Below are 54,618 nucleotides of genomic sequence, written 5' to 3' on the forward strand. Positions count from 1 at the left end.
GCGTGTTGTTGTTATGGACGACCGCATAACAACAACACGCCGCAGATCAACGAAGCAGGTGGGAGAGGGGGAAGATCGTTTTGTGGTAGGTTTGACCTGCGTTTTCTGGGGGTTTGAAGGGGTGCGGGGCTTGGACCGCAAGAAGCTCGGCCTGCTGGCCGTCGCGTTCGTTCTCGTCGTCTGCGTCATGGAAGTCGTGGCCGTGAAGGTCGGCTCGTTCGACTTTCCGGTGCCGTCCAATTCACAGCCGGCCATCGCCGACAAGGCGGGCTAGCCGCGCGTGTTGCGGGCCCGGATCAGGGTCTGCAGGTCGGGGTGGGCGCCGCCGGTCGCGTCGGCGAGGGTGGGGCACGCCCACCGGTCCTGGCGGCCCCAGGAGTAGGAGATCTCCAGCGGCGGGCGCGGCGTGAGCCGGTCCCAGCGGGCGAGGATCTTGCGGAACTGGGCCTGCGTCGGCAGCCAGTACTGCTTGTCGCCTCTCGTGCAGCTCTGCCCGAACGTCTGCAGGACGGGCGCGATCGCCGCGCGCGGGATGCCGGCGGCGTCGGCCATCCGGACCATCCGGTCGATCGCCCCGGTGTCGCAGCGCTCGCGGGCCTCGGACGACCCCTTGCACGGGTACGGGTCGAGGCCGACCAGGTCGACGCCGACGCGTTTCGGGGTGAGCGGCTTCATCGGCCAGTCCGTGAGGGAGATGAACGAGATCTGGCCCGGCGCGTTCTGCTCGATGTAGGCGGCGCGGCGGCGGATCTCGCCCGCGACCCCGGGGCAGTCGCCGGGGTTGGGCTCGTCCGACAGGTACCAGCCGTAGACCCTCGGGTCGTGCCCGAACTGCTGGACGGCCCGCTGGAACGCGTCCCAGCCGAGGTCGAAGTCGCCGCAGGTGAAGTTGCCGACCCACAGGAGCGCCTGCATCCCGGCGGGCACGCCGGCGACGAGGGAGGCGTCCGGTTTGACGTCCACCAGGTCGTAGCCGAGGGTCTTGAGCCGCGGGTAGTCGGCGGGCTGGGTGTTGAGCGCGATCCGGCGGGTCTTGTGGGGTTCGGCGGCGGGCGAGCCCGGTGTCGCGAGCGGCCCCCGGTAGGGCTGGTAGCCGGACGTCCTGTGCTGCAGGTAGAGGAGGAATCCGGCCACCAGGACGACCGCGGCCGCGACCGCCGACAGCTTGAACCGGGTGCCCCGGATGTCCATGTCTGCTCCCCGATGGCGGGCGGCGGGTCAGGCGGCGGAGCCGGGCTCCTCGGCGGGGCGCGGCGGCGCCTCCCCGGTGATCCGCAGGGGCGGGATCGGGATGCCGAGGATGTGCTTGACGGTGTCCCAGAGCGCGCCGAACGTGGCGCGCATCGACGGGTCGCGCAGGTAGACGGCGTCGACGGCGACGCGGGCGGGGACGATCCGCTCGATGTAGTTGGCGAGGTCGACCTCCTCGCCGGGGCCGAGCACGTCGAAGTCGCGGAACCGGACCTCGGAGACGCCGGTCAGGCCGGGCCGGTGGTCGAAGATCCACCGGCAGTCGGCGGCGTAGTGCTCGGCGAGGTCGTAGGTCTCCGGGCGCGGCCCGACGAGGGTCATCTGGCCGCGCAGCACGTTCACCAGCTGCGGCAGCTCGTCCAGCGACCACTGCCGCAGCAGCTTGCCGACCTTGGTGAGGCGCGGGTCGCAGTTGGCGGTGACGGTGAGGCCGCCGACGCCCTGCCGCATCGTCCGGAACTTGTACATGGTGAAAGGCCGTCCGCCCTGCCCGACCCGCCGCTGCCGGAACACGCCGGGCCCGGGGCTGGACAGCCGCACCAGCGCGTAGACGAGCACCAGCGGGACGCTGAGGAGCAGCAGCCCGGTGAGCGCGCCGGCGACGTCCAGCACGCGGCGCGGCCGGGACGGGGGGACGCCGCCGGACGGTTCGACGGGACGGTTCGCGAGCTCGGACATGGTCACTCCTTGCCGTGGAGTGCGGGGGGTTCGGGTGTGGGGGGTTCGGATGCGGGGTTCTTGACGTGCTGGAACCAGACCAGCAGTGCGGCCGTGGTCGCGACGAAGGAGATGGACGTGGCGACGGCGGCGCCGACCGCGCCGTGCGCCGGGATGAGGATCGCGCCGAGCACGACGACCACCACCAGGCCGATGCCCTGCCCGGTGGACGCGGCGCCGGGCCGTCCGACCCCGTACAGGTAGGCCATGACGAGCCCGGTCACGCCGAACGTGACGACGCCGGCGAGCCGGATGTAGGTGGGCACGACCGCGTCGTCGAACACGTCCCCGAAGATCCACGGCAGCGCGGTCCCGGCGATGAGCGCGAGCGGCAGCGCGGCCAGCACCGACACGGCCAGGGCGGGCAGGATCAGGCGGGAGGTCCGCTTCGTCGCCGTCTCCCGGTCCTCTTTCGCGAAGTCGGGGTACAGGACGTAGTTGACCGCGAGCCCCGGCAGCTGCACCAGCTCGGCGAACTTGCTGGCGACCGTGTAGACGCCGAGCACCTTCGGCCCGGCGAGCGCGCCGAGCAGCGCCATGTCGAAGCGGAGCTGCAGCAGGTCGATGAGCTGGCCGAGGTAGCCGCGGAACCCGTACCCGGCGATGGAGCGGCCGAGCCGCCGGTCGGCGCGTCCCCAGCCGGCGAAGAACCCGCGGCGGGCGAGCCGCCGCGCGATCCACGCGGCGGCGGCGACGTCGGCGAGGACGAGCCCGGTGATGAGCGCGCCGGGCCCGTACCAGCCGGTCAGGATCACCAGGTAGATCGGCAGGAACACGAACTCCTCGACGGCGATGGCGAGGCTCGCGCCCGGCTGGTCGTCGGTCCCCTGGAGGAGGCCCTTGCCGACCGACACGAAGCCCTGGGTGAAGGACGGCGCGGCGGCGGCGAGCGTGACCCAGATCCCGAACGACTTGAAGAACACCAGGTAGAAGAGGGGGCTGAGGGCGAGCCAGCCGATCCCGGAGAGCGTCGCGCCGATCACGGTCAGCCAGGCGAGGGTGGGCCGTACCCGGCTCTGGTCGTAGTCGGCGGAGCGCGCGAGGAAGAACGGCGCGGCTCCCGGCAGGCCCGCGCTGGACAGCTGGCACAGCAGCCCCGGCAGGATCCGGACGAGGGTGAACGCGCCGACGAGCTTCGGCCCGCCGATCCGCGCGACCATGATCGTGGCGATGCCGAGGGACGCGAGCGCTCCGATGCGTCCGGCCATGTTGCCCGCGACGAGCGCGAGCAGCCGGCGCCGGAGCCGGGACTCGGGCGCGGGCGCGACCGCGGCCGGGGACTGCGTGCCGGTCATGCCGCCTCCTTCCGTCCGAACAGGTCGAGGGCGGCGATGAGCCCGAAGAACGCCCAGCCGTGGCGGTAGTGGAGGGTCTCGTAGAAGAGCCCGGAGACGAGGAAGACGGCGATGAGGGCGCCGAACAACTCGGGCCGCGGGACGAGCCGCGCGTACTCGGCGGTCAGGACGCCCCGGCGGGCGATCCGCACGCACTTCAGCAGCAGGACGAACACGAGCGTGATGAGCGCGACGCCCCCGAGGAAGCCGCGTTCCAGGACGGCCGCCACGTAGTCGTTGTGGGCCTCGCGGACGTAGGTCTCCTGCCGCACCAGCATCTGCTCCTCGGTCTGGCCGGGTCCGATGCCCCACGGGTGCGTCTGGTCGTCGATCATCTGGAGGGTGGTGGCGAGGACGGTGCTGCGCGAGTTGGTGCTCTCCCCGGTCGTCCGCCCGATCGAGTCGCGCAGGATCGGGGACGCCTCGCTCGCCCGGTCCAGCAGCGGCTGGACGTTCACCGCCGAGACGGCCGCGACGGCGCCGCCGCCCACGAACACGGCGAGCGCGCCGACCGCCACGGCGTGGTGCGCCTTGCCCTCGCGGAACAGCCGGAACAGGCAGCCGAGCAGGATCGCGACGCACAGCGCGAGCAGCCCGCCGTTCGACCCGGTCAGGACCTCGGCGGCCAGCAGGATCCCGCAGACCGCCCACCGCTTCCAGGCCGTCTCGGGGAACCGGCTCGCGCGGGCGATGAAGAAGACGCAGATGAACCAGTTGGACGCGTAGTTCGCGTCGCCGAACGTGAACATCGCGCGCTCGCCGTCGACCTGCTTGCCCGACAGCGCCTCGATCCCGAGCACGAAGCCGACGAGCATGACGACGGCGTAGAACGTCCCGATCCACACGAACGCGCGGAGCGCGACCTTCAGCAGCGACGGGTCGCGGCCGAAGTTCGCGATGCCCACCGCCCACAGCAGGACGAACAGGTCCTTGACGAGGGTGAGCGCGCCCGCGTCGTTGACGATGGCCGCGATGCCGCCCGCGATGATCGTCAGCAGCGTCGGGACGAGGAACGGCCACCGGACCGGCAGCCGTCGGGTGCCCGCCCACAGCAGCATCACCGCGGTGACGCCGACGAGCGCGAGGTCGGGCAGCGCGGTGTTGCCGGGCCCCGGCGCCAGCCCGGCCGGCATCAGCATCGGCAGCGAGGCGATGCCCGCGACGATCACCACGGCGGGCAGCCGCGTCCGCCGCTTCAGGGGCGCCGGCGCGTGCGGGGCCTCGCCGGATGCGGTCAGGGTCGCGGTCATGGGCGTGCGGAGCTCCCCCGGTAGGTCTCGTCGAGGACGGTCCCGAGGTGCTCGGGCGAGAACCACGCGCCGACGCGGGCGCGGGCGCGCCCGGCCATCCGGGCGGCGGCGGCCGGGTCGTCCAGCAGCGCCGACACCGCGGCGGCGAGCCCCGCCGGGTCCTCCGGCCGGACGAGCATCCCCGTCTCGCCCGCGAGCACGAGGTCCTGGTTGGACGGGACGGCCGTCGCGACCAGCGGGATCCCCGCCCCGATCGCCTCGACCAGCACGCACGGGAGCCCTTCCCACCGGCTCGCCATCGCCATGACGTCGAACGCGGGCAGCACGTCGGCGACGTCGTCGCGGTGCCCGAGCCAGCGCATCCGCTCGGCGATGCCGAGCTTTGCGGTGAGCCGCTCCAGCTCGTCCGCCATCGGGCCGCCGCCGACCCACAGGCCGAACACGTCGTCCGGCAGCCGCGCGATGGCCTTCGCGAAGACCTCCGGGCCCTTCTGGAACGTCAGCCGCCCGACCGACCCGACGACCTTCACGCCGAGCGGCAGGTCGAGGCGGCGGCGGGCGTGTGCGCGGGAGCCGGGCGCGGCCGCGTAGGCGTCCACGTCCACGGCGGGCCACGACAGCCGCACCCGCTCCGGCGTCGTCAGCCCGAGCCGCAGCGCCGTCGTCACCGTCTCCGACCCGATCGCGAGGAACGCGTCGGTGCGCCTGGCGGCGATCCGCTCGAGACCTATATACACGCGCCGCCGCGCGAACGACTGGAACTCGTTGAACGGGAACCCGTGCCAGGTGTGCACGATGCGCGGCACCCCGGCGCGGGCCGCCGCGACCCGGCCGATCACGCCGCCCTTCGCGCTGTGCGTGTGGACGACGTCGTACCGCCCGTCGGCCAGGACCTCCGTCAGCGTGCGCAGCGCGGCCAGGTCGTCGCGCGGCGAGATCTGCGGCACCAGCGGCCCCACCTGGACGATCTCCATCCCGGCCGCGTGCGCCCGCGGAGTGAGGTCACCGGCGGCGGCGTTCGCGACGGCATCGTCCCCATAGAGGACGCTGTTTCTCGTGGACGCTGCCGTGCTGTCCATGCCGACGCCGCCGGTGACGATCGCGCGCTCGTAGTCGCCGTCCGGGAGGGCCAGCGCGCCGTTCAGCGCGACCTGCCCGGCCCCGCCGTTGAAGCGGGTGATCACCGTGGCGACTCTGAGCTTCCTCGTGGTACTCACTGGCACACCTCACAGGCCGGGCGGGTCGGGGCTGCACCCCGTGCCGCAGAGCCGGGGCGGTTCGGGCGGCGGGGGCTCGGCGGGGTCGGGCCGCCGGACCGGGTGGTACTCGGGGAGCAGCCGGCGCAGCAGCAGCCGCACCGCGTCCCCGTCGCCCGCGCCGGCCGCGGCCTCCAGCTCGTCCAGCAGCTGCGGAAGCCCGGCGGGCGGCGCGGCCGGGCGGGTCGCCCAGATCTTCGGGTGCGCGGTGCGGATCCGCCGCTCGGAGTCGGCGAACGCCTTCTCCGCGAGCTTCTCGCCGGGCCCGAGCCCGCTGAACCGGATCGTCACCTCCGGCAGCCGCAGCTGCTCGGCGTACCGGTGCACGAGGTCGACGACCGGGACGGGACGGCCCATGTCGAGGACGAACGTCTCCGCCTCCTCCGCCATCGCCGCCGCCTCGATCAGCAGCCCCGCCGCCTCCCGCACCGTCATGAAGTGGCGGGCCACCTCGGGATGGGTGATCGTGACGACCTCGCCGGAGGAGATGCGGTGCGCGAGCAGGCTCAGCAGCGGGCCCGCCTCGCCGATCACGTTGCCGACCCGGACGGCGGCGAAGCACGTCGGGCCGGGCGTCGCCGTCCGCAGCAGCAGCTCCCCGAGCCGCATCGTCGCGCCGAACACCGACGTCGGGTCGGCGGCCTTGTCGGACGAGACGAACACGACCCGCTCCACCCCGTGCCGCACCGCCGCGTCGAGCACGTGCCGGGTGCCGAGGACGTTGTGCGCGGCGCCCCGGCACGGGTCGCGCTCGACGGCCGCCAGCTCGTTGCGGCCCGCCGTGTGGAACAGCAGGTCGGGGCGGGCCGCGGCGATGGCCCGGTCGACGCGCCGCTCGTCGCGGACGTCGGCCTCGGCGAGCGCGACGCTGCCCAGCCGACCGCCCAGGCCACCGCCCAGGCCACCGCCCAGGCCACCGTCCAGTTCGCTGCGGAGGCGCCGCAGGCCGGCGCCGTCGCGGTCGAGCAGGGTCAGCGCGGCCGGTTCGAGCCGTCCGACCTGGTGGCAGAGGGCGCGGCCGACCGTCCCGCACGCCCCGGTGACCAGCACCCGCCGGCCGCGGACCAGCCGCCGCCCGCGATGCCGCGCCATGACCACCTCGTCCCGCCCCATGAGCAGGGCGAGCGGGCTGACCGGGACCGGCGCGGTGGTCCCGGTAGTGCGGCGCGGCATGAACCTTCGCACGGTCAGCTCCGGGTCCGCAGGGCCTCGGCGAGTGCGGTGACGACGCGTTCGATGCCGTCGTCGGTCAGCCCCGGATACAGCGGAAGCGACAGCAGTTCCTCGCCGACCCGGTCGGTCACCGGCACCCGCGCGCACTCCTCGGCGCCCAGGATCTCCTGGTACGCGGTCATCTGGTTCGCCGGGATGAAGTGCACGGACGTCGCGACGCCCGCCGCCTCCAGCTCGGCGCTGATCGCGTCGCGGTCGTGGACGCGGACCTGGTAGAGGTGCCAGGCGTGCCGGATCCCGTCCAGGTTCCGCTGCGGGAGGACCAGGCCCGGCAGGCCGCGCAGCGCCGCGTCGTACCGGCCGACGATCTCCGCGCGGCGCTCCTGCCAGCCGGGGAGCGCCGCGAGCTGCGCCCGCCCGATCGCCGCCTGGACATCGGTCATGTTCGCCTTCAGCCCGACCGTCCTCACGTCGTAGCGCCAGCTGCCGCCGGGCAGGTAGCGCTTCCAGGAGTCCTTGCTCATCCCGTGCATGCGCATCGCGCGGACCCGGTCGGCGAACTCCTGGTCGCTGGACGCCACCGCGCCGCCCTCGCCGATCGGCATGTTCTTCGTCGCGTAGAAGGAGAAGCACGCCGCGAACGACTCCGACCCGACGTTCTTGCCGGCGCGGCCCGCGCCCGGACCGTGCGCCGCGTCCTCGACGACCCGCGTCCGGTCGAGGCCGGCCGCCTCCGCCAGCGCCGCCACGTCCACCGGGTAACCGCCCTGGTTCTGGACGATCATCGCCGCGGGGTCGCTCCGGTCGGCCGCCGCCCGCACCGTCTCCGGGCTCGGCACGAGCGTGTCCTCGTCGATGTCGACCAGCACCGGCCGGTGCCCGGCGTGCAGGATCGCGTTGATCGCGCCGCAGAACGTCAGGCTCGGCGTCAGCACCGCCGACCCGGGCGGCAGGTCCAGCGCGCGCAGGCACAGCTCCAGCGCGGTCGTGCACGAGGCGACCGCGACGACGTGCGCGGCGCCGAGGTGGTCGGCGAACTCCTGCTCGAACGCCGCCGTCTGCGGACCCGTCGTGATCCAGCCCGAGTCGAGCACCTTGACGACCGCGTCGGACACCTCGCCGGACACCGACGGGATCGTGAACGGAACGGACGAACTCATCTGCTACCCCCTGCTCTTGTGGGAAGTGGAGATCTTCCGGGACGAGGCGACGACGCCGAGCAGCGGCCAGCCCGACGCGGCGACCAGATCGCGGACCGTCTCCAGCCCCGCCACCCGCGTCACCGGCCCGACCACCACGACCACGCCGACCACCTCGTCCGAACCCGGATCGATGTCCTCGAACGCGTGCACATGACAGAGCCGGCGCACCGGAACCGGCTGGGTGACCTCCGAGGGCGACACGCCGGACTTCTTCGTCATCACGGCGGTGCCGCCCGCGCGGACCACCGACGTGCTCGCCCGCCCGCCCGGCCCGCCGCTGTTGAGCGACGGCCCGCCGACCTCGTCGCCGGGCTCGTCCGTGCCGCCGCCGCTGTCGTCGTCGTTGCCGGGCCGGGCCGTGACGACCTTCGTGTCGTCCCCGTAGACGGCGGACGCGACCGACGACACCAGGTCGGCGGGCAGCGGTCCGGGGGCGCCGACCAGCGTGATCCGCCCGACGCCCTCCTTGTTCGCGGCCAGCCGGATCCGCCGCCCGAGGTCGGCCAGCGGCGCCGGCCCCCGGTCGGCCCAGCCGAGCAGCGGCACGCCGAGCCGCCGCGCCACCCGCCGCTGCCCCGGGATCGTCGGACGGACCATCTCCGTCACCACCGCGATCAGGATCCCGCCGATCAGCCCGACCAGGCCCGCGATCGCCGCCATCATGACCACCGGGTTCGTGCGCCGCGCCAGCACCGCCGGCTGCACCACCGACGCGGTCCCGGCCGTCGACAGCTGCGTCTGCAGGTCCGAGCGGTTCGACCGCAGGTCGGTCAGCTCGGCCTGCACCCGCTCCCGCTCGTTCGCGGCGCCGATGTCGGGGTTCGGCTGCGCGCCCGCCCGCCGCGACAGCGGCCCGAGCTTCTTCTCCAGCTCCCGGACGCGCTTGTCGATCTCGTCCATCTGCTGCGTGATCGAGCCCTGGTTGGAGGCGTTGATCTCCTTGACGACGGCGGCGCCGAGCGCGTCCGCCAGCCGCCGCGCCACGCCCGGATCGCGGTCCTTCACCGACAACTGCACGATCGTGGACGTCCCGAGCCCGGTCACCTCGATCGCCTTGGCGACCTTCACCGTCGACCGGTCCACCCGCTGCGCGCGCAGCACCCCGCTCAGCAGGTTCTCGCTGGTCGCGAACGCCTTCACCTGGCTGACCACGATGGACACGCCCGCGTCGCCGGGCGCCGCGTCCGTCGCCCGGCTGCTCGCCTGCAGCCGGGACTGCGCGACCGCCGGCGGCTCCTGGCCGCTCATCACCAGCCCCACCAGCACGAGCGGGGCCACCGTCATGACCAGCAGAAGCGCCCAGTAGCTGCGAACCACCCGCGCCGCGACCTCGTCGATCTCCACGATCTTCCCCTCCGGCTCGTCACGGCGAGCGTAAGAAGGGGCTTGTACGGAGCAATCGCCCAAAAGACGACCCGGGACTACGCCGTTTGCAGGGGTCAGCCGGACGGCCGCATCCCGGCCCGCATCGCGAGCGTGATCGCCTCCAGCGCCGAATGCAGCCCGAGCTTGGCGAGGAGGTTCTGCGTGTGCGTCCGGACGGTGTTCGCCGACAATCCCAGCCGCTCGGCGATCTCGGCGCGCCCGAGGCCGTCCACCATGCACTGCAGCACTTCGCGCTCCCGCGGCGTCAGCTCGGCCAGCGGCGCGTCGGCGCCGGCCTCGCCGCCGTCCCGGACGAGCCGGCGGAGCACGTCGCCGAGCGCGTCCGGCGGGATCCAGCCGCCCTGCCGCGCGGCCGACCGGATCACCCGCGCGACCAGCCCGGCGCTCTCGGTCTTCTCCAGCCACCCGACCGCGCCCCGCCGGACGGCCTGCACCATCGCGTCCAGGTCGCTCATCGCGGTCAGCACCACGACCCGGACGTCCGGATGGTCGGCGCGGACCCGGTCCAGGACGTCCAGCCCGCTCTCCGCGCCGAGCATCAGGTCGAGGACGAGCACCCGCGGGCGCTCGGTGGCGGTCAGCGCGAGTGCGCGCCGCACGTCCGAGGCGATCGGCAGGATCACCAGATCGGGCTCGCGCCCGAGCCGCGCCGCGAGGGCCTCGGCGAACAGCGCGTGATCGTCCACGATGAGGACGCGGATCGGTTCCATCCACCGACGATGACCGCTGCGCGCGCCCGGCGGATCCTGCAAACGCTGTACTTCGCTCCGCTCCGCGGGCGGCGGGAAGAACCGTGCGCGGACGCCATCCGGTGCCCGCCGGTTCACCCGCGTCCGGACCCGGTCACCTTCCGTGCGGGACATTGACCGTCCGCGACCGCCTGCGGATCCTGTGCGTGTCATTCAAGGGGACGCACTGGCCTGCAGGGGATGCCACATGAAAGTCCTGATCACCGGGGGAGCCGGGTTCATCGGCAGCACGATCGCCTCCGCCTTCGCCGAGCGCGGCGTCACGCCCGTCGTGCTCGACAGCCTGGTCACGGGCCGGTCCGAGTTCGCCGCCGGTAAGATCTTCTACCAGGGCGACATCGGCGACGGGGACCTGGTCGACACGATCTTCCGGGACCACCCCGACATCATCGCGACCGTCCACTGCGCCGCGCTGATCGTGGTGCCCGACTCGATGGCCGACCCGCTGCGCTACTACCGGGTCAACCTGTCCAAGACCCTGGACCTCGCCGGCCACCTCGTGCGCAACGGGCGCGACCGGATGATCTTCGCGTCCACCGCCGGGATGTACCGTCCGGAACCGGACCTTTCGGTCACCGAGACGTCGTTCCTCGAACCGCAGAACCCGTACACCCGCTCGAAGATGATGGCGGAGCTCCTCCTGCAGGACTTCTGCAAGGCCTACGACTTCCGCGTCATCTCGCTGCGCTACCTGAACCCGATCGGCGCGGACCCCCGGCTGCGCACCGGCCTGCAGAACAGCAAGCCGACCCACGCCCTCGGCAAGATGATCGAGTGCTTCACCCAGGGCGCGCCCTTCAAGATCACCGGCGTGGACTGGGAGACCCGGGACGGCACCGCGATCCGCGACTACATCCACGTCTGGGACATCGCCCGCGCCTTCTACGAGGCCGCCGCCCGCTTCGACTCGATCATCCCCCCGGTCGGCGACCACGCCCGCTACGAGGTGATCAACCTCGGCACGGGCGACGGCACCACCGTCCGCGAACTCGTCGCCGCCTTCCGCGAGGTCGTCGGGGACGCCTTCGTCGCGGAGGACGCCCCGGCCCGCCCCGGCGACGTCGTCGGCGCCTTCGTCGACCCGGCCAAGGCGTGGGACCTCCTGTCCTGGAAGCCCGAGTACACCATCGAGGACGCCATCCGCCATTCCCTCCAGTGGGCCGAGCGCCGCCGCGAACTCGACGTGGCCTGATCCGCGGCCCGCCGGCCGGCCCCTCCTCCTTCCGCCGGAGGGCCCGGCCGGCGGGACCCGCACCGAGGACGGCGACGTCCGTCGACGGCTTCGTTCTCAAGCTCATTTTCCGTGGGGCTCGGCCGGGGCGCAGCCGCTTTCCTGGAATGGCGTGATCCGGGGGTTATGCGGACGCCAAGACAGGCGCACCCGTTCACGCACACGTACACGTGCGCATCGGCGATGGCCCTGGTCGGGGGCCTGTGCAGGGCCCGTCCTCCGCCGCGCCGGACGACCCGGACCCACCCTGCCGGAAGCGGGCGCGCGGAATCCCGCCGCCCCGGACATCAGACCCGGCGGCTTAGAGATCCGGCATTACTGCCGATCTGTAAACTAACGGCAAGTCGGTTTTGCGGATGACGAGTCTCCGAGAATCCACGGCTCCCCGTATCTAGTTTCGTGTAATCGCCTTGTTATGATCAACAAGTGTTCGCGGTACGCGAACCTGGTTCACAAAAAAGGGGGAAATGGAATGAAACGCATAGCTCGTGCGGCGGCAGTCGTCGCGCTGGCCGTCGGGGGCAGTCTCCTGGCCGTTCCCGCGGCCTCGGCGGAAGCCGGGCCGCCGCAGGAGGTCCACATCTACATCAAGCCGCGCTACATCGTGGAGAACGGTCCCGGCGACCTGAACTACGCCGAGATCGAGAAGTCGCCGCACTCCTCGCCGGAGAACGGGAACAAGCCCGTCAAGACCGGCGACATCAAGCCGAGCGTCCATGGGAAGAAGACCGGCCCCGTGGTCATCGAGGTCGAGGGCCCGGAGCAGGACGCCGTGAAGGTGGACGGCCAGGGTGCCGAGAAGGCCGACGCGCTGGAGGCCACCGCCAAGCCCGAGGCCGCCAAGCCCGAGGCCGCGGAGCAGGCGGAGGCCGCGAAGCCCGAGGCTGCGAAGCCGGAGGCCGTGGAGCAGGCGGAGGCCGCGCCTCCGCAGCAGGCCAAGCCCGAGCAGCAGAACGCCGCCCCGGAGGCCCCGCAGGCCCCGGAGCAGAACCAGGCCGCACCGCAGGACGCGGCCGCACCGCAGGGCCAGGTCGCGCCGCAGGGCCAGCGATAGCCCTGTCCACGCGGCCTTCCTGAGGCCGCAGGAGCCGCCTGGTCGGCCCGCATCGCGGGCGTCACGGCGGCGACGAACACCAGAGCCAGGGTCATGTCCCGCTGACGGACGTCAGCGGGACATGACCTTCATAACGTCACGCCGAAACCAACGCGAACGCTGAGCCGTCAACGCGCGAGGAGTAGGCGGAGGGTGTTGGTGAGGGCGTTGGGGGAGAGGGCCGGGTCTACTGCCCGGCGCAGGCCGAGGCCGATGCCGAGGCTGAGGAGGGCGTCGGCCAGTTCGGCGGCGGGGAGGGGAAGCGGGCGGTCGCGGCGGCGGGCCTCTTCCTCCAGCAGGAGGCGGAGGGCGCCGGCCCAACTGCGGCCGCCGGCGGCGACCTCGGCGCGGAGCGCGGGGTCGCGGCGGGTGGCGTGGATGGCGAACTCGGCCTCCAGCAGCGTCCAGCCGGGGTCGCCGATCGTGCGTTCGGCCCAGGCGTCGAAGACGGCGAGGCGGTCCTCGTCGGAGCCCTCGCCGAGGAAGGCGTCCATGATGGCCTGCACCTGCTCGGCGCGGATGGCCTCGATGACCGTCCGGCACAGCTCGTCCTTCGTGGCGAAGTTGGAGTAGACGGCCCCCTTGGAGAAGGACGCGGCCTCGGCGACCTTCTCCAGCGAGGTGGCGTGATACCCGTCACGCAGGAACAGCCGCCGGGCGGTGGCGATCAGCAGTTCGCGGGTGCGCGCCTGGCTCTCCGCCCTGGACAGTCGTGCCATTCCGCCATCGTAGGGGTGCCGGCATCTGGATACCGACGGTATCCGGCCGCCGGGAGCATCGGCCCCGGAGTGTATTGACACCTCGTCCAACTTCTAAATACCGTCGGTATCCCAGGGTGGGGGGAGGGACACCGGGTGAAGCCCGACCATGAGGTGGTCGTCGTCGGTGCCGGATTCTCCGGGCTGTGCCTCGGCATCCGGCTGCGGCAGAGGGGCGTGCGCGACTTCGTCATCCTGGACGCGGCGGACGGCGTCGGCGGCGTCTGGCGGCACAACACCTATCCGGGGGTCGCCGTCGACATCCCGTCCACCACCTACTGCTACTCGTTCGAGCCCAACCCGTCCTGGACGCGGGCGTTCGCGCCCGGCGCCGAGGTGCGCGCCTACGCGGAGCACTGCGCCGACAAGTACCGGCTGCGGCCGCACCTGCGTCTCGGCACCAAGGTCGAGCGGGCCGTCTTCGACGAGGACGCCGACGCCTGGCGCGTCCGCACCGGCCGGGGCGAGATCACCGCGCGGTTCCTGGTGGCCGCCGTCGGACCGCTCGACCAGCCCAAGAACCCGGACATCCCCGGCATCGAGACGTTCGCCGGGACGATCGTCCACACCGCCCGCTGGGACCACGGCCACGAGTTGCGCGGCGAGCGGGTCGCGGTGATCGGCACGGGTGCGTCCGGCCTGCAGGTCATCCCGGAGATCGCGTCCGTCGCCGACCGTCTGGACGTCTACCAGCGCACCCCGATCTGGGTGTTCCCGAAGGTCGACTTCACCGTCCCGCGCGGGGTGCGCGCCCTCTTCCGGGCGGTGCCGCCGGTCCAGTCGCTCGCCCGGCTGATCACCACGATCGCGTCCGAGGTGATCATGGTGCTGGGCATCGTGCACTACAGCAAGGTGCCGTTCCTGGTGCGCGCGACCGAGATGACCTGCCGCGCCCATCTGCGCCGCCAGGTGCCCGACCGCCGCCTCCGGCGCGCTCTGACGCCGCGCTACGGCTTCGGCTGCAAGCGGCCCTCGTTCTCCAATCGCTATTTCCCCACGTTCATGCGCGGCAATGTCGAACTGGTCACCGACCGCATCGAACGCGTCACCGAGCACGCCATCGTGACGCGGGACGGCCGCGAACGCGAAATCGACACCCTGGTGCTGGCCACGGGCTTCAAGACCCTGGAAATCGGCGCGATGCCCGCGTTCCCGGTCGTCGGCCTGGACGGCGCCGAGTTGGGCGCCTTCTGGGACGAGCACCGCTACCAGACCTACGAGGGCGTCGCCTCGCCGCTCGCGCCCAATTTCTGGCTGATGAACGGCCCCTACACCGTCACGGGTGCGTCCTGGTTCTCGATCATCGAGGCGGGCAGCACGCACATCGTGCGCTGCATCGCGGAGGCGCGCCGGCGCCGGGCGGCCCGCATGGTGGTCAGGCGCCGCCCGCACGACGACTTCACCGCCCGGATGCGCGACCGCATGAAGGGCACCATCCTCGCCCAGCCGAGTTGCGCCCGGTCCAACTCCTATTACTTCGACCGGCACGGCGACGCCCCGTACGTCCGCCCGGAGTCCGGCTTCTCCGTGCTGCGCCGCAGCCGGACGTTCGACCTCGACGACTACGAATTCACCGGTTGAAAGGAAATCCCCTCATGGCTCTTCTCCGCACCGCCGGCATTGCGCTCGCCGCCACCGGGGTGGCGCACTTCGCCGCCCCCAAGGTGTTCGAGCCGATCTCCCGGCTCGCCTTCCCGCAGGACACCGATGCCTGGATCAAGCGGAACGGCGCCACCGAACTCGCCCTGGGCGCGGCCCTCACCGTCGACAAGACCCGCAAGGCCGCCCTTGTCGGCACCGCCCTCTACGCCGCCTGGCTGGGCGCCCGCACCGCGTCCAACCGCCGGTCCATCTGAACGACTCGCCTGGTTCGGCTTGGACGGCGGCCTTCGCCCAAGCCGAACCAGGCCGGCCTGCCCGGTGGAGCGGCACGAACGGCCCTACCGGAAGGCGTCGGCGTTGCGGTGGGCCCATGCGGCGAAGGAGCGGGGTGCGCGGCCGAGTACCCGCTCGACGTCCGGGCTGAGCCGCAGTTCCGCGGCGTTCGGCTCGCCGAGGACGGCCAGCGTGGTCTCCACGACCGGCTCCGGCATGAACGCGGCCATCCGCGCGCGGGCCTCGGCCCGGGTCAGTTCGACGAACCGCACCGGCTCGCCGAGGGCCGCGCCGATCGCCTCGGCCTGCTGCCGGGGCGTGACGGCCGCCGGCCCGTTCAGCTCGTAGACCCGCCCCGCGTGCTCGTCCTTGCGCAGTGCCGCGGCCGCGGCCTCCGCGATGTCGGCCGGATCGACCACCGGTATCCCGACGTCGCCGAAGGGCGCGGCGACGGTCCGCTCGGCGCGCACCGACTCGGCCCAGGCGTAGGCGTTGGACGCGAAGCCGCCAGAGCGCAGGATCGTCCAGGTCAGGCCCGACTCCCGGACCGCGTCCTCGACCGCGCGCATCACGCCCCCGTGCGAGGGCGACTCCGGCCGGGTCACCACGCCTTGCGAGGACAGCAGCACCACCCGCCGGACCCCCGCGTCCCTCGCCGCGTCCAGGACGGCCTTCGGGTCGAACCCGTGGCCGCCGGCGCCGCCGTCGTGCAGGAACAGGGCCTCGGCGCCGCCGAGGGCGGGTCGCAGGGTCTCCGGCTTGGTCAGATCCGCCCGCACATGGACGGTTCCTTCCGGTAGATCCACCGGTGCCGTGCCTCGCGAAACCGCCGTCACCCGCTCCCCGGCGTCCGCCAGGGCCCGCACCAGCGGCCGTCCGACATTCCCGGTCGCACCCGTCACCACGAACATGATCAACTCCCGTTTTTCTTCGTGTTCCTCGTGATGACGGCGACGCTAACAGCATGAGTATAGTAGGTACCTACAGGAAAGTGACTACCTCAGAGGGGTGCGACCATGGGCCGAGCGGCGACCGACGCCACGTCCGATCCCGAGCTGGCCTGCCCGGTCTCCCCGGTCGTCGACATCGTGTTCAGCCGGTGGACGACGCCCATCCTCTGGGCGCTCCACACGTTCGGCCGCCACCGGTTCGTCGAGCTGGAGCGGCGCATCACCGGCATCACCCCGAAGGTCCTCACCCAGCGCCTGCGCCAGCTGGAGCGCGACGGCCTGGTCGTCCGCACCTACCACCCCGAGGTGCCGCCGCGCGTCGAGTACGAGATCAGCGACCTCGGCCGCAGCCTCGGCCCCCTTTTCGCCCACCTCACCGAGTGGGCCGGCGCCAACCTGGGGAAGGTCGAGCAGGCGAGGCGGCACTACGACGACACCGGAGCGCCCCGCGGCTGATCACGCCAGCTCCTCCTTGAAGCCCTGGCGCCAGGACGGGTGGCGGAGCTCCCAGCCGAGCTCCCGCTTGGCCCTGGCGTTGGAGAAGCCGCGGCCCTCGGTCATCATCATCACCGCGACGTCCCCGGCCAAGGGCCGGGCCAGCCAGGCGGGGATCCGCATCGGACGCTTGGCTCCCGCGCATTCCGCCAGGTAGGGCAGCCATTCGGCGGCCGGCGCCGGTTCGTCGTCGCCGATGGCGAACACGCCCCGCGCCTCCTGCTCCACGGCCAGGACGGTCGCGGCCGCCGCGTCGTCCAGATGCACCCACGAGCAGTGCCCGGCACCGCCGCCGACGACCGGGAACTGCCGCTTGCGGATGGGCTCGACGAGGTCGTCCATGGTGCCCGGCCCGTAGAACCAGCCGTAGCGCAGCACCGCGCCGCCGGCCCCGGCGACGGCGTCCTCGACGTGCCGGATCGCCGCCATCCCCGGCTCGGCGGGCGTGCCCGTCATCGGGTCCACCGGGTCCTGCTCGGTCTTCACCCAGCCGCCCCGCCGGATCCCGTTCCACGCGCCGTAGCTCTGCGCGACGACATGGGGGACGCCGCCGGCCTCGGCGGCGGCCAGCAGGTGGTCGGTCCCCTCGGTGCGCAGCCGGTTGGTGCCGGCGAACCACCGGTCCATGTGCTTCATGTCCGCCTTGCCGGCGTGCGCCACCGAGATCGCCGTCATCTGGTGGACGATCACGTCCGGCCGGGCGTCCGCCACCGCGGCACCGACCGACGCCGCGTCGAGCCCGTCCATCACGACGCCCTCCGCGCCCAGCCGCCGCAGCACATCGAGCTTGGCCGCCCGCGTCGCGGTGGCCGTCACCTGGTGGCCGCGCTCCACCAGGCGCGGCACCAGCCGGCGTCCCAGCACTCCGCTCCCGCCTGCCACGAAGACCCGCATGACCGTCACCTTCCTTTTTCGGACGTTCGTCCGTCACTACTCGCGACGGAGCGGACGGGCCGACTGTGACAACGCGGGGGCGAGGCGCGGGTCACATCCCACGGGTGTCACAGACCGCCGCGCTGCCCCGTCCTGAGGGTGTAACCGTTCACGGCGAAGGAGAACATGATGGAAGCGCGTCTGAACCTCTTCCAGAGCCCGGTGATGGCCAAGGTCATGAAGCACCTCACCGCGGCCGGCCACGCGATCCCGGACTCGACGCTGCCGCTCGCGACGCAGGAGCTGGTGCGGCTCCGCGCCAGCCAGATCAACGGCTGCGCCTTCTGCGTCGACATGCACACCAAGGAGGCCGCGCACGCCGGGGAGACCGCGACCCGCCTCAACCTGGTCGCGGCCTGGCGGGAGGCCACGGTGTTCACCGAGGCCGAGCGCGCCGCGCTGGAGCTGGCGGAGCAGGGCACCCGCATCGCCGACGCGGCCGGCGGCGTCCCGGACGAGGTGTGGGCCAACGCCGCCAAGCACTACGACGACGAGCAGCTCGCCGCGCTCGTCGCGGTGATCGCGATCATCAACGCCTTCAACCGCGGGAACGTCATGACGCAGCAGCCCGCCGGCGACTACCAGCCCGGCCAGTTCGGCTGACCGGGCCGACACCGGTCAGTTCGGCCGACCGGCGCCGACGATCGCCTTCCGGAAGGGGCTCGGTCAGTAGCCCTCGTCCTTGAGCTCTTTTCGGTAGGCGGCGTCCATGGCTCGGCGGGCGATTCTGGGGGACGCGGCCAGGCCCTTGGAAAGCACTCGGGCCATTGAGGCTGATGCGCCGTGGCCCTTGTTGTGCGCCAGGTGCTGTGCCGCCACGCTCATCATGTCGAATGCTCGGGGCCGGTCCGCGTGCGCTGACCGGTCCCACACCCCTGATAGCCGTACCGCTTCATTGGGCGTGATCTGGGTGCGGTCGACGTGGACGACCGTGGCCGCGTGCGGGGGCTTGTCCTTGAGAGCCATCGCCGACAGGAGCGCCGGGTCGTCGATCACGCGGGCGGTGCCGCTCAGGTGCAGGACGTCGTCACGGCCGGGGACCAGGGCGGCGAGCGAGACCTCGTCGCAGGCCATGAGATTGCGGAAGGTGTCGGCTCGCTTGTTCCCCCTCCTGTCCGGTATGGCCAGGGTGTGACCGTCCAGGATGTGGACGAAGCCGGCCGGGTCGCCCTTCGGGCTCGTATCGCCGTGGCCGTCCGCGTCACGCGAGGACATCAGGAGAAACGGCGTCCTGGAGAGGAACTCGGCGACCGCCGGGTCGGCCAGTGGGCCCTCTACGGCGCCGATTCGCGGCGGTGCCGCGTTGGCGGGCGGCTCTTTCCACAGGCCCGAGCGGAGCACGCACCTCGCGCAATGGACCCATGCCTCGTCCAGGGCGACGGTGACGCGGCCAGCGGACACGTCCGATGCCGAGCCGTTGAGCCGGAGTGTCTCGCCGATCCCCGGCACGAGGAAGAGCATCGACAGGCCGGTGCCCTGAGCCGGGTGCGGTTCATCGGCCGGAATCGAGAAAGAAAGGTGCGCGGCCGTTTCCGCGCGCGCGAATCCAGGGCGTCCGCCGACGAGGGTCGTATGCGCTGCTCCCGTGCCGTCGCGGAAGCCGACGCCGGCGATCGGCGAATGGGCCAGTACATTCCGGCATCCGTCGTCGAGGGTGTCGACCGCCTTCAGCAGGATCAGTTGGGGCGGTTTTCCTATGAGCGTTTCGACGGCTTCGACCGTCGTCACCGTGTGCATGGGCGCCAAGCTAATGTGGCCGAGGCGCGGCATGTGGCCAACCATTGCCGTGAACTGGCCAACCGGCGAGGGGGAGAGGTGGCGGACGAGGCGGTACCACCGCTGCTGGTCATCGGTGGGGCGGATTTCGACCGGGGCGTGCTCGCGGAGCCGCACCGGCACGCCGAGCACATGATCTCGTGGTCCTCCTCGGCCACCGTCTCGCTGCGCACCGGTGACCGCGACTGGCTGGTGCCGCCGACCCACGCGCTCTGGATCCCCGCCGGCTGCCCGCACAGCGTCGAGGTGTTCCGCCCGGGGCACGGTTATGCCGTCCTGCTGCCGCCCGACCGCTGCCCGGTCGCCTGGGCGGAGCCCGCGGGCGTCCTGATCACGCCGTTGATCCGGGAACTGATCGTTCACCTGGACGGGGACGCGGGACGGACGCGGCCGGCCGCCGAGTCGCTCCTGCTCGCCCTGCTCGAACCCGTGCCGAGCACGGCCTTCCAGGTGCCGATGCCCGCGGACGACCGCATCCGGGCCATCGCCGAGGCCCTCGTCGCCGATCCCGCCGACCAGCGCGACCTCGCCGCCTGGGCGTACGCGACCAGCACCGGCGTCCGGACGGTCACCCGGCTGTTCGCCCGGGAGACCGGCATGACGTTCGCACAGTGGCGCACCCTCGTCCGGATGAGGGCCGCCCTTGCCCATCTCGCCCGCGGCAAGTCCGTGGGCGCCACCGCCAGGGCCGTCGGCTACCGCAAACCCGGCGCCTTCGCGGACGCGTTCCGGCGCGTCACCGGTCAGCATCCGAGCATCTACCAGGGCGGCGACGACATTTCCGGCTGACGGCGCGGCGTCGGGCCGGCCGCGGTCTTCTTCTTCGAGCGGCCGGGGAGCCACCAGTTGGCCTTGCCGCACAGTTCCATCACCGCGGGGACGAGGACCATCCGGACGATGGTCGCGTCGATGAAGACGGCGGCGGCCATGCCCAGCCCGCCCTGCTTGACCGCGATGTCCGGGCCGAGCAGGGACGTGGTGAAGACGGCGATCATGATCGCGGCCGCGGCCGTGATGACCTTGGCGGTCCGTGCCAGCCCGCGGGCGACGGCCTCGCGGGTGTCGCCGGTCCGCTCGTACTCCTCCCGGATCCGTGAGATCAGGAAGACCTGGTAGTCCATCGACAGGCCGAACAGGACCGGGAACATCACCATCGGCACCCAGGACGTGACCGGCATGGTGGCGGGGAACCCGAGCGCCGGGCCGAACCACCCCCACTGCACGACCGCGACCACCACACCGTAGGCGGCGCCGATGGACAGCAGGTTCACGACGGCGGCCTGCACGGCGATCGTGACCGACCGGACCAGCGCGATCAGCAGCACCATCGACATCGCGATGACGACCCCGATCATCAGGGGCAGGCGCGAGCCGAGCGCCTCGGCGGCGTCGATGGTGCCGGCGTTCGGCCCGCCGACGAGGACGTCTGCGCCGCCGGACGCGCGGGGCAGCACGTCGTCGCGGAGCTCGTGCACCAGGTCCGCGGTCGCCGCGTCCTGGAACCCGGTGGTGGGGAAGGCCATGAACATGGCGGCCCGCCCGTCCCTGCTGACCTGCGGCGGCGTGACGTGGGCGATGCCCTCGGTCCGGCCGACGGCCGCGGCGACGGGACGCAGACCGGCGTCCCCGGAGCCGGTCTCGGCGGCGAAGATCAGCGGCGCGCCGTAGCCCGGGCCGAAGCCCTCGGCGAGGATCTCGTGCGATGTGTAGCTGCTCCTGTCGTGCGGCTGGACGCTGGCGTCGGGCTGGCTCAGCCGCATCGACAGCATGGGCGCGGCCAGCAGCAGCAGGGTCGCGCCGGCCAGCGCGGCGGCGACCAGCGGCCGGCGCTGCACCACGCCGGCCCAGCGCTCGGCGACCGTGCGCCGATCCCGGGCCGGGGCGGCGGCGGACCGGTCCCGGGGCGAGGCGGCGGACCGGTCCCGGGTCGAGGCGGCGGCGGTCCGGTCCCGGCGGGACGTGCGGCGCGGCAGCCGCAGCGAGGTGATCCGGTGCCCGGTGAAGCCCAGGAAGGCGGGCAGCAGCGTCACCGCCGCGATCATCGTGATCAGCACCGTGATCGACGTGGCGATGGCCACCCCGGTCATCAGCCGCTGCCCCATGACGAGCAGCCCCATCAACGCGATCACGACGGTCGTGCCGGCGAACAGGACCGCGCGGCCGGCGGTGGTCACGGCTCCGACCGTGGCGCTCTCCGGGTCGCCGCCGGCCTTGAGGTCGTCCTTGTAGCGGGTCACGATGAACAGCGCGTAGTCGATGCCGACGCCGAGCCCGATCATCGCGCCGAAGATCAGCGTGAAGTCCGGCGCGGGGGCCAGGTGCCCCACCAGCTTCGTCAGCGCCAGGCCGCCCGCGATCGCCAGGAGCGCGGTCACGATCGGCAGGCCCATCGCCACCAGCGACCCGAAGGCGATGAACAGGATCACCGCCGCCGCCACGATGCCCACGCTTTCGGCCGGGCCCTGCGGGGGAGTCTCGGCCTTCTCCGCCATGTACCCGCCCAGCCCGAGGGCGACGCCGTCGCCTGATGCGTCCTTGACCGCGTCGACGAGCGGCTTGACCTGGGCCTTCTCCACCTCGCTGTCGCTCAGCGGGATGGTCGTCCGGGCGATACGGCGATCCTTCGTCACCAGGCTCTCGTCCTGGTACGGCGAGACCACGGGCCCGGTGACAGGTGAGCCGGCGAGCGCGGCGATGGTCTTCTCGATTTTCCGGCGGGCGGCGGGATCGTCGATTCCCTTGTCCGCCTTGATGGCGAGAGTGAGCGTGTCCCCCTGCCGTTCGGGGAAATGCTCCTCGATCAGTGCCTGGGCCTTGGCGGAACCGGAGTCTCCGCCGGAGAAGTCGTTGTCGGGGGCCGCGCCGTAGGTGAAGCCGGTGAACGCGACGGCGAGCACGCCGACGATCCAGGCCAGCAGGACCGTGCGGCGGCGCCGGTAGCAGAACAGGGCCAGCCCCGCCAGGGCCCCGCCCGCACGGGGGGTCTCGGTCGTCTTCATCTTTTCCCGCGTCCTCATGGGTCGGCGAATCGGGTCAGGGAATGTGGCCCGATCATTGCCGCCGGACGCATTTCGGGTCGTCCCCTGAACGCGGGCAATTCGCGCTACCGCTGATGCCGCATTCCATTACCGCGGAAACGGCAGGCGCCGCGGAGGTACCGCGTGCGCGGTAGCCGGCGGCTCGTCTGCGAGCAGGAGTCGCCCGCGGAACGACCTGGTTAAGGTGCGCGTATGGGAACAGGACTGCGGCGTCTCTGGGCCACCGGCCGGGACTGGGTGATCGCGGTCTGCGTGGCGGCGGTGCTGCTGGTCACCGCACTGACCGAGGAACACCCCGCCACCGATCTCGCCGGGCTCGGCTACGCGCTGGTGGTGGCCGGCGGCCTGGCGCTGGCGGCCGGCCGCCGCGCCCCGCTCCTCGTCCTGGCCGCCACCGGGCTGTGCGCGGCCGGCCACCAGGCCATCGGGTTCGACGTGCCCGCCGTCGCGTACCTGTTCGCGGTGTACGGCGCCGTCCGGGCCGGGCACCGCGTCGTCACCGTCGCGGCGAGCGCCGCGCTGCTGGTGGCGCTGCCGTTCGCGATCATGGCGTCCCCGGCGGACGGCTCGGTCGCCGACGCGTTCACCCGGGCCCGCGGGGTCTTGGAGATCGCCTGGCTGGTCGCCGCCGGGGCCGCCGGGGAGGCGCTGCGGCAGGCCGAGCGGCGGGCGGACGAGGCCGAGCGCACCCGGGAGGAGGCCGCCCGGCTGCGCGCGACCGAGGAGCGGCTGCACATCGCGCGGGAACTGCACGACTCGCTCACCCACCAGATCTCGATCATCAAGGTGCAGTCCGGGGTCGCGGTCCACCTGGCCCGCAAGCGCGGCGAGGACGTCCCCGACTCGCTGCTGGCGATCCGGGACGCCGCACGCGAGGCGAACCGGGAGCTGCGCGCCACCCTGGACACGCTGCGGGACGAGGCCAAGACCCCGCCGCACGGCCTCGACCGCGTCCCGGACCTGGTGGAACGCGCCCGCGGGACGGGCCTGAACACGACGCTGACGATCGCCGGGCAGCGGCACGACGTACCGGCCGCGGTCGACCGGACCGCCTACCGGATCGTCCAGGAGGCGCTCACCAACACCGCCCGGCACGCCGCCGCCGAGACGGCGCTGATCCGGATCGACTACCGTCCCGGCACCCTCGCCGTGCGGGTCGACGACGACGGCAGGGCCGAGCCGGGCACCGCCCCGGTGCCCGGCACCGGGCTGCTCGGGATGCGCGAACGCGTCACCGCGCTCGGCGGCCGGCTGCGCGCGGAACCGCGCAGCGAGGGCGGCTTCAGCGTCCAGGCCGAGTTCCCCGTGGGCCGGCCGTCGTGATCCGCGTCCTGCTGGTGGACGACCAGTCGCTGCTGCGCGGCGGCTTCCGGGCGCTGCTGGACGCGGAGGACGACATCGAGGTGGTCGCCGAGGCCGCCCACGGGGCCGAGGCGCTGCCGCTGATCAGGGAGCACCTGCCCGACATCGCGCTCGTCGACATCCAGATGCCGGTCATGGACGGCATCGAGACGACCCGGCGCATCGCGGCGGACCCGGCCCTGGCGGGCGTGCGCGTCGTCATCCTGACCAACTACGGGTTCCACGAGTACGTGTTCAACGCGCTGCGCGCCGGTGCCGCCGGGTTCCTGGTCAAGGACATCGAGCCGGAGGACCTGCTGCACTCGGTGCGCGTCGCCGCGCGCGGGGACGCCCTGCTCGCGCCGTCCATCACCAGGATGCTGATCAGCCGGTACGTGGCGCAGCCGCTCAACCCGGGCGCGGGCACGGAGCTGAAGGAGCTGACCAACCGCGAGCGCGAGGCCGTGGCCCTGGCCGCGCACGGCCTGTCCAACGACGAGATCGCCGGCCGCATGGTGATCAGCCCGATGACCGCGAAGACCCACCTCAACCGGGCCATGGTCAAGCTCCAGGCCCGCGACCGCGCCCAGCTCGTCGTCCTCGCCTACGAGTCCGGCCTGGTGACCCCCCGCACCCCCTGACCGGGCGAGCCGGCGAGTCGGTGGACGGGCGCCTCGGCGCGCGGCCGCGCGTAGACGGACCAGGGATCGGCGGCCTACATCTCGCCGTCGAGAAGGTCGATGTCCATGGCTCACTCCGGCGTAGGTGGGGAAGCACGACCCTGGGTGCACGCGTTCGGGGTCAATGTGCGAAAGAATGGGGACGGCCACAGCGAGGAGGCGTTTTGAGCGGCGATGCGCGGTTCACCGTGACGCGGACGCTGAGCAAGGACCAGCAGGCCCGGCGCGAGCGGCTGATCGACTCGGCGAGGGAGCTCGCGCTTGCGGGCGGTTATCCGGCCGTCACCATGCACGACGTGGCGGACCGGGCCGGCGTCGCCCGCGCGACCGTCTACCGCTACTTCGCCACCAAGGACCACCTGCTCACCGAGGTCGCGGCGTCCTGGGCGCACCATGTCACCGACGACATCGACGCGCTCGCCGTCGGCGACACGCAGCTGGAGCGGCTCACCGCGCTGCTGGAGCGCATCGTCTACGTGGCGGCGCAGGAGCCGACGCTGACGTCCGCGATCATCCAGGCGGTGACCTCCGACGACTCCAGCGTCGACGACGCCCGCACCATCCTGTTCCAGTACCTGCGCGACCGGCTCTCCGCGGCGATCGGCGACCCGGTGCCGCACCGGGAGGACGTCGAACTCGTCCTCGGGCACATCCTGCTCGCCGCGCTGATCAGCCTGGCCTCGCTGCGGCAGCCGGTGGAGGACGTCGCGACGATGGTCCGGACGTCCGGCCGCCTGGTCCTCGCCGGGGCGCTCTCCGCCGCCACGCCCACCTGACCGGGTCCGTCCCCCGCTCGCCCGCCGCGGCGGGCGTGTCGTGCGTGTCGTGCGTGTCGGGCTTGTCGCGCGCCAACGAGTTGTCAGTGCGCTTACAAGCGGTGTCCCGCAATGCGTAACCGGTGGTGCAGCCTGCCAGGCCGGGTGTCGGTAGCTTCCCTGGCGGGAGGTGCGAACGGTGACCACGACCCTTGAGGAGCGCTCGCCGCTGAAGCCCTGGGCCGGCGTGCCGAGCGAGCTCTCCGCGATGTTCCGGCCCCACCTGGACGCCCTCGCCGAGGAGATGATCGAGGAGATCCTCGCCGGGATCCCCGAGTACTCCCGCCCGCAGGACGAGGAGTACGCGCGGCTCGTCCGGCTCGCCGTCGAGGGCGCGCTGCGCCAGTTCGTCGACCTGATCATGGACCCGGACAGCTCGTGGGAGCCGGTCGCCGCCGTCTACCGGGAGATCGGCTGGGCCGAGGCCCGCGAGGGCCGCAGCCTGGACATCCTGCAGACCTCGCTGCGGCTCGGCGCCCGGGTCGCGTGGCGGCGGCTCGCGTCGGAGTCCGAGCGGCACAACATCTCCCGCCGCACCCTCGCCAGCATCGCCGAGGCGATCTTCGCGTTCCTGGACGAGATCGCCCGCGCCGCCACCGAGGGCTACACCAAGGCCCGCGCGCAGGAGGCCGGCGAGCTGGAGCACCGCCGCCGGCGGCTGCTGGACATGCTGCTCGCCGAGCCGCCCGCCGCCGCGCAGGCCGTCGCCGACCTCGCCCGGCTCGCGCAGTGGCGCGTCCCGCGCACGGTCGCGGCGGTCGTCCTGTATGAGCGGGGACGGCAGCCGTTCTCGCCCCCGTCGCTGCCGCCGGACGTCCTCGCCGACGTCAACCGCCGCGAGCCGTGCCTGCTCGTCCCCGACCCCGAGGGCCCGGGGCGCGGCAGGATGCTGGAGTCGGCGCTGCGCGACTGGGTCGCCGTGCTCGGCCCGACCGTCGGCACCGAGGACGCCGCGAAGTCGCTGCGCTGGGCGCGTGAGGCGCTGCCGCTCGCGCGGCGCGGCATCCTGCCGTCCGAGCGGCTGATCCGCTGCGCCGACCACATGCCGGCGCTGGTCGTGTTCAAGGACGAGGAACTGGTGCGTGCCGTCGCCGACCTGCGGCTCGCGCCGCTGAAGAGCGTCCGGCCCCGGCACCGGGAGCGGCTCATGCGGACGCTGCTGTCGTGCCTGCAGAACGGGTTCAACGCCACCGAGGTCGCGACCCGCCTGCACGTCCATCCGCAGACCGTCCGGTATCGGCTGCACCAGTTGGAGGAGTTGTTCGGCGCCCGGCTGTACGACCCGGACACGCGCCTGGAGATGGAGATGGTGCTCACCGTCTGGCTCACCGACCCCACGGGCGATCAATCAATCGATTGACCGGGCGGGTAGAACCACCTACTTTGGGGGCTATGACCAGTAGCGACTCCGGTCGGGAGCGGATCGTGGACGCCGCCACGCGGCTGTTCGCCGCCCTCGGCTACGACGGGACGTCCACCCGGATGATCGCCGAGGCGGCCGGGCTCAACGTCGCCACCGTCGCCTACCACGTCGGCGGCAAGCGCGACCTGTACCTCGCCGTGATGGAACGCGCCCATGAGGCCGAGCGCGCCGCCCTGGCGCAGGCGCTCGACGAGATCACCCCGGACCCGGAGGGCATCCTCACCCTCCTCGACCGCTACGTCGACTTCTGCCTGTCGCGGCCGGAGATCCCGGCGCTGTGGATGCACCGCTGGCTGTCGGACGCCGCCGACGTCGCCCACCTCGAGGAGCAGTACGTCCGGCCGCTGATGGTGATGGTCGCCGACGCCGCGCGCAAGGTCGTCCCCGACGACGTCGACGTCGAGTACGTGGTGTGGACGGTCGTCTGGTGCACCCACGGGTTCGGGGCCGGCGGCGTCCTGGACGCCGACGGGAACCGGCGCGGCGTGGACGACCCGCAGGCCGTCACCCGGTTCCGCCGCCACATGCGCCGCAGCGTCGCCCAGGCGATCGGCATCCCCGCGTGACGTCGCCGCCCGCCGCGGTGCCGCCCGGCTCGGCGCCGTTCGGCGCCGCGCCGCCCGCCGGGCCCCTGCCCCGCCGGCGGCTGCTCGGCTACGGCGTCGGCTCGGTCGGCACCGGCGTGTTCTCCGCCGTCCCCGGCCTGCTGCTCCTGTACTACCTGACCGACGTCCTCGGCGTCTCGGCGGCGGTCGCGGGTGCCGTCCTCGTCGTCCCGAAGGCGTGGGACGTGCTGCTCAACCCGATCATCGGCGCCGCCAGCGACCGGGAGGCCGTCCGCACCGGGCGCCGCACCCGGCTGCTGCTGCTCGGCGCCGTCACCCTGCCGTTCCTGTTCGCCGCCATGTTCGCCGTGCCGGCCGACTCGCCGGGGATCGCCGCCGCGTGGGCCGGGTTCGCGTTCCTGCTGGCCGCGAGCGCGTTCGCCTGCTTCCAGGTGCCCTACGTCGCGCTGCCCGCCGAGATCTCCGCCGACCCGTCCGAGCGGGGCCGCGCGATGGCGTGGCGGGTCGTCTGCCTGACGCTCGGCATCCTCGTCGCGGGCGGCATCGCCCCCGCCCTCACCGACGCCGCCGGCGGAGGGCGCGCCGGATACGCGCTGATGGGCGTCGTGATCGGGCTCGCGATGGGCGCCGCGATGGTGGCGAGCACGCTGGCGAACCGGTGGATCCCGTCCCGTCCCGGGCCGCGCCCGCTCGGGCTGGCCGCCGCGCTGCGCACCGCGCGCGGCAACCGGCCCTTCTTCATGCTGCTCGGCGCCTACGTCTCGCACACCCTCGCCGTCGCGATCATGCTGGCCGGCGCCCCCTACGTCGCGACGTACCGGCTGGACGAGTACGGCCTCACCTCGGCGATGTTCGTCGCGATGGTCGGGCCCAGCGCGTTCGCGGTGCCGGTGTGGCGGTGGCTGTCGCGCAGGTACGGGCTGGTCGGCTGCTACGTGACGGCGCTGCTGCTGTTCGCCGCGACCGCCGTCGCGCTGTTCCCGCTGATCACCTCCACGGCGGGGGTGCTGGCGTTCAGCGCGCTGATCGGCGTCTGCTACGCGGCCGTCCAGCTGCTGCCGCTGTCGCTGCTGCCGGAGACCGTCCACGCCGACACCGGGCGGACCGGGCACGCGCAGTCCGGGGCCTTCACCGGGCTGTGGACGGCCGCCGAGACGGGCGCGATGGCGCTCGGACCGGGCGTGTTCGCGCTGATCCTCGCCGTCTCGTCGTTCAGCTCGTCCGATTTCGACACGCCGGTCGTCCAGCCGGGGTCGGCGCTGACCGGGATGTCCGCCGGGTTCACGCTCGTCCCGGCGCTGCTCCTGCTGCTCAGCGTCCCGCTGCTGCTGGCCTACCGGCGGCTCGCCGCCGTCCACCGCACAACCGAGGAAACACGCGAACATGCCGTTTGACCCGCTGCCCGAAACGGGCCGTCCCGCCGCCGACCTGCTCGCCGAACTCGCCCGGCTGCGGGACGCCGACCTCCCCGTGCGCGGCGGCCAGGTCACCGCCTACGTCTACGACACCGGACGCGCGGCCGTGCACGACCTCGCCGCCACCGCCTTCCACGAGATGCTGGAGGTCAACTGCCTCGACCCGACCGCGTTCCCCAGCATCGTCGCGCTGGAACGCCGGCTCGTCGGGTTCGTCGCGGACAAGCTCGGCGGCGGTTCCGGTGTCTTCAGCAGCGGCGGCACCGAGTCGATCATGCTCGCGGTGAAGGCCGCGCGGGACGCCCACCCGGTCGAGGGACGGCCCCAGATCGTCCTGCCGACGACCGCGCACCCGGCGTTCCACAAGGCCGCGCACTACCTGGGCCTCGAGGTCGTGCACGTGCCGGTCGACGCGGAGTACCGCGCCGACCCGGCCGCGACCGCCGCCGCGATCACCCCGCGCACCGCGCTCGTCGTCGCCTCGGCGCCGTCCTACCCGCACGGCGTCATGGACCCGGTCCCGGAGATCGCCGCCCTCGCCGCCTCCGCCGGGGTCCCCTGCCATGTCGACGCGTGCGTCGGCGGCTGGGTCCTGCCCTGGCTGCGGGACGCGGGACGCGACGTCCCGCCGTTCGACCTGTCCGTGCCCGGCGTGACGTCCCTCTCCTGCGACCTGCACAAGTACGGGTACTCGCCGAAGGGCGCGTCGGTCGTCCTGTTCGCGGACGAGTCGCACCGCCGGGCCGCCTACTTCGCGTCCGCCGAATGGCCCGGATACACCGTCATCAACGCGACCGTGCAGAGCAGCAAGAGCGCCGGACCGCTCGGCGCCGCCTGGGCGACCCTCAACGCCGTCGGCGCGCAGGGCTACCGCGACCTCGCCGAGAACGCGATGAAGTCGGCGGAACGCCTGATCGCGGGCGTCGCGTCCCTTCCCGGGCTGCGCGTCCTCGGCGACCCGGTCGCACCGCTCGTCGCCGTCGCCTCGTCCGACCCTGCGCTGGACGTGTTCGTGATCGCCGACGAGGCGCGGCGGCGCGGCTGGTTCTTCCAGCCGCAGCTGTCCTACCAGGGCATCCCGCCGAACCTGCACTTCACGCTGACCGGCGTCAGCGACGTCGACGCGCTCCTGGAGGCGCTCGCCGCCGCCACCGAGGCCGCGCGGGCCGCGGGGCCCGCCGACGTCCCGGCCGAACTGGTCGACGCGCTCGCCGGCCTGGACCTCGACAGCCTGGACGACGCCGGCTTCGCCGGGCTCCTCGCCTCCGTCGGCGTGGACCTCGCCGAGGGCGGCGAATCCGAGATGGCCGTGGTCAACGCCATCCTGGACGCCCTGCCCCCCGCCACCCGCGAGGCCCTGCTGATCCGCTTCCTCTCCGCCCTCTACAGCTGACCCCGGCTCAGTTGATGCGGATGAGGCGCTTCAGATAGGACGGCTCGTCCAGCGTCCGGCCGAGCTGGAGCGGCACGGTCGCCGCACCGGTCGTCACGGCACCGACGCGTTCCCCGGCGCCGCCCCGGTGCGGCGCGTCGCCCGTGACGCCGACCGGCACCGTCAGCCCGGACCAGCCGACCACCGTCACCGGTGCCGCCGCCCGCAGCGGCGTCGTCCCGCCGAGCCCGTCGTCGACCCGCGCGACCTGCGCGCCCTTGGGCGCCAGCGTCACGGCGGTCAGCGCGCCCTCGGCCGAGGTGACAAGCCGTCCCGCCGCGCTCACGGCCCCCGCCGAGCTCGGCGACTTCTGCCCCATCACCGCACCGATGATCAGCGTCTGGACGCCCGCGACGGTCTTGCGCGCCGCGAACACGAAGTTGCCGCCGGCCGCGTCGGTGTACCCGGTCTTGCCGCCGACGACGCCGTGCTGCCCCAGCAGGAAGTTGCCGCCCTCCCTGGCCGCGCCGCCGTTGTCCGGCACGTACATCCGGTGGTTGACGACCTCGGTGAACGCCGGCACCCGCATCGCCGCCCGCAGCAGCTTGACCTGGTCCTGCGCCGTGCTGACGGTGCCGGAGTCGTAGCCGCTCGGGTCGGTGTAGTGCGTGCCGGCCATGCCCAGCTCCGCCGCCGTCGCGTTCATCTTCGCGACGAACGCCTGCTCGTTCCCGGCGTCCCAGCGCGCCAGCTCGTGCGCGACGTCGTTCGCCGAGATGATCAGCAGCGCCTCCAGCGCCTTGCGCTGCGTCAGCCGCTGGTTCGCGGTGACGCCGAGCAGCGACTCCTCCCGCTTCCTGCGCATCGGGATCTGCGCCGCCGCCTCCGGCGACACCGTCAGCACCGGCCCCGGCTCACCCGGCTTCAGCGGATGGTCGCGCAGATACACGAACGCCGTCATCACCTTCGCGACACTCGCCGTGGGGGTCGGCGCGGTCCCGCCGGACGACCCCATCATCCCGAGGCCCTCCACGTACACGGCGGACTGCCCCGCCGCAGGCCACGACAACGCCGGCGCCTGCCCCGGGAACGCGTGACCGGACGCCAGGGTCGACTCGATCATCGGCTCCGGCACGGGCCGGATCAGCTGCCCGGCGACGACCCCGACGACCAGCACCAGCGCCGCCACCAGCACGATGAGCCCGCGCCGCCCCCGCCTGCCCTTCTTCTCCGCGGGCGGTTCCGCGGGTTGCACCGGCCGCGGAGGCGCCTGCCGCGCACCCCCGTCCCAGGGCACACTCCACTGCCCGGACGACCGTGACGCCGGAAACTCCCCGGACCCCTGCGCGCCCGGCAGCCGCTCGACCCGGGTAACGGAAGCGTCCTGCCCGGCCCACGCCTCGCGCGGCGCAACCTCCTGCGGCCGCTCCCGCACAGGCGTCCCCGCCGCCTCCTGCGCCGCCGCGGCCCGCCACTCCTCACGCCGCACGACCTCCTGCGGCCGCTCGCGCGCCGGCGCCCCCGCCGCGTCCTGCGGCACCGCGCCCCGCCACGGCTCACGCCGCACACCGTCCTGCGGCCGCCCGCGCACCGGTGTTCCGCCGGAGTCCTGCACGGGCCGCTCTCCACGCGGCACGCCTTGCTGCGGTTGCTCCCGCACAGGCGCACCCCCCGCACCCTGCGGCGGCCCGCCCCGCCAAGGCTCACGCGGCACACCGTCCTGCGGACGTCTGCGCACCGGTGTTTCGCCCGAGTCCTGTGCCGGTCGGGTTTCGCGTGGTGCGGCTTGTTGTGGCTGCTCTCGTGTAGGTGTACCGGGCGCGTTCTGTGGTGGCGGGGCTCGCCATGGTTCTTGTGGTGCGGGTTGTTCGCTTGTTGGCTTGCTGGGTGTGTTCTGGGGCGGTGCGGCTTCCGGCGGGCGTTTCCGTGCTGGTGGCTCGGTCGTGTCCTCGGCGGGTGTCGCGGACGGGGGCTTGGCGTGCCTGCCCGATTCGCGCGTCGGTCGGCTCTGCCGGTCGCTCTGGTCCGCGGGCGGTGCGGGCGGGGCGCTCTCGGACGGCTCGGGCTCCGCCGGCCGGCTTGGGCGCGGGGTGGGCTGCGTCGGCTGGGTGCTCGGGTGCGGTTGAGCGTCTGCGGGACCTGGGGCGGCCGGTGGTGCGGCCTTGTCGGGGCTGTCTTCCGGCGTCTCGTCCTGCGGGGCGGGGTCGGGCGCGTCCTCGTCGGCGGGCGGCGGGGTGAACTGGACGTACCAGGTGTTCTTCGGGATGGGCGGCTCGTCGTCGGCGGGGCGGCGGATCGCTATGTCCGGGCGGGTCAGGTTGACCTTCGCCGGTACGCGGAACTCGGCGGTCGCCGTGCGAGAGTCCTCTTGCTCGTCCTCGGTGCCGGACGTGTCCGACTCCCGCTCGGCATCGTCGTCCACGTCCCGACCCTCCTCGACTCGACCCTTGACAGGCAGGCGGAGCGGTCCCCCCGACAACCCCGTGCATAGTGAAGGATGCGCAGTTTATCGAGAAGGTTCGCGCCGGTCCGCATGTGCGGACGACGTGTCCCGGCACGGGCGTGAACCCGGACGGGCCGTTGTGGAGATACAGAGCCGACAACGTCCCCCCACGGAAGGCCCGGTGCGCATGCCATGGTGGCCGCGATGACCGCACCTCCGACGGCTCAGGACAGCGATGCCTCGCTGATCGAGGGCTCGCTCGCCGACCCTGAGTCGTTCGCCGCCCTGTTCGACCGCTACTCGGCGATGCTGTACCGCTACGTGTCGCGCAGGCTCGGACCGGAGGCCGCGGAGGACGTCGTCGGAGAGACGTTCCTCGTCGCGTTCAGCAAGCGGCACCGCTACGACCTGGCGCAGCGGGACGCGCGGCCGTGGCTGTTCGGCATCGCCACGAAGCTGGTCGCGCGGCATCACCGGACGGAGGCCACCCGCTACCGGGCGCTGCGGCGCAGTCCCGTGGACGGTCCGGTGGAGGGGCCGGCCGACCGGGTCGCGGCGGACGTGACCGCGTCGGCGACCCGTCCCGCCCTGGCGGAGGCGCTGTCGGGGCTGGCGAGGAGGGACCGGGACGTCCTGCTGCTGGTGGCGTGGGGCGATCTGGCCTACGAGGAGGTGGCGCGGGCGCTCGGCATACCGGTCGGCACCGTCCGCTCCCGCCTGAACCGCGCCCGGCGCAAGGTGCGCGCGGCGCTGGGCGACACCGACCCGACGCGTGAGGAGGCGTGAGCGTGGACGACCTGGACCTGATCCGAGACCTCGGCCGGGGGCTGGAGCACCCGCCGCCCGCCTCGCTCGGCCGGCAGCGGAACCGGCTGCTGGACGCGACCAGGCGGCGCCGCCGCGGCCCGGGGCGGTGGACGCTGCTCGGGGTGGTCGCGGCCGTGACGGCGGCGGCGATCCTCGTCCCGGCGGTGATCTTCCACGGGCGGGACGCGGCGCCGGTGGCGACGCGGACGACCGCGCCCGCGGGCGGGACGCCGCTCAACGTGCTGTTCCTCGGGTCGGACGAGCGGAACGACGGCTATCCGCCGCGCTCGGACACGATGATGCTGGTACACGTCCCGGCCGACCGGCAGCGCGTCCACGCGGTGAGCATCCCGCGCGACTCGCTCGTGCGGATCCCCGCGTGCACGGACCGGGGCGGGAAGGCGTACCCGGCACGGGTGGGCATGATCAACTCCGTGTACCCGGTGGGCGGCGTCAGGTGCGTCATCAAAACCGTGGAGTCGCTGACCAGCGTCCGGATCGACCGGGTCGTGGTGATCGATTTCGCCGGGTTCCGGGGGATGGTCGACGCGCTCGGTGGCGTCCCGATCACGCTGCCCCGGTCGGTCGCCGACCAGAAGTCCGGGCTGAAGCTGTCGGCGGGCAAGCACCGGCTGAACGGGACGCAGGCGCTCGCCTACGTCCGCGCGAGGCACGGGCTCGGGGACGGCTCCGACCTGTCGCGCATCAAGCGGCAGCAGCAGTTCATCGAGTCGCTCGCGCGGGTGGCCAGGGCGCGGATGACCGGGAATCCCGTGCAGTTCGCGAAGTTCCTCACCGTGATGGCCACGTCGGTCGAGACGATCCCGCGGATGAGCCTCGGCGAGTTGCGGGCGCTGGCGGGGAGTTTCGGGAAGGGCGGATCGATCGAGCTCGACACGGTTCCGGTCCGTCCCTCGCGGCGTGATCCGAACCGCCTGGAGTGGGATCCGCCCAAGGCGGAGCGGATGTTCGCCACGTTCAGGACGCCGTGAGTGATCCCGTTCGTGCCGGGTAGGGGCGCAACCATCCCGGGCCCCCAGGAACGGTTCACGAGGCTCAAGGAGTGAGCACCACATGGCCATGAAGATCCGCGAAATCATGACCGGCTCGCCGACGTCGGTGTCGCCGGAGCTCGACATCGTCACGGTGGCGCGGGCGATGCGCGACGAGGACATCGGCGCCGTGCTGGTCGCGGACGGCGACGACCTGAAGGGCGTCGTCACCGACCGCGACCTGGTCATCCGCGGGCTCGCCGCCGGCGGCGACCCGACCCAGGCGAAGATCGGCGGCATCGCCAGCACCGTGACCGCGACCGTCGGCCCGGACGACACCCTCGACAAGGCCGCGCAGATCATGCGCGAGCGGTCGGTCCGGCGGCTCCCGGTCATGGAGGACGGCCGCCCGGTGGGCATCGTGTCCATCGGCGACCTCGCGATGGAGAAGGACTCCCAGTCGGCGCTCGCGGACATCAGCGCCGCGCGTCCCAACGCTTGAAACCCCGGTACGCCAGAGGGCGCTCACGTGAGCGGCAGCGCAGACAGCAGCCGCTCCAGTTCCTCCTCGGTGTTGTAGTAGTGCACGGAGGCCCGCACGGCCGCTGGACGGGCGTGCGGGTCGTATCCGTGTGAGGCGGGGTTCGTGACGTTGATGTTGACGCCGTGTTCCCTTGCGGCGTGCTTGACGGCGGTGGGGTCGTGGCCGTCCACGGTGAACGTGACGAGCCCGGACGGCCGCGTCCCCTTGTCGAGGACGGTGACGCCAGGGCGGACGGCCAGTTCCCCGCGCAGCGTGGTGGCGAGTTCGGCCACGCGGGCCTCGATGTCCCCCATCCCCAGGTCGGCCGCGTAGTCGGCGGCGACGCCCAGGCCGATCTGGCCGGCGACGTACCGTTCCCACGTCTCGAAGCGCTGGGCGGTGTCGCGCATCTCGAAGCCGCCCGGCATCTTCCAGGTGGCGGCGTGCAGGTCGAGGAACGGCGGGACGAGTGTCCGCACGATCTCGCGGCGCACGTACAGGAACCCGGTGCCGCGCGGGCCGCGCAGGTACTTGCGGCCGGTCGCCGACAGGATGTCGCAGCCGATCTCGTCCACGTCGATGGCGAGATGCCCGACCGACTGGCATGCGTCCAGGAGATAGAGGACGCCGTGTTCACGGCACAGTCGCCCGACCTCCGCCGCCGGGTTCACGAGACCGTTGTGGGTGGGGATGTGGTTGAGCGACACCAGGCGGACATCGCCCTTGATGAGTTCGGCCTCCAGCGCGTCCAGTGAGAGAGTGCCGTCGGCTTCGTCGGGGACGACGTCCACCTTCGCGCCCGTGGCTTCGGCCACCTGCTGGTAGGCGATCGCGTTGCTGGAGTACTCGGTGGTCGTCGTCAGGATGCGGTCGCCGTCCGCGAAGGGGATCGAGTAGAACGCCATGTCCCATGCACGGGTGGCGTTCTCCACGTAGGCGATCTCGTCCGCGCGTGCGCCGATGAGCCTTGCCACGGCGCCGTAGAAGTGCTGGACGGCCGCGTCGTTCTGTTCGGCCGCCTCGTACGCGCCGATCGTCGACTCCAGTGCGAAATGCCCGTTCACGGCCTCGATGACCGGACGGGGCGGCAGCGCCGCACCCGCGTTGTTGAGATGGGCCACCGTCGCGCAGCCGGGGGTGTCGGTCCGGAGCCTCTCGATATCCACAGGTGCCCGTCCCTCCGCGAAATGTCGTACCCGTGCGCCAGGCTGGCCACGGTGCCGACGACTTGACCTCAACCATTCTTGAGGTCTCATGCTTGCTGTTCCAGGCTAACGATCACCAGGGGGCCTCATGGACATGGAAGTCACGGCGTGGATGTCGCTGCACCACGCCATGAACGCGCAGGACGGCAGACCGTTCTCCAGGGCGACCCTCCGCCGCATCGGCGGATTCGCCCGCCCGCACCGGCGCCGGCTGGTCACCTTCCTCGTCCTCAGCGTGGTGATGGCGGTCTTCGCGGTCGCGACGCCCGTGCTCGCCGGGTGGGTCGTCAACGCGATCGTCGACCACGCCGCGACGTCCACCGTCGTCTGGCTGGCGGTGGTCATCGCCGTCCTCGCCGTCGCCGAGGGCGGGCTCGGCCTCGCCAACCGGTGGCTGTCCGCCCGCATCGGCGAGGGGCTGATCCTCGACCTGCGCACGGCCGTGTTCGACCACGTCCAGCGCATGCCCGTCGCGTTCTTCACCCGGACCCGCACCGGCGCCCTGGTCAGCCGGCTCAACAACGACGTGATCGGCGCCCAGCGGGCCTTCAGCGACACCCTCTCCGGCGTGGTCAGCAACATCGTCACGGTGCTGCTCACCTTCGCCGTGATGGTCCGCATCTCCTGGCAGATCACCCTGCTCGCGCTGCTCCTGCTGCCCGTCTTCGTCCTCCCGGCCCGCCGCATGGGCAGCCGCCTGGCCCGCCTCGAACGCGAGGCCGCCGCCCACGACGCCGCGATGAGCACGCAGATGACCGAGCGCTTCTCCGCCCCCGGCGCGACGCTGGTGAAGCTGTTCGGGCGCCCGGCCCGCGAGTCGGCCGAGTTCGCGGCCCGCGCCCGCCGCGTCCGCGACATCGGCGTCCGCACCGCGATGGTGCAGCACGTCTTCGTCACGGCGCTCACCATGGTCTCGGCGCTGGCCCTCGCCCTCGTCTACGGGCTCGGCGGGTTCCTGTCCCTGCGCGACCACCTCGACGCGGGCGCCGTCGTCGCCCTCGCCCTGCTGCTCACCCGCCTCTACGCGCCGCTGACGGCCCTCGCCAGTTCCCGCGTCGAGGTGATGAGCGCTCTCGTCAGCTTCGAGCGCGTCTTTGAGGTCCTCGACCTGGAACCCCTCGTCGCCGAGAAGCCCGACGCCCGTCCCGCCCCGTCCGGGCCGGTCTCGGTCGAGTTCGACAACGTCACGTTCGCCTACCCGTCCGCCGACAAGGTGTCCCTGGCCTCCCTGGAAGAGGTCGCCACCCTCGACACCCGCGGCGGCGTGGACGTCCTGCACGACGTGTCGTTCCGCGCCGAACCCGGCCAGATGATCGCGCTGGTCGGCAGTTCCGGCGCCGGCAAATCGACGATCGCCCAACTGCTCCCGCGGCTCTACGACGTCGATGCCGGCGCCGTCCGCCTCGGCGGCGTGGACGTCCGCGACCTGTCCTTCGAGGCCATCCGCGAAACCCTGGGCATGGTCACGCAGGACGGCCACCTCTTCCACGAGTCGATCCGCGCGAACCTCGTGCTCGCCCGCCCCGAGGCCACCGACGACGAACTCTGGGACGTCCTGCGCCGCGCCCGCCTCGACGCCCTCATCCAGGGCCTGCCCGACGGCCTCGACACCATCGTCGGCGAACGCGGCTACCGCCTGTCCGGCGGCGAACGCCAGCGCCTCACCATCGCCCGCCTCCTCCTCGCCCGCCAGCGCGTCGTCATCCTGGACGAGGCCACCGCCCACCTCGACTCCACGTCCGAGGCCGCCGTCCAGGAGGCCCTGGCCGAGGCCCTCGACGGCCGCACCGCCATCGTCATCGCCCACCGGCTGAGCACCGTCCGCGCCGCCGACCAGATCCTCGTCATCGAAGAGGGCCGGATCGCCGAACGCGGAACCCACGAGACCCTCCTGGCCGCAGGAGGCCGCTACGCCGACCTCCACAACACCCAGTTCGCCAACACCCCACCCCTGCAACCCGCCCTATAACCCGCACCCCACCGCCGCGGGGTTCGAGGTTCGGAGTGGGGGCACGAATGCGTGGACGCAGTCGCCGGCGGGCCGCCCGGACCCCAGCGCGGGGTGGGGCGGCCCGCCGGCACCGCCGCGAACCCGAGGGGACACGGACATGGTGGATCGAGATCAGTTGCCGGCGCCCGAACACGGACTGGTGCTGACGCACTTCCTCACCGTGCGGGACGTCGCCCGCTCCCGCATGTTCTACGCGGACGTCTTCGGCGGCGAGGTCGTGCTGGAGGAGAACCCGGGCATCGTCAAGGTCGCCAACACCTGGATCATCATGAACCCCGGCGGCGGCCCCACCCCGGACAAACCCGACATCACCCTTTCGCCGCCGGAGCCCGGCGACCCCGTGTCGGCCTTCATGAACGTGCGGGTGGCCGACATCGCCGCGTTCTACGCCTACGCGACCGCACGCGGCGCCCGCTTCCTGACCGAGCCGATCGACCGCAAGGCCGAACTGCGCTGCTACATGCAGGACCCGGACGGCCACCTCATCGAGGTAGGCCAGGCCACCGGCATGCTGCAGGGCCTCTACGCCGACCCACCCGCCTGACCCCCCCACCACCCGCGAGCCCGCCCACACGAACCGGCCTGACCCGCCACCACCCGCGAGCCGCCCACACCCACCCGCCTGGCCCGCCACCACCCGCGAGTCGCCGTCCGCACCCACCCGCCGCACCCATTCGCCGAGGTGGGGTGGGCGGGTCTGTGGGCGGGTCCGTCCTCGTGCGGTCTCAGGTGGGGGTGGCGAGGAGGTGGTGGAGGCTGCGGAGGACGCGGGTGCGCCAGCCGCTGCCCATGCCGCGGAAGGCGAAGGCGTTGACGGGGTCGTCCAGGTCGAAGCCCGCGTGCTCGATGAACAGGCGGGTGCCGTGGCCTTCGGGGACGAGCCGCCAGGTCACCGTCGTGTCGAGCCCGCCGCCGTTCCAGCTGATCCGCAGCAGGCGTTCCGCGTCGATGTCGAGGACGCGGCAGTCGATCGTCCCGTCGAAGTCGATGTTCGGGATGGGGTCGGCGGCGAACGTGAAGCGGTGCCCGGTGACGGGCTTGAAGTCGTTCGGCATCAGCCAGCGGGCCATCAGGTCCGGCTCGGTGAGTGCCCGCCACACCTTGGCCGGCGGATGCGGCAGGAACTCGTCCACCTCGATCGACGCGCGTTCATCGCTCATGCCGTCCCCCTTCCGGCGCCTTCCGGGCGCGGCCGGAGACCGTGATGGACGGTCTCGGCGGTGCGTGATTCACCGGTCACAGGTCCTCCTCGTCCAGGAGTTCGCGCAGGTCGGCGAGCTTCTCACGCCAGAACCGCTCGTAGGGGGACAGCCACTGCGACAGTTCGCGCAGCGGCGCCGCCTCCAGCCGGTAGAGGCGCTGCCGGCCGTGCCGACGCTCGCTGACGAGGCCCGCGTCCCGCAGCACCTTCAGGTGTTCCGACACGCTCGGACGGCTCATCGAGAAGTGCGCGGCGAGGTCGTTGACCGGGCGCGGGCCGTCCAGTAGGAGGGAGGTGATCTCGCGGCGGACGGGGCTGGCCAGCGCCGCGAAGAGGTCGGCGGTCACCGTTCGGCCAGCACGATGCCGTTGCCGTCGGGGTCGCTGAGCACGGCCTGCCGTCCCCAGGGGAGGTCCTGCGGTCCGTCGACGTCCGTCCCGGCGCGGCGCAGTGCCTCGCAGTCGGCGTCGAGGGCGGACGTCTCCAGGATCAGCCCCTGCAGGCTGCCGGGCGCCGCCGGCGTGTGGTTCGCGAGGACGACGGCCGTCTCCGCCCCCCTCGGGGCGAGTTGGAGCCAGCGGACGGGGCCGTTCTGCCGGTCCATGACGACGTCGAACCCGAGCGTGCCGGTGTAGAAGTCCTTGGCCGCGTCCAGGTCGGAGACGGGAACGGTCAGCAGGCGCACATGGGTGATGTTCATGGGGTCGACAATACGTAGGGTTCTTCCTACGCGTCAAGCGTAGGAGTCTCCCTACGCGTCCGGTGCCCAGTTGTCGCGCGTTTAGGGGACGGGTGTGGTGGCAGTCTGGAGGCATGCGCGCCGTCACCTATGACTCGTATGCGTCCGACAACTCGCGGCTGAAGGTCGGGGACGTCGCGGACCCGAAGGTCGGTCCCGGCCAAGTCCTGATCGAGGTGCGCGCCGCCGGGGTCAACCCCGTGGACTGGAAGGTCATGGCCGGCGGCCTCGACGGCATGATGGACGCGGTGCTCCCCGTCATCCCCGGCTGGGACGTCGCCGGGGTCGTCCGCGCGCTCGGCCCCGACACGCCCGAGTTCGCCGTGGGCGACGAGGTCATGTCCTACGCGCGCAAGGACGTCGTCGGCCATGGCACGTTCGCCCAGTACGTCGCGGTCGCGGCCGACCACGTGGCGCCCAAGCCCGATTCGCTCGACTGGCATCAGGCGGGCGGGCTGCCGCTGGCCGGGATGACCGCGCAGCGCGCGCTGGACCGGCTGAAGGTGGGCGAGGGCGACGTGCTGCTCATCCACGCGGCGTCCGGCGGGGTGGGCGGCTTCGCGGTGCAGATCGGACGCGACCGGGGTGTCCGCGTCATCGGCACGGCGTCCGAGAAGAACCACGACTACCTGCGGGAACTCGGCGCCGAACCGGTCGCCTACGGGGACGGGCTCGCCGAGCGCGTCCGGGAACTGGCGCCCGGCGGGGTCACCGCGGTCGCCGACTTCGTGGGCGGCCAGCTGGACACCACCCTCGCCGTCCTCGCTCCCGGCGGACGGCACGTGTCCATCGCCGACAACACCGTGGACGAGCATGGCGGCGCGTGGATCTGGGTGCGTCCGGACGGCGCGAAGCTCGCCGACCTGGCCCGCCTCGCCGACCGGGGCGCACTCGAGGTCGAGGTGGCGGGCACGTTCCCGCTGGAGGAGACGGGCGCCGCCTTCGACGCCAGCCGCAGCGGCCACACGCGCGGCAAACTCGTCATCACGCCGTGAGGATGCGGCGGCCGTGCCCGGACGAGCCCGCCCGCGCCGGACTCGATGGAACCGCCGTCCCGGAGGCACATGACCGTCCTGGACGAGACCGGCGCGGACGCGGCCCGCGTGTTCCACGACCCTGACGACTTCGTCCGGGAGGGCGCCGCGCCCCGCTAGACCGACCTTCGCGCGAGACCGGCGCGCTCGGCCTTCTCGCGACGTTCCGCTCTGGCCTGCTGCCGCGCCTTCTCGTGGACGGCCCAGTTCTCCGGCTGCGCGAACATCAACTCGCCGGTGTCCGGGACGAGCAGGACGCCGCCGAAGACGTCGTCCCCCGCGAACCACACTCCACGGGCGATCTCCTTGGGCCACCGGTCGGAGTAGAGCGGCTCGCGCGCCGACATTCGCGGAGAACCGCCGTTTCCCAGCGTCAGGAAACGCCGCCCCCGGCCGTGCAGGTTCGACTTCTGCACCGGTGAGCGGAACTCGAACTCGTACACCTTCACCACGCGGGCGCACTTCCAGGCCCAGCCGAGTTGGGGCAGCCAGAACTTCGTCCCCAGGAGAAGCGCCAGCATGCCCACGGCGATGAACGGACCGAGATAGCGGACGCCGCCCAGTACGAGCGGCAGAACGACCATCGCGATACCCGACACGGCGATGAGCAGACAGCGCCGCACGAGAACCGTGTAGTGGTACTTCACCGGCCCTCGGCGGTCAGTGCCGTCCGTGGCGTATCTCACCGCGCCGCCGAACGACCGGTAAAGCAGCATCTGCAATGCCAGGATGACAACGGTGACGAGCCCGAGCATTCCCGGGATCGCGAACCAGAAGAAAGTGTCGCTGAGGATCGAGAGGACGAGCCCGTAGGACACCGCGAACCCGACGACGAGCAGAGCCGCCCGCCGCAGGGGACCGCGCCCGCCGGCCGTCCGGGATTCGCCGTGCGCTACCGATGGTTCCGCCATACCGCCTTTCCCCTGTATGTCCGGAGATCGCTGTGACCGCCCAAGGTAGGGCCTCACGAAGCCGGACGCCTCCGGCCGAGAGGTGTTCACCGAATCTCGGCTAGGAAATGACGGACGACGGGAAGCGTCAGGTCGGTGCGGAGGAATGCGTCCAGGTGGCCGCAGTTCGGGAGTTCGACCAGCGTGGCACCGGGAACCTCGGCAGCGGTGTGCCGGATCGATGGGAGTCGGGAGTCTTGGTCACCGGCCAGCAGGAGGAGGGGGACGGACGCCGCTGCCAGCATGTCCGTGATGTCTTCGCGCGTGGCGAGTGCACTGGTCAACGCGGCAAGGGCATCCTGGTCGGCGGCCTGCATGACGGTGCGGAACCACGGCGGCAGCGGCCCTGATCGTTCCAGCCAGGCGATGAACGGCGCGGTGCCCCGGGTGCGGAACAGTTCGGCCTCCTGCGCCACCTCGACGGGATCGGCGGCGACCGCCCCGGCGTGGGCGCCGCCCGCGATCAGGGCGGTGAGCCGTGAGGGGTGCCGAGCGGCCAGGTGTATGCCGATGGTGCCACCCATGGAGGCGCCCCACATCGCGGCACGGTCGACGCCGAGGGCATCGAGGACGGCGATGACATCGTCCACTTGGCGGCCGATCCGGTAGCTGTCGGCGTCGTGGGGCGCGTCGCTTTCACCATGGCCGCGTGCGTCGATCAAGACGAGTCGGTGGTCGCCGGCCAGTGCCTCGACGTGACCGCCGTGGTGCCAGGTGGTGCGGTCACCGAAGAAGCCGTGCAGCAGGACGAGCGGGCGCCCGCGTCCGATGACCTCGAAGGCGATGCGCACCCCGTCATGGCTGCTGGTCCACATGCCTCAACTGTGGCGTTCTCGCCCGCAGCACGCATCGTGTTTCCGGGGTGCGGGCCGGCCGTTGGCGATCGTCCGCTACGAAGCGTCCGTGCCCTGTCCGACCAGAGACGCGCCGGAGACGAGCGACCGGGCGGCATCGACGAAGAACTGCTCGTCCGCGTCGGGGGCGAGACCGAGGATGACACCCTGGTTGAGGCCGACGAACAGCGCCCGCAGCGCCGTGACCAGGCGCTCCGCCTGGTCGGCCGACACCGCACCTCCCTGGTGCGGCCTCCCGGTGAACACCGCGATCAGCTGCTCCTCCTGGCCCCGGATGGACGCGGCGAGCTGCGTCCCCAGTTCACGGTCGTGCAGCGCCATGTCCAGCAGGGTGATCTGGAGCGACAGGACGGACAGCGCGTCCGGCGAATCGAAGCTGCGCCGGTAGTGCCGGGCGAAGACCTCGACCGCGTCGAGCAGGTCCAGCCCGGCCGGGACCGCCTGCTCGATCTCCTCGTAGTGCGGCCGCAGGTAGTCGGTGACGAGGGCGAGCACCAGGCCGTTCTTGCTGCCGAACAGGGAGTAGACGGCGCCGGTGGTCAGCCCGGCCCGCTCGGCGATCTCGTCGAGCTTGGCCCGGTACCCGTCCCGGGCGACGACCTCGAACGCGGCGTCCAGCAGGGCCCGGCGGTTGCGCTCCTTGGCCTCGGCTCTCGTCATACGCATAATCTCATTATTACAGTAATCTAGTTACCGAGACGAGCTCGGAGGAACATCCCATGCCCCAAACCACGATGCCGCCGGACGCACGCCAGCGAATCGGGATCATCGCCGACAGCGCCGTCAAGGTGCTCCTGGCCTGTGTTTTCCTCCTCGCCGCAGCCCCGCTCGGCCGCCAGTTCGGCGTCCCGACCTGGCTCATGGCGGCCTCGGGCGCAGCCTTGCTGATCTGCGGTGGAATCGAGATCAAGTACCTGCGCAGCCGCCCAGCGCGCACCTATCTGCGGCTCATGATCGGCTACGACGCCGGCTGGGCACTGGCGACGCTCGCGGCCCTCCCGTCCGAGTGGGGGAGCGGCGGCGCCGGGGGCGAAGTGTGGATCGGCTACCAGACGGCTGCGCCCCTCGTCCTCGCCGTCCTGCTGCTGGCTGCCGCCCCACTCCAGGCGTCCTCAGAACGCAGCGCGACAGACCCCGTCCACTGACGAACACGGCACACCGACGCCCGAGGGGACCAGGTGGACCCGGGGCATCGAACCCTGCTGCATACAGGTGCAGGCACCGTAGTCGGCGGATCCTGACCCCAGCGGGGTGAGGCACAGGTCGCCGGGGGTGCGCATACTCGGTTCCATGAACAAGGACGGGCAGCTCGCCGACTTCCTCCAGACGCGCCGGGGGCAGTTGCGACCCGAGGACGTGGGGTTGCGGACCTACGGCGAGCGGTGCCGCGTGCCGGGGCTGCGGCGGGAGGAGCTCGCGATGCTCGCGGGCATCAGCGTGCCCTACTACACGCGCCTGGAGCAGGGCCGGTCGCGCAACGCCTCGCGCGAGGTCCTCGACGCGATAGCGGGCGCCCTGCGGCTGGACGACTCCGAGCGCGCCCATCTGCACGCCCTGGCCCGTGCGCCGAGACGCGGCAGGCCCGCGGAACGGCCGCGGCCCGAACGGATCACTCCGGCGACCGGCGCTCTGCTGGCGGCCATCGACGGGACGCCCGCGATCGTCATCGGGCGCCGCAGCGACGTCCTGGCGTGGAACCGGCAGGGGCACGCGCTGTTCGCGGGCCATCTCGATCCGGAGAGTCCCGCCGATCCGGGCCGGCGGCCGAACATGGCCAGGCTGGTGTTCCTCGACGAGCACACCCGCGACCTGTACGCCGACTGGCCCGCCAAAGCCAGGGCCGTGGTGGGCAATCTGCGCCTGGCGGCCGGACGGTACCCGGACGATCCGCTGCTGGCCGGGCTGGTCGGGGAGCTGACCATGCGCAGCCCGGAGTTCGCCGCGATGTGGGCCGATCACCGGATCGTGGCCTGCGATGTCGCCGCCTACGAGATGCGCCATCCCCTGGTCGGGACGCTGACGGTCACCCAGCAGACGCTGCAGAGTGCGCAGGGGGGCGGTCCGGCCCTGGTGGTGGCCACGGCCGAGCCCGGCTCCCCGTCCGCGACGACCCTGGCACTGCTCGCCCACGCCACCGCATCGCACGCCACCGCCGCACCGCAAGAGATGGACCGGCGGCGCCCGGACGGCGTGCAAACCAGGCAGGACGCAGTTGGGACAAATCCAGGTCAAAAGGTCCTGTGGTACTCAGTCCAACAGTCCCTCGCATCGCGCCCATGCGAAGAACCCGGAACCGTCACATGGCAAATATGCTTCGTGATCGGATAGCAGATCCACCACGGCGATTGCATCGTCAGCATCGATAATTTTGTCTCGGACGCCGACACAGAGCAGTTCCAGTGTGCCGATCACTTTGACGCCTCGTTCTTCGCCCTTGCGGCGTCCGGCTCGATCATCGACCATTGCGGCGATGCTGTGAAATTCGGCATATGCCAGCGTCGTCGCCTCGCCGATGTTGCGCATCCCGCCGCCGAGTCGTCCGTGATATTCGGAGAAAAGGCCGAGGTAGGTGAGGGCGGTCTCGTCGTCAGTGGTCAACCAGGGCTGGGCCGCCGCCTGGTACAGCTGCGCATGCCTGGGGCCTCCCCGGAGGAGTTCCTCCGCAACGGCGGATGTGATGAAGCACTTGTGACCGGTCAGGAGCTGCGCCAGGACCGGAAGCTGGTTGGAGCGTGCGAAGTAATTGAGTGGTGAGCTGTCGATGACGAGGCGCTGACGGGTCAACGAAGCTCGCCCCGAAGCGCTTCCAACGGGATCTCGTCCCGGACGGGCAGGTCATCGATACTGATCTGGCCGCGCAGCATTTCCGTGGCACGCTCGGCGGACAGGCGATGGGTTCGATAAGCGCCGATCGCAGCGGCAGCGACACCGGTCGGAAGGTAGGGGGACGTGAGTTCCTCAGTGACACGCATGCCGCATTCGAGGTAGTCGGCACGCGTAGGGGATCTGGAGTCGAGCGCCCGGTACTCCTCGCGCGAGATCAGCTCGAAGGTCTTGAGCTGGCGCAAGGTCGCGGTCCAGCTCGTGCGGTACTCGGCGCTGAAGATGATCGCCGCGGGGCGCGGTTCATTTTCTGTGCGGAGCGTCCGCCAGCGTTCGGTGCATCCTGCGCGGGGGATGAGCAGGTTGGCGGCGAAGGCGTCGATCGCCTTTTCCGTTGCGCTGGTGCCGGCCCCCCAGTCGGTGGAGTACGCATCCCCGAAGAGATGGTGCCCGAGTTCGTGGGCGAGCGTGGATCGGCGCCGCCCAGGAGCGAGATCGCCGTTGATGAGAGCTACACCGACGCCGTCGACCTCCGCGTAGGCGCCATCGCCACCGTCGTCTCCCAAGGCCATCGAAAAGGAGTAGAGACCGATTTTCTCCACGAGATCAGCGAGGTCATGAAGCGGAGAGCGTGTATCGGCACCGAGCAGGGCTCTGGCCTGTGCTGCGGCTTCTTCCGCTTGCCAACCGGGGTCCCCGGGGCTGATGGCTTTCAGTGACCCCTTGGCCGGGCTCGCCCTGAGGGTGCCGACCTCGATGAGGACGGTGATGTCGCGGGCGATGTCGTCAAGGGCCTGATCGCCCTTCGGGTCCCCTCGTCGTCCTTCAAGCGCCGCGCGGCGGCTGATGACCGCGGCTGGTGGAGGCGAGACGAACCACTGGAGGGGGCGGTCGAGGGCATCGGCCAAGCGGACGAGTTCCAGGGAGCTGATCTGCCGGCGACCGGTTTCGATCTTGGTGACGGCCGTCCGGTCGAGTCCGACCTCGGAGGCGAGATCGTCCTGGCTGAGCCCCTGCGCCTTGCGGGCCTCCGCGACGCGCGCCCCGACTTCACTCCAACCCTGCTCATCGGCCATTGTGCCATTATCGCACATCGCCAGGGACGGTATCCGCACCGCGACCGGGCTGAACGAACCCGCAGATCACGGGCTTGGCCGGTCGCATGGCGGGCTGACCGCCAAGCTGCGCCCGGCCGTCGAGCACGGGCAGAGGCCGCTGTCGCTGGTGCTGGCCGCCGAGCAGCGGGCACCCCCGCACCCGCCCTGACCGGGGTCCCGAGTTCGCCGTCCGCCACGAAGTCGCTGTGCCGGACTTTGCCCGCCCCGCCGTGACTTCGTAGGGGTCGGGCCGGGCATGGTGGGGCTAGTGCTTGAGGTCCCTGAGGATGGCGTTGAAGGCGCGGGGGTGAGGAGGAGTCTGGGGCCGTCGGGGTCTTTGGAGTCGCGGACGGCCACGGCTTCGGGGAAGCGCGCCACTTCTACGCACGCGCCGCCTTGGCCATCGCTCTGCCTTGCCTTCCGCCACTTGATCACGTCCACCGAATGACCTCCGTCGGTCAGCGCTTGAGGTTGGTTAGGAGTTCACGAAAGGCACCGGGGCCGAGGGTGAGGTGCCCCGCTGCCGGTGCCTTGCTGTCGCGGACGGCGATGCCCTCGGCGAGGGCGGCAACTTCTACGCAGGCGTCGCCTTGCGCTTCGCTCCGCTGGGACTTGCGCCACTTGAGCACATCCACCGGGCAACCGCCTTTCGTGGCGACTAGCGAGAGTTGTTCCTGGTGAGCGGGCGCGTGCAGCTAGCGCCTGAGGTTGGCGAGGAGCGTGCCGAAGGCGCGGGGCGTGAGGGTGAGGTGCCCCGCTGCCGGGTTCTTGCTGTCGCGGACGGCGATTCCGTCCGCGATGCGAGCGAGTTCCACGCAGGCATCGCCCTGGTCGCCGCTTTGCCACGCTTTCCGCCAGTCGTCCTTGGCCATCTCCACCTTGTCCACCGTCTTTAGAACTCGTCTGCTTCAGGGCGCCTGTGCAGTGCGGGAGAAGTAGATGTCGACGATTGCCCGGCCCTGGGGATGGCCGGGCGTAGCGGGGCTACTGCTTGAGGTTGTTGAGGATGGTTTGGAAGGTGTGGGGGGTGAGGAGGAGTTTGGGGCCGTCGGGGTCTTTGGAGTCGCGGACGGCCACGGCTTCGGGGAATCGCGCCACTTCTACGCACGCGTCACCTTGGTCGCTGCTCCTCCGAGCCTTCCGCCACGTGATCATGTCCACCGAACGACCGCCTTCCGTGGGAAATTGTGGAAGTCCTCTATAGCGAGTGTGCGGGTTAGCGCTTGAGGTTGGTCAAGAGTGTTCGGAAGGCGTGGGGTGTGAGAATGAGGTGCCCGACATCTGGGTTCTTGCTGTCGCGGAGCCTTACCGAACCCGAGAGGGCCGCAACTTCCACGCACTGGCCGGACGTGCCCTCAGCGGAATGACTGGACTTGCGCCACAGGGGGGTCCTCACTGCAAAGCCTCCATCGCTTGCTCGATCATCTCCACAGTGGAGTCTACGGGTGCGGCCTTTGCCCCGATACGGTCGAAACGCATCCGCAGGTCACGTGCGCCGTCCGTGTCCAGGACGAGGCGGCCGCCGGTAGGGGCTTCGATGTAGCCGACCTCGCCTTCCCTCACAGTGATGACCTTGAAGGAGCCGTCCAGCGCCTCGGACTCGCCGGATCTGCGCGGCAGGATGCGCAGGATGACGTCGGATCGGGCAGCCAACTCGCGCAGGTGGTCGAGTTGGCGGCGCATGGTTTCTACTCCGCCTACCGGCCACGTCAAAACGTTCTCCGTCAAGAGGATCCACAGCTCCGGAGGGTTTGGCCTGGTAAGGAGCTTCTGGCGAGCGAGACGCTTCGCAAGGTCACCTTCGACGTCCGCGTTGCGTCCGGCCAGCAGTAGAGCGCGGGCGTAGTCGGGAGTCTGAAGAAGCACGGGGATGACTTGGCCGCTGAACATATGGATGAGGGACGCGCGGCATTCGAACGCAGTGTAGCTCGCCAGCCACTGCGGGTCCGGAGCGAGCCGGGCATACCACAATGCGTAGGTGAAGAATCCACCAGTCCGCCATGCTTTGTCGAGCTTTGCGGCCTGCTTGTCCGTCAATCGGGCCTCGCCGCTCTCGAGTCTGGAAATCGTGGAGCGGGAACAGCTGAGAATCTTGGCCACGGCGTCCCCGCTGAGGCCCCGCTCAATGCGCTGAAACCGCAGCTGATGGGCTATCCAAGCCCACATGCTCGACCGCGGGTCGGGAGGTTGATTTGTCATGTTGCCCCAGCCTTCAAGATCAATAGTTTTTCAGGAGTTGCATGGACTGAAGACAACCGTAGGTCAGAGAACGCACTGTGTCACCAGGAGTCGACAGTCTGTGAGGTGATCATGGTGGGTGAGCCGGCGACGGTTGTGATCAAGGCGGATGTGGGGGCCGTCAGGGAGGCTCGGGAGTTCGTCGGGATGGTCTTCGGGAGTTGGGGGCTTGCGGACTATGTCGCGCGGACGGTGGTCAGCGAGCTGGCCACCAACGCGATCACGCACGGGTCCCAAGAAGGGGATCTGGTGGTCGTGCGCGCCTATCGGCGGGACGACGGGTTCGCGGTCGTCGAGGCGTGGGACCGCTCGGACGTGGCGCCGGTCATGCGGCCCGTCGACTATGCCGCGGAGAGCGGGCGTGGGCTGCTGCTCATGGAGTCGCTCGTCCGGCAGTGGGGGACTCGGCCGCTGAGCGAGGGCGGCAAGGTCGTGTGGGCCGAAATCGAGCCGGTGCCCGCGTGAGCGACGGAGTCCTGCTGCTGTTCCTGCGGCAGATCTTTCCGGAGTGGTCGATCACGCGGGACGGCGGCTGCTGGCGGGCCGGTGGACGCGTGGAGATCTCGGCCCCGTCCGCCGACGAGTTGATGGACGTGCTGGTCGCGGTCGTTCCGGACGCGGGTCAGCGGGTGCGCTACTTCTTCGGCGGATGAGGCGCCAGGAGGCGGGCGGCGAGAATTGTCGCGCCTTTCACGGCTGCCTGGTCGTCCAGTTCGGAGAGTTTCAGGCGGGGTGCGTCGCGGAACGTCAGGCGGTCGGCCAGGCGGGTGGTCAAGGGGATGAGAAGCGATTCCCCGGCCTTTGCCAGGCCGCCGCCGATGACGAGGAGGGACGGGTCGAGGAGGAGCGTCGCGGCGGCCAGGCCGTCGGCTAGGCAGTCCAATGCTTCGGACCAGACCTTCGCGGCCTTTTCGTCGTTCTGCTCCGCGCGGGCTATCACTTCCTCGGCGGGGACGGAGGCGCCGTGGCGGCGGGAGATCGCGGCGGCCGAGGCGTAGGTCTCCAGGCAGCCCTTGTTGCCGCAGGCGCAATCCTCGCCGTTCGGACGAACGACCACGTGGCCAAACTCGCCGCTCCAGCCGAACGCCCCCGGGTAAGGTACGCCGTTCAGGATCAGCGCGGCGGCTATTCCGGTGCCTATGGCCATGAAGACGAAGTCTTCTGTATTGCGGCCGGCGCCCGATACTGCCTCTGCCAAGCCGCCCGTGCGGACGTCGTGGCCGATGGCGACCGGAATTCCCAGGCGTTCGCGGGCCAGGTGGAGCATGGGGACGTCGCGCCAGCCCAGGTTCGCGGAATGGACGGCCGTGCCCGTCGGCTCGTCCACGATGCCCGGTACGGCAATGCCGGCCGCCTCGGCGGGGGAGCCTAATGCCCCGGCGCGGGACGCGAGGTGGGCGGCGAAGTCGAGAATGCCGCCCACCGGGTCCTTCCGGTCGGTGGGCCATGACTCGGTGAGCAGCACCTCGGCGTCTCGGGTGAGCGCGGCCTTCATTGAGGTGCCGCCCACGTCCAGGCCGATCAGGGTCATTTGACCGACCCCGCCGTCAGGCCGCCGATCAGGTAGCGCTCGACGAAGATGAACAGGATGACGACCGGGATGATCGCGATCAGGGACGCCGCGAAAAGGTACTGCCAGTGCGCCTGGTACTGCGTAACGAACGACGGGATGCCGACCGTCAGGGGGCGGCGGTCCGGGGACGCGGTGACGGTCAGGGCGACGATGTACTCGTTCCACGCCGCGATGAACGTGTAGACGACCGCGGTGACGACGCCGGGCATGGAAATGGGCAGGGTGACGCGGGTGAGGGCGCCGACGCGGCCCGCGCCGTCCAGGAAGGCGGCCTCTTCCAGTTCCTTCGGGATGCTGGAGAAGTAGCCGTGCAGGATCCAGATGCAGAACGGCAGGTTGAACGCCGCGTTCACCAGGATGAGCGACATCAGGGTGTCGGTCAGGTTCAGCGCGACCATTTCCCGGTAGATGCCGATGACCAGGGCGGTCGGCGCGAACATCTGCGTGACCAGGACGAGGAGGAGGAACGCGCCTCGGCCACGGAAACGGTTACGGGCCGTGTAGTACGCGGCCGGCAGTGCGCAGGCCAGGGTGACCAGAGTGGCGACGGCCGCGACCGTGAGGGAGACCCGCAGGTACGTCCAGACGGGTGCGGCCGACCAGACGTCGATGAAGTTCGACCACGTCCAGTGGGACGGCAGGTAGGTGCCGGGTGACGCGGTCAGTTCGCGCTCGGGTTTCAGCGCGGTGAAGAACATCTGCAGGTAGGGGACCAGGAACGCCAGCGCGACCAGCCAGCCCACGCCCGCCAGGACGATACGGCGTGTCATCGGATCTCCTCGCGCCAGCGGGCGGCCCGCAGATACAGCAGGACCATCACCAGGATCAGGACGAAGTTGACGACCGCCATCGCGCCGGACTCACCGACGTTCTGGTCGTAGAAGGCGAGTTTGTACATGTACGTGGTGGTCGTGTCGGTCTTGTTGCCGGGGCCGCCGCCCGTCATCGCCCAGATGATCGGGAACGAGTTGAACACGTTGATGACGTTGATGATCGAGGCGATCAGCACGGCCGGGCGCAGCAGCGGCAGCGTGATGCCGAAGTAGGTGCGGAACGGCCCGGCGCCGTCCACGCGGGCGGCCTCGTACACGTCGGCGGGGATCGTCTGGAGACCGGCGAGGATGACGAACGACGTGAACGGCAGCGACACGAACACCGCGACCCACATCATCCAGAACATGGCCTGGGTGGGGTGGGCGAGCCAGTTCACCGGCTCGTCGATCACGTGCAGGTCGAGCAGCAGGCGGTTGACGATGCCGGAGTAGTTGTCCAGCATCCACCGCCAGATCAGCGCCGTCATCAGCACCGACGCCGCCCACGGGACGATCACGGCCCAGCGGACGACGCGGCGGCCGGGGAAGCGGGCGTTCAGCAGCTGGCCGAGGGCCAGCGACAGCGTCATCGTGACGATGACGATGCCGCCGACCCACAGCAGCGTCCGGAGCACGACGGGGATCAGGTCGTCCTCGCCGAACAGGTCGGTGTAGTTGCCGCCGCCGCGGTAGCCGAGCGTGGTGCCGGTCGAGCTGATCTTCTGCAGCGACGTCCGGATCATCTCGATCACGGGCCACAGCACGACGACCGCGATGAGGACGAGCGACGGGCCGAGCCACAGCAGCGGGGTCAGCGCCCGCCCGATCCGGAGCGGGAGGGAGGGGCGGGAGGCCGGGGAGGTGCCGGCCCCCCGCTCCTTGACCGTGAGGTCCGGCACTCAGCCGGCCTTCTCGGCGGTTTCCTGGATCTTGTCCAGGACCTTCTTCGGGTCCTCGTTCGCGGCCGCGGTGCCGAGGTCCTGCTTCACCGCGCCGGCGACCGCGGACCACGCCGGGTTCGACGTGGGGGCGAACTTGCACGTCGGGAGCGCGTCCACGAACTGCTTCATGTACGGGTCGGCGCTGAGCGCGTCACCGGCCGACTTCGTCACCGGGAGGAAGCCCTCGGTGGTGAGGAACTTGGAGGTGTTCTCCTTCTGGTAGAAGAAGTCGAGGAACTTCTTGATGGCCTCCTTGTTCTTGCCGCCGTCCTTCTTGAACGCGGCGAGGACGTCCATGACGCCGAGCGTGTTGTGCTCGGCCCCGCTCTTGCTCGGCAGCGGCGCGACGCCGAAGTTCAGGCTCTTGTTCACCGGGTCGATGAATCCGGCCTTGGTGAACGGGCCGCCGATCGCCATGCCGACCTTGCCCTGCGCGAACTGGTTGAACACCGTCTTGCGGTCGGTGCTCTCCGGGTTCGGCTGGGTCAGCCCGGACTTGTTGAGGTCCTTGAGGAAGTCCAGCGTGTCGACGTTGGCCTTCTGGTTGATCGCCCACTTCCCGGACGCGTCGACCCAGCCGCCGCCGTTGTTCATCGCCCACGAGTAGAACTCGGCCTGCGACTCCTCGGGACCGAGCGGCAGCCCGTAGCCGATCGCGCCCGTCTTCTTGATCTTCTGCGCGTCGGTCTTCACCGCGTCCCAGGTGGCGGGCGGGTCGGTGATGCCGGCCTTCTCGAACAGGTCCTTGTTGTAGAAGAGGAGGCGGGCGCTGGAGATGAACGGCAGGCCGTACTGGGCGCCGTTGTACTGGGCCTGCTGGACGAACGTCGGGGTGAAGTCGCTGAGGGTGGCGGGCGACACGACCTCGGACGCCTGGTAGATGAGCCCGTCCCTGGCGAAGTCGGAGAACGCGTTGTAGTTCAGGACGTCGGGGACCTGCTTGGTCTGGACGTAGGTCTTGACCTTGGCGTCCATCTGCGTCCAGTCGACCATCTCCAGGTTGACCTTGTAGCCCGAGTTCTTCGCCTCGAAGTCCTTGATCAGGGTGTCCCAGTAGGGCTTGGTGTTGTCGTCGTAGATCGCGGCGACGAACTTGATGGTCTTGCCGTCCGAACCCCCGCTCGACGAACTGCCCTTGCCGCATCCGCTGACGCCCAGGGCCACGGTCAGGCCCGCGGCGACGACTCCCATGAGGTGCCGTTTCATCTGTCCCCGCCTCTCCGGCTTTCGCGCGTGCAAAATAGTGCTCGGTGTCACAGATCACTGAGCACAATCGCGCGTGGTGGGGTCGAAGATAAGCACTGGTCCGTACCAGTTCAAGGGCCTTATTCATCAAGAATCGCAACCGTTACCCGGCGGTACGGGGGCGCCGTTCTGGTCCGGTGCCCAGGCTGGGGTGGTCCGGTGGGCGCCCCGCGTTTCCGTCCTCATGCGGCCACGCCCGCCCCACGCCCCCCACCGCCCCCACGGGCCGGCTCCGCGGCCCGGTTACACGGCCTCGCCGCTGGCCTGCGGTCTGTTTTGCCCCGTCTTGACCGGGTAAAGCGGCGCCGTATCCGAGTGGACGACGAGGTGGACAGGACATGAAAATCCGGACCGGCACCGCCGCCGGCACGGCGCTCGGCACCGCCGCGGGCGCCGGCGGGGTCGTCGCGGCCCTCTCGGCCCGGCGCCTCGGCCGCCGCGTCCTGAACCGCGCCGAGCGGCGGCTGGAGCGCGAGGCCCGGAGTCTCGTCGCGAAGGCCGAGCAGGCGGGCCCGCTCGGCAAGGCCGCGCTGGCCGGGGTCAAGGCGCTGCGGGACGGCAGGTCCCCGTTCCGCGCGCTGCTGAGCTTCGGCTGGACGGCGCTGAAAGAGACCCTCGCCCGCGTCTTCGGGCGTGGACGGAGGGGGAGACCGACCAACATCGTCGAACAGATCGACGTGGGTGCGCCGCGCCGCCTCGTCTACGACCAGTGGACGCGGTTCCAGGACTACCCGTCCTTCATGAAGAAGGTCGTGAGCGTCGACCAGGCGTCCGACGAGAAGCTGAACTGGAAGGCGAAGATCTTCTGGTCCAGCCGGACGTGGGAGTCGACGATCGGCGAGCAGGTCCCCGACGAGCACATCGTGTGGCGTTCGAAGGGCCCGAAGGGGCACGTGGACGGGGCCGTCAGCTTCCACGAGCTGGCCCCCGACCTCACCCGCGTCCTGCTCGTCCTGGAATACCACCCCGCGGGTCTCTTCGAGCGGACCGGCAACCTCTGGCGCGCCCAGGGCCGCCGGGCCCGCCTCGAACTCAAGCACTTCCGCCGCCA

60 protein-coding genes and 1 pseudogene (1 of these 61 only partly in view) are annotated in these 54,618 nt (G+C 71.5%); 27 read left to right on the forward strand and 34 right to left on the reverse strand.

Annotated features, from left to right (window positions below):
* Positions 1-274: hypothetical protein (locus ABZ806_RS26200; RefSeq protein ID WP_500220030.1), on the forward strand; the 274-nt coding region annotated here is incomplete at its 5' end.
* Here ABZ806_RS26200 and ABZ806_RS26205 read toward each other — a convergent pair.
* The 9 genes from ABZ806_RS26205 to ABZ806_RS26245 form a co-directional block, all read right to left on the reverse strand.
* Entirely contained in the window at positions 271-1,191 is a 921-nt protein-coding gene (locus tag ABZ806_RS26205) for a hypothetical protein (protein WP_500220031.1), read from the reverse strand. The genes ABZ806_RS26200 and ABZ806_RS26205 overlap by 4 nt on opposite strands.
* Positions 1,192-1,218: 27 nt before the next feature.
* Positions 1,219-1,929, reverse strand: coding sequence for a sugar transferase (locus ABZ806_RS26210; protein ID WP_500220032.1), 711 nt, complete (start codon positions 1,927-1,929; stop codon positions 1,219-1,221).
* Positions 1,930-1,931: 2 nt separating this feature from the next.
* Positions 1,932-3,263, reverse strand: a complete 1,332-nt coding sequence (locus ABZ806_RS26215; protein WP_500220033.1) for a lipopolysaccharide biosynthesis protein — start codon at positions 3,261-3,263, stop codon at positions 1,932-1,934.
* Positions 3,260-4,552 carry an O-antigen ligase family protein gene (locus ABZ806_RS26220; protein ID WP_500220034.1) on the reverse strand — a complete coding sequence of 431 codons (1,293 nt, stop codon included), beginning with the start codon at positions 4,550-4,552 and terminating at the stop codon, positions 3,260-3,262. Before ABZ806_RS26220 ends, ABZ806_RS26215 begins: the two co-directional genes overlap by 4 nt.
* Positions 4,549-5,769, reverse strand: coding sequence for a glycosyltransferase (locus ABZ806_RS26225; RefSeq protein ID WP_500220035.1), 1,221 nt, complete (start codon positions 5,767-5,769; stop codon positions 4,549-4,551). The genes ABZ806_RS26220 and ABZ806_RS26225 overlap by 4 nt, the downstream gene beginning before the upstream one ends.
* Before the next feature lie 9 nt (positions 5,770-5,778).
* Positions 5,779-6,993 (reverse strand): polysaccharide biosynthesis protein, encoded by a 1,215-nt coding sequence (locus ABZ806_RS26230; protein WP_500220036.1) that lies wholly within the window; start codon positions 6,991-6,993, stop codon positions 5,779-5,781.
* A gap of 2 nt (positions 6,994-6,995) precedes the next feature.
* A complete protein-coding gene (locus tag ABZ806_RS26235) occupies positions 6,996-8,141 on the reverse strand; it encodes a DegT/DnrJ/EryC1/StrS family aminotransferase (protein ID WP_500220037.1) in 1,146 nt (381 codons plus the stop codon).
* Positions 8,142-8,144: 3 nt separating this feature from the next.
* On the reverse strand, positions 8,145-9,527 hold the full coding sequence (locus ABZ806_RS26240; protein WP_500220038.1) for a YveK family protein: 1,383 nt from the start codon (positions 9,525-9,527) through the stop codon (positions 8,145-8,147).
* Positions 9,528-9,622: 95 nt separating this feature from the next.
* On the reverse strand, positions 9,623-10,279 hold the full coding sequence (locus tag ABZ806_RS26245; RefSeq protein ID WP_500220039.1) for a response regulator: 657 nt from the start codon (positions 10,277-10,279) through the stop codon (positions 9,623-9,625).
* 226 nt (positions 10,280-10,505) lie between these two features.
* Here ABZ806_RS26245 and galE point away from each other — a divergent pair, with 226 nt between their 5' ends.
* Together galE and ABZ806_RS26255 are read left to right on the forward strand one after the other, a co-directional pair.
* Complete coding sequence (galE, locus tag ABZ806_RS26250; RefSeq protein WP_500220040.1) at positions 10,506-11,510, forward strand: UDP-glucose 4-epimerase GalE; 1,005 nt, start codon at positions 10,506-10,508, stop codon at positions 11,508-11,510.
* A gap of 511 nt (positions 11,511-12,021) precedes the next feature.
* Positions 12,022-12,603, forward strand: a complete 582-nt coding sequence (locus tag ABZ806_RS26255; protein ID WP_500220041.1) for a hypothetical protein — start codon at positions 12,022-12,024, stop codon at positions 12,601-12,603.
* A 167-nt stretch (positions 12,604-12,770) separates the two neighbouring features.
* Here ABZ806_RS26255 and ABZ806_RS26260 read toward each other — a convergent pair whose 3' ends face one another.
* On the reverse strand, positions 12,771-13,361 hold the full coding sequence (locus ABZ806_RS26260; RefSeq protein ID WP_500220042.1) for a TetR/AcrR family transcriptional regulator: 591 nt from the start codon (positions 13,359-13,361) through the stop codon (positions 12,771-12,773).
* Between the two features lie 135 nt (positions 13,362-13,496).
* Between ABZ806_RS26260 and ABZ806_RS26265 the strand changes: the two genes are divergently transcribed.
* The gene (locus tag ABZ806_RS26265; RefSeq protein ID WP_500220043.1) at positions 13,497-14,981 is read left to right on the forward strand and encodes a flavin-containing monooxygenase; all 1,485 of its coding nucleotides are present in this window, start codon (positions 13,497-13,499) and stop codon (positions 14,979-14,981) included.
* Positions 14,982-14,995: 14 nt separating this feature from the next.
* Positions 14,996-15,256, forward strand: coding sequence for a DoxX-related protein (locus ABZ806_RS26270; protein ID WP_500220044.1), 261 nt, complete (start codon positions 14,996-14,998; stop codon positions 15,254-15,256).
* Positions 15,257-15,340: 84 nt separating this feature from the next.
* Here the strand turns inward: ABZ806_RS26270 and ABZ806_RS26275 are convergent, their stop codons facing one another.
* Positions 15,341-16,186 carry an SDR family oxidoreductase gene (locus ABZ806_RS26275; RefSeq protein WP_500220045.1) on the reverse strand — a complete coding sequence of 282 codons (846 nt, stop codon included), beginning with the start codon at positions 16,184-16,186 and terminating at the stop codon, positions 15,341-15,343.
* A gap of 105 nt (positions 16,187-16,291) precedes the next feature.
* On the opposite strand from ABZ806_RS26275, the gene ABZ806_RS26280 reads away from it, so the two are divergent.
* Positions 16,292-16,681: a winged helix-turn-helix transcriptional regulator gene (locus ABZ806_RS26280; RefSeq protein WP_500220046.1), complete on the forward strand. Its 390-nt coding sequence runs from the start codon at positions 16,292-16,294 to the stop codon at positions 16,679-16,681.
* Here ABZ806_RS26280 and ABZ806_RS26285 read toward each other — a convergent pair whose 3' ends face one another.
* Complete coding sequence (locus ABZ806_RS26285) at positions 16,682-17,614, reverse strand: NAD-dependent epimerase/dehydratase family protein (protein ID WP_500220047.1); 933 nt, start codon at positions 17,612-17,614, stop codon at positions 16,682-16,684.
* Between the two features lie 168 nt (positions 17,615-17,782).
* Here ABZ806_RS26285 and ABZ806_RS26290 point away from each other — a divergent pair, with 168 nt between their 5' ends.
* Complete coding sequence (locus ABZ806_RS26290; protein WP_500220048.1) at positions 17,783-18,256, forward strand: carboxymuconolactone decarboxylase family protein; 474 nt, start codon at positions 17,783-17,785, stop codon at positions 18,254-18,256.
* A 63-nt stretch (positions 18,257-18,319) separates the two neighbouring features.
* Here the strand turns inward: ABZ806_RS26290 and ABZ806_RS26295 are convergent, their stop codons facing one another.
* Positions 18,320-19,390 carry a pyridoxamine 5'-phosphate oxidase family protein gene (locus tag ABZ806_RS26295; protein ID WP_500220049.1) on the reverse strand — a complete coding sequence of 357 codons (1,071 nt, stop codon included), beginning with the start codon at positions 19,388-19,390 and terminating at the stop codon, positions 18,320-18,322.
* A gap of 78 nt (positions 19,391-19,468) precedes the next feature.
* On the opposite strand from ABZ806_RS26295, the gene ABZ806_RS26300 reads away from it, so the two are divergent.
* A complete protein-coding gene (locus ABZ806_RS26300) occupies positions 19,469-20,218 on the forward strand; it encodes an AraC family transcriptional regulator (protein ID WP_500220050.1) in 750 nt (249 codons plus the stop codon).
* On the opposite strand, the gene ABZ806_RS26305 is transcribed toward ABZ806_RS26300, so the two are convergent.
* On the reverse strand, positions 20,188-22,428 hold the full coding sequence (locus ABZ806_RS26305) for an MMPL family transporter (protein WP_500220051.1): 2,241 nt from the start codon (positions 22,426-22,428) through the stop codon (positions 20,188-20,190). The two genes, ABZ806_RS26300 and ABZ806_RS26305, sit on opposite strands and share 31 nt — an antisense overlap.
* A 231-nt stretch (positions 22,429-22,659) precedes the next feature.
* Here ABZ806_RS26305 and ABZ806_RS26310 point away from each other — a divergent pair, with 231 nt between their 5' ends.
* The 7 genes from ABZ806_RS26310 (at position 22,660) to ABZ806_RS26340 (ending at position 30,100) form a co-directional block, all read left to right on the forward strand.
* A complete protein-coding gene (locus ABZ806_RS26310) occupies positions 22,660-23,790 on the forward strand; it encodes a sensor histidine kinase (protein ID WP_500220052.1) in 1,131 nt (376 codons plus the stop codon).
* Positions 23,787-24,449, forward strand: coding sequence for a response regulator (locus ABZ806_RS26315; protein ID WP_500220053.1), 663 nt, complete (start codon positions 23,787-23,789; stop codon positions 24,447-24,449). The genes ABZ806_RS26310 and ABZ806_RS26315 overlap by 4 nt, the downstream gene beginning before the upstream one ends.
* A gap of 203 nt (positions 24,450-24,652) precedes the next feature.
* Positions 24,653-25,264, forward strand: a complete 612-nt coding sequence (locus ABZ806_RS26320; protein ID WP_500220054.1) for a TetR/AcrR family transcriptional regulator — start codon at positions 24,653-24,655, stop codon at positions 25,262-25,264.
* A gap of 178 nt (positions 25,265-25,442) precedes the next feature.
* Positions 25,443-26,663 carry a PucR family transcriptional regulator gene (locus tag ABZ806_RS26325; protein WP_500220055.1) on the forward strand — a complete coding sequence of 407 codons (1,221 nt, stop codon included), beginning with the start codon at positions 25,443-25,445 and terminating at the stop codon, positions 26,661-26,663.
* Positions 26,664-26,695: 32 nt separating this feature from the next.
* The gene (locus ABZ806_RS26330; protein WP_500220056.1) at positions 26,696-27,292 is read left to right on the forward strand and encodes a TetR/AcrR family transcriptional regulator; all 597 of its coding nucleotides are present in this window, start codon (positions 26,696-26,698) and stop codon (positions 27,290-27,292) included.
* Positions 27,289-28,686: an MFS transporter gene (locus ABZ806_RS26335; RefSeq protein ID WP_500220057.1), complete on the forward strand. Its 1,398-nt coding sequence runs from the start codon at positions 27,289-27,291 to the stop codon at positions 28,684-28,686. Before ABZ806_RS26330 ends, ABZ806_RS26335 begins: the two co-directional genes overlap by 4 nt.
* Positions 28,676-30,100, forward strand: a complete 1,425-nt coding sequence (locus ABZ806_RS26340; RefSeq protein WP_500220058.1) for a pyridoxal phosphate-dependent decarboxylase family protein — start codon at positions 28,676-28,678, stop codon at positions 30,098-30,100. The genes ABZ806_RS26335 and ABZ806_RS26340 overlap by 11 nt, the downstream gene beginning before the upstream one ends.
* Before the next feature lie 7 nt (positions 30,101-30,107).
* Here ABZ806_RS26340 and ABZ806_RS26345 read toward each other — a convergent pair whose 3' ends face one another.
* Positions 30,108-31,694, reverse strand: coding sequence for a D-alanyl-D-alanine carboxypeptidase family protein (locus tag ABZ806_RS26345; protein ID WP_500220059.1), 1,587 nt, complete (start codon positions 31,692-31,694; stop codon positions 30,108-30,110).
* Between the two features lie 1,032 nt (positions 31,695-32,726).
* Here ABZ806_RS26345 and ABZ806_RS26350 point away from each other — a divergent pair.
* The 3 genes from ABZ806_RS26350 (at position 32,727) to ABZ806_RS26360 (ending at position 34,823) form a co-directional block, all read left to right on the forward strand.
* Positions 32,727-33,308, forward strand: coding sequence for an RNA polymerase sigma factor (locus ABZ806_RS26350; RefSeq protein ID WP_500220060.1), 582 nt, complete (start codon positions 32,727-32,729; stop codon positions 33,306-33,308).
* Positions 33,305-34,321, forward strand: coding sequence for an LCP family protein (locus ABZ806_RS26355; RefSeq protein ID WP_500220061.1), 1,017 nt, complete (start codon positions 33,305-33,307; stop codon positions 34,319-34,321). Before ABZ806_RS26350 ends, ABZ806_RS26355 begins: the two co-directional genes overlap by 4 nt.
* Positions 34,322-34,403: 82 nt before the next feature.
* Positions 34,404-34,823, forward strand: coding sequence for a CBS domain-containing protein (locus ABZ806_RS26360; RefSeq protein WP_500220062.1), 420 nt, complete (start codon positions 34,404-34,406; stop codon positions 34,821-34,823).
* Positions 34,824-34,846: 23 nt separating this feature from the next.
* Here the strand turns inward: ABZ806_RS26360 and ABZ806_RS26365 are convergent, their stop codons facing one another.
* Positions 34,847-36,010: an aminotransferase class V-fold PLP-dependent enzyme gene (locus tag ABZ806_RS26365; RefSeq protein WP_500220063.1), complete on the reverse strand. Its 1,164-nt coding sequence runs from the start codon at positions 36,008-36,010 to the stop codon at positions 34,847-34,849.
* A 127-nt stretch (positions 36,011-36,137) separates the two neighbouring features.
* Here ABZ806_RS26365 and ABZ806_RS26370 point away from each other — a divergent pair, with 127 nt between their 5' ends.
* Positions 36,138-38,018 (forward strand): ABC transporter ATP-binding protein, encoded by a 1,881-nt coding sequence (locus ABZ806_RS26370; RefSeq protein ID WP_500220064.1) that lies wholly within the window; start codon positions 36,138-36,140, stop codon positions 38,016-38,018.
* Positions 38,019-38,157: 139 nt separating this feature from the next.
* Entirely contained in the window at positions 38,158-38,604 is a 447-nt protein-coding gene (locus ABZ806_RS26375; RefSeq protein WP_500220066.1) for a VOC family protein, read from the forward strand.
* Positions 38,605-38,785: 181 nt separating this feature from the next.
* Here ABZ806_RS26375 and ABZ806_RS26380 read toward each other — a convergent pair whose 3' ends face one another.
* From ABZ806_RS26380 to ABZ806_RS26390, 3 genes are all read right to left on the reverse strand, one after another.
* On the reverse strand, positions 38,786-39,220 hold the full coding sequence (locus tag ABZ806_RS26380; protein ID WP_500220067.1) for an SRPBCC family protein: 435 nt from the start codon (positions 39,218-39,220) through the stop codon (positions 38,786-38,788).
* A gap of 76 nt (positions 39,221-39,296) precedes the next feature.
* Positions 39,297-39,608 carry an ArsR/SmtB family transcription factor gene (locus ABZ806_RS26385; RefSeq protein WP_500220068.1) on the reverse strand — a complete coding sequence of 104 codons (312 nt, stop codon included), beginning with the start codon at positions 39,606-39,608 and terminating at the stop codon, positions 39,297-39,299.
* Entirely contained in the window at positions 39,605-39,961 is a 357-nt protein-coding gene (locus ABZ806_RS26390) for a VOC family protein (RefSeq protein WP_500220069.1), read from the reverse strand. Before ABZ806_RS26390 ends, ABZ806_RS26385 begins: the two co-directional genes overlap by 4 nt.
* 113 nt (positions 39,962-40,074) lie before the next feature.
* Here ABZ806_RS26390 and ABZ806_RS26395 point away from each other — a divergent pair, with 113 nt between their 5' ends.
* Entirely contained in the window at positions 40,075-40,995 is a 921-nt protein-coding gene (locus tag ABZ806_RS26395) for an NADP-dependent oxidoreductase (protein ID WP_500220070.1), read from the forward strand.
* Positions 40,996-41,150: 155 nt separating this feature from the next.
* On the opposite strand, the gene ABZ806_RS26400 is transcribed toward ABZ806_RS26395, so the two are convergent.
* From ABZ806_RS26400 to ABZ806_RS26410, 3 genes are all read right to left on the reverse strand, one after another.
* Positions 41,151-41,945 carry a hypothetical protein gene (locus tag ABZ806_RS26400; protein WP_500220071.1) on the reverse strand — a complete coding sequence of 265 codons (795 nt, stop codon included), beginning with the start codon at positions 41,943-41,945 and terminating at the stop codon, positions 41,151-41,153.
* An 86-nt stretch (positions 41,946-42,031) separates the two neighbouring features.
* Positions 42,032-42,775 (reverse strand): alpha/beta fold hydrolase, encoded by a 744-nt coding sequence (locus ABZ806_RS26405; protein ID WP_500220072.1) that lies wholly within the window; start codon positions 42,773-42,775, stop codon positions 42,032-42,034.
* Between the two features lie 99 nt (positions 42,776-42,874).
* Positions 42,875-43,498: a TetR/AcrR family transcriptional regulator gene (locus ABZ806_RS26410; RefSeq protein WP_500220073.1), complete on the reverse strand. Its 624-nt coding sequence runs from the start codon at positions 43,496-43,498 to the stop codon at positions 42,875-42,877.
* A gap of 59 nt (positions 43,499-43,557) precedes the next feature.
* On the opposite strand from ABZ806_RS26410, the gene ABZ806_RS26415 reads away from it, so the two are divergent.
* On the forward strand, positions 43,558-43,983 hold the full coding sequence (locus ABZ806_RS26415) for a hypothetical protein (protein WP_500220074.1): 426 nt from the start codon (positions 43,558-43,560) through the stop codon (positions 43,981-43,983).
* A gap of 145 nt (positions 43,984-44,128) precedes the next feature.
* Positions 44,129-45,166 carry a helix-turn-helix transcriptional regulator gene (locus ABZ806_RS26420; RefSeq protein WP_500220075.1) on the forward strand — a complete coding sequence of 346 codons (1,038 nt, stop codon included), beginning with the start codon at positions 44,129-44,131 and terminating at the stop codon, positions 45,164-45,166.
* Here ABZ806_RS26420 and ABZ806_RS26425 read toward each other — a convergent pair.
* Together ABZ806_RS26425 and ABZ806_RS26430 are read right to left on the reverse strand one after the other, a co-directional pair.
* Positions 45,086-45,622 (reverse strand): PIN domain-containing protein, encoded by a 537-nt coding sequence (locus ABZ806_RS26425; protein ID WP_500220076.1) that lies wholly within the window; start codon positions 45,620-45,622, stop codon positions 45,086-45,088. The genes ABZ806_RS26420 and ABZ806_RS26425 overlap by 81 nt on opposite strands.
* Positions 45,619-46,737, reverse strand: a complete 1,119-nt coding sequence (locus tag ABZ806_RS26430; RefSeq protein ID WP_500220077.1) for a helix-turn-helix domain-containing protein — start codon at positions 46,735-46,737, stop codon at positions 45,619-45,621. Before ABZ806_RS26430 ends, ABZ806_RS26425 begins: the two co-directional genes overlap by 4 nt.
* Position 46,738: 1 nt before the next feature.
* On the opposite strand from ABZ806_RS26430, the gene ABZ806_RS26435 reads away from it, so the two are divergent.
* On the forward strand, positions 46,739-46,927 hold the full coding sequence (locus tag ABZ806_RS26435; RefSeq protein WP_500220100.1) for a hypothetical protein: 189 nt from the start codon (positions 46,739-46,741) through the stop codon (positions 46,925-46,927).
* Between the two features lie 140 nt (positions 46,928-47,067).
* On the opposite strand, the pseudogene ABZ806_RS26440 reads toward ABZ806_RS26435, so the two are convergent.
* The 6 genes and pseudogenes from ABZ806_RS26440 to ABZ806_RS26465 all read right to left on the reverse strand — a co-directional run.
* Positions 47,068-47,199 (reverse strand): annotated as a pseudogene (locus ABZ806_RS26440) (DUF397 domain-containing protein); the annotation flags it as partial.
* 17 nt (positions 47,200-47,216) lie between these two features.
* Positions 47,217-47,393 (reverse strand): DUF397 domain-containing protein, encoded by a 177-nt coding sequence (locus ABZ806_RS26445; RefSeq protein ID WP_500220078.1) that lies wholly within the window; start codon positions 47,391-47,393, stop codon positions 47,217-47,219.
* Between the two features lie 60 nt (positions 47,394-47,453).
* Positions 47,454-47,645, reverse strand: a complete 192-nt coding sequence (locus ABZ806_RS26450) for a DUF397 domain-containing protein (RefSeq protein WP_500220079.1) — start codon at positions 47,643-47,645, stop codon at positions 47,454-47,456.
* Between the two features lie 97 nt (positions 47,646-47,742).
* Positions 47,743-47,913: a DUF397 domain-containing protein gene (locus ABZ806_RS26455; RefSeq protein ID WP_500220098.1), complete on the reverse strand. Its 171-nt coding sequence runs from the start codon at positions 47,911-47,913 to the stop codon at positions 47,743-47,745.
* 61 nt (positions 47,914-47,974) lie between these two features.
* Positions 47,975-48,154, reverse strand: a complete 180-nt coding sequence (locus tag ABZ806_RS26460) for a DUF397 domain-containing protein (RefSeq protein ID WP_500220080.1) — start codon at positions 48,152-48,154, stop codon at positions 47,975-47,977.
* On the reverse strand, positions 48,151-48,957 hold the full coding sequence (locus tag ABZ806_RS26465) for a helix-turn-helix domain-containing protein (RefSeq protein ID WP_500220081.1): 807 nt from the start codon (positions 48,955-48,957) through the stop codon (positions 48,151-48,153). Before ABZ806_RS26465 ends, ABZ806_RS26460 begins: the two co-directional genes overlap by 4 nt.
* Positions 48,958-49,068: 111 nt before the next feature.
* Here ABZ806_RS26465 and ABZ806_RS26470 point away from each other — a divergent pair, with 111 nt between their 5' ends.
* Both ABZ806_RS26470 and ABZ806_RS26475 read left to right on the forward strand, forming a co-directional pair.
* Positions 49,069-49,461, forward strand: coding sequence for an ATP-binding protein (locus tag ABZ806_RS26470; RefSeq protein WP_500220099.1), 393 nt, complete (start codon positions 49,069-49,071; stop codon positions 49,459-49,461).
* Positions 49,458-49,649 (forward strand): hypothetical protein, encoded by a 192-nt coding sequence (locus ABZ806_RS26475; protein ID WP_500220082.1) that lies wholly within the window; start codon positions 49,458-49,460, stop codon positions 49,647-49,649. The genes ABZ806_RS26470 and ABZ806_RS26475 overlap by 4 nt, the downstream gene beginning before the upstream one ends.
* On the opposite strand, the gene ABZ806_RS26480 is transcribed toward ABZ806_RS26475, so the two are convergent.
* From ABZ806_RS26480 to ABZ806_RS26495, 4 genes are read right to left on the reverse strand one after another with little or no spacing between them, the layout of a single operon-like run.
* On the reverse strand, positions 49,631-50,527 hold the full coding sequence (locus ABZ806_RS26480; protein ID WP_500220083.1) for an ROK family protein: 897 nt from the start codon (positions 50,525-50,527) through the stop codon (positions 49,631-49,633). The genes ABZ806_RS26475 and ABZ806_RS26480 overlap by 19 nt on opposite strands.
* Entirely contained in the window at positions 50,524-51,339 is an 816-nt protein-coding gene (locus ABZ806_RS26485) for a carbohydrate ABC transporter permease (RefSeq protein WP_500220084.1), read from the reverse strand. Before ABZ806_RS26485 ends, ABZ806_RS26480 begins: the two co-directional genes overlap by 4 nt.
* Positions 51,336-52,280, reverse strand: coding sequence for a carbohydrate ABC transporter permease (locus tag ABZ806_RS26490; RefSeq protein ID WP_500220085.1), 945 nt, complete (start codon positions 52,278-52,280; stop codon positions 51,336-51,338). The genes ABZ806_RS26485 and ABZ806_RS26490 overlap by 4 nt, the downstream gene beginning before the upstream one ends.
* Entirely contained in the window at positions 52,281-53,528 is a 1,248-nt protein-coding gene (locus ABZ806_RS26495) for an extracellular solute-binding protein (RefSeq protein ID WP_500220086.1), read from the reverse strand. It abuts the gene before it with no gap.
* Between the two features lie 377 nt (positions 53,529-53,905).
* On the opposite strand from ABZ806_RS26495, the gene ABZ806_RS26500 reads away from it, so the two are divergent.
* Positions 53,906-54,618, forward strand: the 5' portion of a protein-coding gene (locus tag ABZ806_RS26500) for an SRPBCC family protein (protein ID WP_500220087.1). Its footprint extends 91 nt past the window's final position; only the first 713 of its 804 coding nucleotides appear in the window; the start codon lies at positions 53,906-53,908; its stop codon lies beyond the right edge, outside the window.

Source organism: Spirillospora sp. NPDC047418, from assembly GCF_040643275.1.
Taxonomy (GTDB): Bacteria; Actinomycetota; Actinomycetes; order Streptosporangiales; family Streptosporangiaceae; genus Spirillospora.

Excerpts from the sequence above, each read along its gene's own strand:
- ABZ806_RS26220 (WP_500220034.1), bottom strand. The coding sequence starts at position 4,552 with ATGACCGCGACCCTGACCGCATCCGGCGAGGCCCCGCACGCGCCGGCG.
- ABZ806_RS26395 (WP_500220070.1), top strand. The coding sequence starts at position 40,075 with ATGCGCGCCGTCACCTATGACTCGTATGCGTCCGACAACTCGCGGCTG.
- ABZ806_RS26390 (WP_500220069.1), bottom strand. The coding sequence starts at position 39,961 with ATGAACATCACCCATGTGCGCCTGCTGACCGTTCCCGTCTCCGACCTG.
- ABZ806_RS26420 (WP_500220075.1), top strand. The coding sequence starts at position 44,129 with ATGAACAAGGACGGGCAGCTCGCCGACTTCCTCCAGACGCGCCGGGGG.
- ABZ806_RS26305 (WP_500220051.1), bottom strand. The coding sequence starts at position 22,428 with ATGAAGACGACCGAGACCCCCCGTGCGGGCGGGGCCCTGGCGGGGCTG.
- ABZ806_RS26275 (WP_500220045.1), bottom strand. The coding sequence starts at position 16,186 with ATGTTCGTGGTGACGGGTGCGACCGGGAATGTCGGACGGCCGCTGGTG.
- ABZ806_RS26215 (WP_500220033.1), bottom strand. The coding sequence starts at position 3,263 with ATGACCGGCACGCAGTCCCCGGCCGCGGTCGCGCCCGCGCCCGAGTCC.
- ABZ806_RS26295 (WP_500220049.1), bottom strand. The coding sequence starts at position 19,390 with ATGCACACGGTGACGACGGTCGAAGCCGTCGAAACGCTCATAGGAAAA.
- ABZ806_RS26260 (WP_500220042.1), bottom strand. The coding sequence starts at position 13,361 with ATGGCACGACTGTCCAGGGCGGAGAGCCAGGCGCGCACCCGCGAACTG.
- ABZ806_RS26310 (WP_500220052.1), top strand. The coding sequence starts at position 22,660 with ATGGGAACAGGACTGCGGCGTCTCTGGGCCACCGGCCGGGACTGGGTG.
- ABZ806_RS26285 (WP_500220047.1), bottom strand. The coding sequence starts at position 17,614 with ATGCGGGTCTTCGTGGCAGGCGGGAGCGGAGTGCTGGGACGCCGGCTG.
- ABZ806_RS26290 (WP_500220048.1), top strand. The coding sequence starts at position 17,783 with ATGGAAGCGCGTCTGAACCTCTTCCAGAGCCCGGTGATGGCCAAGGTC.
- ABZ806_RS26235 (WP_500220037.1), bottom strand. The coding sequence starts at position 8,141 with ATGAGTTCGTCCGTTCCGTTCACGATCCCGTCGGTGTCCGGCGAGGTG.
- ABZ806_RS26465 (WP_500220081.1), bottom strand. The coding sequence starts at position 48,957 with ATGACAAATCAACCTCCCGACCCGCGGTCGAGCATGTGGGCTTGGATA.
- ABZ806_RS26480 (WP_500220083.1), bottom strand. The coding sequence starts at position 50,527 with ATGACCCTGATCGGCCTGGACGTGGGCGGCACCTCAATGAAGGCCGCG.
- ABZ806_RS26255 (WP_500220041.1), top strand. The coding sequence starts at position 12,022 with ATGAAACGCATAGCTCGTGCGGCGGCAGTCGTCGCGCTGGCCGTCGGG.
- ABZ806_RS26380 (WP_500220067.1), bottom strand. The coding sequence starts at position 39,220 with ATGAGCGATGAACGCGCGTCGATCGAGGTGGACGAGTTCCTGCCGCAT.
- ABZ806_RS26280 (WP_500220046.1), top strand. The coding sequence starts at position 16,292 with ATGGGCCGAGCGGCGACCGACGCCACGTCCGATCCCGAGCTGGCCTGC.
- ABZ806_RS26470 (WP_500220099.1), top strand. The coding sequence starts at position 49,069 with ATGGTGGGTGAGCCGGCGACGGTTGTGATCAAGGCGGATGTGGGGGCC.
- galE (WP_500220040.1), top strand. The coding sequence starts at position 10,506 with ATGAAAGTCCTGATCACCGGGGGAGCCGGGTTCATCGGCAGCACGATC.
- ABZ806_RS26245 (WP_500220039.1), bottom strand. The coding sequence starts at position 10,279 with ATGGAACCGATCCGCGTCCTCATCGTGGACGATCACGCGCTGTTCGCC.
- ABZ806_RS26205 (WP_500220031.1), bottom strand. The coding sequence starts at position 1,191 with ATGGACATCCGGGGCACCCGGTTCAAGCTGTCGGCGGTCGCGGCCGCG.
- ABZ806_RS26210 (WP_500220032.1), bottom strand. The coding sequence starts at position 1,929 with ATGTCCGAGCTCGCGAACCGTCCCGTCGAACCGTCCGGCGGCGTCCCC.
- ABZ806_RS26495 (WP_500220086.1), bottom strand. The coding sequence starts at position 53,528 with ATGAAACGGCACCTCATGGGAGTCGTCGCCGCGGGCCTGACCGTGGCC.
- ABZ806_RS26400 (WP_500220071.1), bottom strand. The coding sequence starts at position 41,945 with ATGGCGGAACCATCGGTAGCGCACGGCGAATCCCGGACGGCCGGCGGG.
- ABZ806_RS26370 (WP_500220064.1), top strand. The coding sequence starts at position 36,138 with ATGGACATGGAAGTCACGGCGTGGATGTCGCTGCACCACGCCATGAAC.
- ABZ806_RS26340 (WP_500220058.1), top strand. The coding sequence starts at position 28,676 with ATGCCGTTTGACCCGCTGCCCGAAACGGGCCGTCCCGCCGCCGACCTG.
- ABZ806_RS26270 (WP_500220044.1), top strand. The coding sequence starts at position 14,996 with ATGGCTCTTCTCCGCACCGCCGGCATTGCGCTCGCCGCCACCGGGGTG.
- ABZ806_RS26455 (WP_500220098.1), bottom strand. The coding sequence starts at position 47,913 with ATGATCACGTGGCGGAAGGCTCGGAGGAGCAGCGACCAAGGTGACGCG.
- ABZ806_RS26485 (WP_500220084.1), bottom strand. The coding sequence starts at position 51,339 with ATGACACGCCGTATCGTCCTGGCGGGCGTGGGCTGGCTGGTCGCGCTG.
- ABZ806_RS26410 (WP_500220073.1), bottom strand. The coding sequence starts at position 43,498 with ATGACGAGAGCCGAGGCCAAGGAGCGCAACCGCCGGGCCCTGCTGGAC.
- ABZ806_RS26430 (WP_500220077.1), bottom strand. The coding sequence starts at position 46,737 with ATGGCCGATGAGCAGGGTTGGAGTGAAGTCGGGGCGCGCGTCGCGGAG.
- ABZ806_RS26375 (WP_500220066.1), top strand. The coding sequence starts at position 38,158 with ATGGTGGATCGAGATCAGTTGCCGGCGCCCGAACACGGACTGGTGCTG.
- ABZ806_RS26415 (WP_500220074.1), top strand. The coding sequence starts at position 43,558 with ATGCCCCAAACCACGATGCCGCCGGACGCACGCCAGCGAATCGGGATC.
- ABZ806_RS26350 (WP_500220060.1), top strand. The coding sequence starts at position 32,727 with ATGACCGCACCTCCGACGGCTCAGGACAGCGATGCCTCGCTGATCGAG.
- ABZ806_RS26330 (WP_500220056.1), top strand. The coding sequence starts at position 26,696 with ATGACCAGTAGCGACTCCGGTCGGGAGCGGATCGTGGACGCCGCCACG.
- ABZ806_RS26360 (WP_500220062.1), top strand. The coding sequence starts at position 34,404 with ATGGCCATGAAGATCCGCGAAATCATGACCGGCTCGCCGACGTCGGTG.